Annotated in this window: 44 protein-coding genes; 23 read left to right on the top strand and 21 right to left on the bottom strand. The window is 67.2% G+C overall.

Going from position 1 to position 52,206, the window contains the following annotated elements; genetic code table 11:
* Positions 1-232: 232 nt before the first annotated feature.
* From BM115_RS26120 to BM115_RS26150, 7 genes are all read left to right on the top strand, one after another.
* On the top strand, positions 233-622 hold the full coding sequence (locus BM115_RS26120; RefSeq protein WP_092301581.1) for an OsmC family protein: 390 nt from the start codon (positions 233-235) through the stop codon (positions 620-622).
* 390 nt (positions 623-1,012) lie between these two features.
* The gene (locus BM115_RS26125; RefSeq protein ID WP_092301584.1) at positions 1,013-1,834 is read left to right on the top strand and encodes a hypothetical protein; all 822 of its coding nucleotides are present in this window, start codon (positions 1,013-1,015) and stop codon (positions 1,832-1,834) included.
* A 339-nt stretch (positions 1,835-2,173) separates the two neighbouring features.
* Positions 2,174-2,833, top strand: a complete 660-nt coding sequence (locus BM115_RS26130; protein WP_092301587.1) for a response regulator transcription factor — start codon at positions 2,174-2,176, stop codon at positions 2,831-2,833.
* Positions 2,834-2,853: 20 nt separating this feature from the next.
* The gene (locus BM115_RS26135; RefSeq protein WP_255371000.1) at positions 2,854-3,267 is read left to right on the top strand and encodes an Hpt domain-containing protein; all 414 of its coding nucleotides are present in this window, start codon (positions 2,854-2,856) and stop codon (positions 3,265-3,267) included.
* Positions 3,268-3,387: 120 nt separating this feature from the next.
* Entirely contained in the window at positions 3,388-4,374 is a 987-nt protein-coding gene (locus BM115_RS26140; RefSeq protein ID WP_092301593.1) for a DedA family protein/thiosulfate sulfurtransferase GlpE, read from the top strand.
* Between the two features lie 73 nt (positions 4,375-4,447).
* The gene (locus BM115_RS26145; protein ID WP_092301596.1) at positions 4,448-7,183 is read left to right on the top strand and encodes a patatin-like phospholipase domain-containing protein; all 2,736 of its coding nucleotides are present in this window, start codon (positions 4,448-4,450) and stop codon (positions 7,181-7,183) included.
* Between the two features lie 126 nt (positions 7,184-7,309).
* Positions 7,310-8,326, top strand: a complete 1,017-nt coding sequence (locus tag BM115_RS26150; RefSeq protein ID WP_092301599.1) for an LLM class flavin-dependent oxidoreductase — start codon at positions 7,310-7,312, stop codon at positions 8,324-8,326.
* Between the two features lie 69 nt (positions 8,327-8,395).
* On the opposite strand, the gene BM115_RS26155 is transcribed toward BM115_RS26150, so the two are convergent.
* The gene (locus tag BM115_RS26155; protein WP_092301602.1) at positions 8,396-9,958 is read right to left on the bottom strand and encodes a methyl-accepting chemotaxis protein; all 1,563 of its coding nucleotides are present in this window, start codon (positions 9,956-9,958) and stop codon (positions 8,396-8,398) included.
* Between the two features lie 137 nt (positions 9,959-10,095).
* Here BM115_RS26155 and BM115_RS26160 point away from each other — a divergent pair, with 137 nt between their 5' ends.
* On the top strand, positions 10,096-10,854 hold the full coding sequence (locus BM115_RS26160) for a lipoate--protein ligase family protein (protein WP_092301605.1): 759 nt from the start codon (positions 10,096-10,098) through the stop codon (positions 10,852-10,854).
* Here the strand turns inward: BM115_RS26160 and BM115_RS26165 are convergent.
* Positions 10,851-11,561 carry a DUF3047 domain-containing protein gene (locus BM115_RS26165; RefSeq protein ID WP_177220022.1) on the bottom strand — a complete coding sequence of 237 codons (711 nt, stop codon included), beginning with the start codon at positions 11,559-11,561 and terminating at the stop codon, positions 10,851-10,853. The genes BM115_RS26160 and BM115_RS26165 overlap by 4 nt on opposite strands.
* A gap of 372 nt (positions 11,562-11,933) precedes the next feature.
* Here BM115_RS26165 and BM115_RS26170 point away from each other — a divergent pair, with 372 nt between their 5' ends.
* The 3 genes from BM115_RS26170 to BM115_RS26180 all read left to right on the top strand — a co-directional run bounded on the left by BM115_RS26170 (position 11,934) and on the right by BM115_RS26180 (position 15,381).
* Positions 11,934-12,797, top strand: a complete 864-nt coding sequence (locus BM115_RS26170) for a polysaccharide deacetylase family protein (RefSeq protein ID WP_255371001.1) — start codon at positions 11,934-11,936, stop codon at positions 12,795-12,797.
* Positions 12,798-12,901: 104 nt separating this feature from the next.
* Entirely contained in the window at positions 12,902-15,007 is a 2,106-nt protein-coding gene (fusA, locus tag BM115_RS26175) for an elongation factor G (RefSeq protein WP_092301611.1), read from the top strand.
* 122 nt (positions 15,008-15,129) lie between these two features.
* Positions 15,130-15,381 carry a GlsB/YeaQ/YmgE family stress response membrane protein gene (locus BM115_RS26180; protein ID WP_092301614.1) on the top strand — a complete coding sequence of 84 codons (252 nt, stop codon included), beginning with the start codon at positions 15,130-15,132 and terminating at the stop codon, positions 15,379-15,381.
* Here BM115_RS26180 and BM115_RS26185 read toward each other — a convergent pair.
* The 3 genes from BM115_RS26185 to BM115_RS26195 all read right to left on the bottom strand — a co-directional run bounded on the left by BM115_RS26185 (position 15,343) and on the right by BM115_RS26195 (position 20,845).
* Positions 15,343-18,381, bottom strand: coding sequence for a transglycosylase domain-containing protein (locus BM115_RS26185; protein WP_255371002.1), 3,039 nt, complete (start codon positions 18,379-18,381; stop codon positions 15,343-15,345). The two genes, BM115_RS26180 and BM115_RS26185, sit on opposite strands and share 39 nt — an antisense overlap.
* A gap of 349 nt (positions 18,382-18,730) precedes the next feature.
* The gene (locus tag BM115_RS26190; protein ID WP_092301620.1) at positions 18,731-19,768 is read right to left on the bottom strand and encodes an aldo/keto reductase; all 1,038 of its coding nucleotides are present in this window, start codon (positions 19,766-19,768) and stop codon (positions 18,731-18,733) included.
* Positions 19,769-19,930: 162 nt separating this feature from the next.
* A complete protein-coding gene (locus tag BM115_RS26195) occupies positions 19,931-20,845 on the bottom strand; it encodes a LysR family transcriptional regulator (RefSeq protein ID WP_092301623.1) in 915 nt (304 codons plus the stop codon).
* Between the two features lie 102 nt (positions 20,846-20,947).
* Here BM115_RS26195 and BM115_RS26200 point away from each other — a divergent pair, with 102 nt between their 5' ends.
* Positions 20,948-22,204 (top strand): SGNH/GDSL hydrolase family protein, encoded by a 1,257-nt coding sequence (locus tag BM115_RS26200; RefSeq protein WP_092301626.1) that lies wholly within the window; start codon positions 20,948-20,950, stop codon positions 22,202-22,204.
* Positions 22,205-22,257: 53 nt separating this feature from the next.
* On the opposite strand, the gene argG is transcribed toward BM115_RS26200, so the two are convergent.
* Both argG and BM115_RS26210 read right to left on the bottom strand, forming a co-directional pair.
* Entirely contained in the window at positions 22,258-23,583 is a 1,326-nt protein-coding gene (gene argG / locus BM115_RS26205) for an argininosuccinate synthase (RefSeq protein ID WP_092301629.1), read from the bottom strand.
* A 156-nt stretch (positions 23,584-23,739) separates the two neighbouring features.
* On the bottom strand, positions 23,740-24,261 hold the full coding sequence (locus tag BM115_RS26210) for a helix-turn-helix domain-containing protein (protein ID WP_255371003.1): 522 nt from the start codon (positions 24,259-24,261) through the stop codon (positions 23,740-23,742).
* 286 nt (positions 24,262-24,547) lie between these two features.
* Between BM115_RS26210 and BM115_RS26215 the strand changes: the two genes are divergently transcribed.
* The 3 genes from BM115_RS26215 to BM115_RS26225 all read left to right on the top strand — a co-directional run bounded on the left by BM115_RS26215 (position 24,548) and on the right by BM115_RS26225 (position 25,925).
* Entirely contained in the window at positions 24,548-24,979 is a 432-nt protein-coding gene (locus tag BM115_RS26215) for a VOC family protein (RefSeq protein WP_092301632.1), read from the top strand.
* A 63-nt stretch (positions 24,980-25,042) separates the two neighbouring features.
* The gene (locus BM115_RS26220) at positions 25,043-25,246 is read left to right on the top strand and encodes a SlyX family protein (RefSeq protein ID WP_092301635.1); all 204 of its coding nucleotides are present in this window, start codon (positions 25,043-25,045) and stop codon (positions 25,244-25,246) included.
* Between the two features lie 91 nt (positions 25,247-25,337).
* Positions 25,338-25,925: a DUF1439 domain-containing protein gene (locus BM115_RS26225; protein ID WP_092301687.1), complete on the top strand. Its 588-nt coding sequence runs from the start codon at positions 25,338-25,340 to the stop codon at positions 25,923-25,925.
* Between the two features lie 16 nt (positions 25,926-25,941).
* Here BM115_RS26225 and BM115_RS26230 read toward each other — a convergent pair whose 3' ends face one another.
* Positions 25,942-26,772 carry an NAD-dependent protein deacetylase gene (locus BM115_RS26230; protein ID WP_092301638.1) on the bottom strand — a complete coding sequence of 277 codons (831 nt, stop codon included), beginning with the start codon at positions 26,770-26,772 and terminating at the stop codon, positions 25,942-25,944.
* 10 nt (positions 26,773-26,782) lie between these two features.
* Complete coding sequence (locus BM115_RS26235) at positions 26,783-26,983, bottom strand: oxidoreductase-like domain-containing protein (RefSeq protein ID WP_092301641.1); 201 nt, start codon at positions 26,981-26,983, stop codon at positions 26,783-26,785.
* Positions 26,984-27,207: 224 nt separating this feature from the next.
* Here BM115_RS26235 and BM115_RS26240 point away from each other — a divergent pair, with 224 nt between their 5' ends.
* On the top strand, positions 27,208-29,580 hold the full coding sequence (locus BM115_RS26240) for a patatin-like phospholipase family protein (RefSeq protein ID WP_255371004.1): 2,373 nt from the start codon (positions 27,208-27,210) through the stop codon (positions 29,578-29,580).
* Between the two features lie 272 nt (positions 29,581-29,852).
* Complete coding sequence (locus tag BM115_RS26245) at positions 29,853-30,701, top strand: IclR family transcriptional regulator domain-containing protein (protein WP_092301644.1); 849 nt, start codon at positions 29,853-29,855, stop codon at positions 30,699-30,701.
* A gap of 31 nt (positions 30,702-30,732) precedes the next feature.
* On the opposite strand, the gene BM115_RS26250 is transcribed toward BM115_RS26245, so the two are convergent.
* Both BM115_RS26250 and BM115_RS26255 read right to left on the bottom strand, forming a co-directional pair.
* On the bottom strand, positions 30,733-31,527 hold the full coding sequence (locus BM115_RS26250; protein ID WP_092301647.1) for a flagellar brake protein: 795 nt from the start codon (positions 31,525-31,527) through the stop codon (positions 30,733-30,735).
* Positions 31,528-31,718: 191 nt separating this feature from the next.
* The gene (locus BM115_RS26255; RefSeq protein ID WP_092301693.1) at positions 31,719-32,588 is read right to left on the bottom strand and encodes a LysR substrate-binding domain-containing protein; all 870 of its coding nucleotides are present in this window, start codon (positions 32,586-32,588) and stop codon (positions 31,719-31,721) included.
* A 130-nt stretch (positions 32,589-32,718) separates the two neighbouring features.
* Between BM115_RS26255 and BM115_RS26260 the strand changes: the two genes are divergently transcribed.
* The gene (locus BM115_RS26260) at positions 32,719-33,357 is read left to right on the top strand and encodes a LysE family translocator (RefSeq protein WP_092301650.1); all 639 of its coding nucleotides are present in this window, start codon (positions 32,719-32,721) and stop codon (positions 33,355-33,357) included.
* On the opposite strand, the gene thpR is transcribed toward BM115_RS26260, so the two are convergent.
* Genes thpR through BM115_RS26275 form a run of 3 tightly spaced genes read right to left on the bottom strand, consistent with a single transcriptional unit; the run spans position 33,338 to position 35,976 of the window.
* On the bottom strand, positions 33,338-33,892 hold the full coding sequence (gene thpR / locus BM115_RS26265) for an RNA 2',3'-cyclic phosphodiesterase (protein ID WP_092301653.1): 555 nt from the start codon (positions 33,890-33,892) through the stop codon (positions 33,338-33,340). The two genes, BM115_RS26260 and thpR, sit on opposite strands and share 20 nt — an antisense overlap.
* Before the next feature lie 9 nt (positions 33,893-33,901).
* Positions 33,902-34,453, bottom strand: coding sequence for a methylated-DNA--[protein]-cysteine S-methyltransferase (locus tag BM115_RS26270; protein WP_092301655.1), 552 nt, complete (start codon positions 34,451-34,453; stop codon positions 33,902-33,904).
* Complete coding sequence (locus BM115_RS26275) at positions 34,450-35,976, bottom strand: DNA-3-methyladenine glycosylase 2 family protein (protein WP_092301657.1); 1,527 nt, start codon at positions 35,974-35,976, stop codon at positions 34,450-34,452. Before BM115_RS26275 ends, BM115_RS26270 begins: the two co-directional genes overlap by 4 nt.
* Before the next feature lie 154 nt (positions 35,977-36,130).
* Here BM115_RS26275 and BM115_RS26280 point away from each other — a divergent pair, with 154 nt between their 5' ends.
* Together BM115_RS26280 and BM115_RS26285 are read left to right on the top strand one after the other, a co-directional pair.
* The gene (locus BM115_RS26280; protein ID WP_092301659.1) at positions 36,131-39,013 is read left to right on the top strand and encodes a M16 family metallopeptidase; all 2,883 of its coding nucleotides are present in this window, start codon (positions 36,131-36,133) and stop codon (positions 39,011-39,013) included.
* A 153-nt stretch (positions 39,014-39,166) separates the two neighbouring features.
* Positions 39,167-39,538, top strand: coding sequence for a PHA-granule associated protein 4 (locus tag BM115_RS26285; RefSeq protein WP_092301661.1), 372 nt, complete (start codon positions 39,167-39,169; stop codon positions 39,536-39,538).
* An 83-nt stretch (positions 39,539-39,621) separates the two neighbouring features.
* On the opposite strand, the gene BM115_RS26290 is transcribed toward BM115_RS26285, so the two are convergent.
* Both BM115_RS26290 and BM115_RS26295 read right to left on the bottom strand, forming a co-directional pair.
* A complete protein-coding gene (locus tag BM115_RS26290; protein WP_255371005.1) occupies positions 39,622-40,200 on the bottom strand; it encodes a hypothetical protein in 579 nt (192 codons plus the stop codon).
* A 78-nt stretch (positions 40,201-40,278) separates the two neighbouring features.
* Positions 40,279-41,436, bottom strand: a complete 1,158-nt coding sequence (locus BM115_RS26295; protein ID WP_092301663.1) for an acyl-CoA dehydrogenase family protein — start codon at positions 41,434-41,436, stop codon at positions 40,279-40,281.
* Between the two features lie 404 nt (positions 41,437-41,840).
* Between BM115_RS26295 and BM115_RS26300 the strand changes: the two genes are divergently transcribed.
* The 3 genes from BM115_RS26300 to BM115_RS26310 all read left to right on the top strand — a co-directional run bounded on the left by BM115_RS26300 (position 41,841) and on the right by BM115_RS26310 (position 44,705).
* The gene (locus BM115_RS26300) at positions 41,841-43,154 is read left to right on the top strand and encodes an MFS family transporter (RefSeq protein ID WP_092301665.1); all 1,314 of its coding nucleotides are present in this window, start codon (positions 41,841-41,843) and stop codon (positions 43,152-43,154) included.
* A gap of 101 nt (positions 43,155-43,255) precedes the next feature.
* On the top strand, positions 43,256-44,194 hold the full coding sequence (locus BM115_RS26305) for a LysR family transcriptional regulator (RefSeq protein ID WP_092301667.1): 939 nt from the start codon (positions 43,256-43,258) through the stop codon (positions 44,192-44,194).
* 37 nt (positions 44,195-44,231) lie between these two features.
* Positions 44,232-44,705, top strand: a complete 474-nt coding sequence (locus BM115_RS26310) for an aminoacyl-tRNA deacylase (protein ID WP_092301669.1) — start codon at positions 44,232-44,234, stop codon at positions 44,703-44,705.
* 13 nt (positions 44,706-44,718) lie between these two features.
* Here the strand turns inward: BM115_RS26310 and BM115_RS26315 are convergent, their stop codons facing one another.
* The 5 genes from BM115_RS26315 to BM115_RS26335 all read right to left on the bottom strand — a co-directional run bounded on the left by BM115_RS26315 (position 44,719) and on the right by BM115_RS26335 (position 52,076).
* Positions 44,719-45,360 carry a hypothetical protein gene (locus BM115_RS26315; RefSeq protein ID WP_143093946.1) on the bottom strand — a complete coding sequence of 214 codons (642 nt, stop codon included), beginning with the start codon at positions 45,358-45,360 and terminating at the stop codon, positions 44,719-44,721.
* Positions 45,361-45,470: 110 nt separating this feature from the next.
* The gene (locus tag BM115_RS26320) at positions 45,471-48,905 is read right to left on the bottom strand and encodes an ImcF-related family protein (RefSeq protein WP_177220023.1); all 3,435 of its coding nucleotides are present in this window, start codon (positions 48,903-48,905) and stop codon (positions 45,471-45,473) included.
* A complete protein-coding gene (locus tag BM115_RS26325) occupies positions 48,905-50,137 on the bottom strand; it encodes a hypothetical protein (protein ID WP_143093947.1) in 1,233 nt (410 codons plus the stop codon). Before BM115_RS26325 ends, BM115_RS26320 begins: the two co-directional genes overlap by 1 nt.
* A 10-nt stretch (positions 50,138-50,147) precedes the next feature.
* Positions 50,148-50,399, bottom strand: a complete 252-nt coding sequence (locus BM115_RS26330; protein ID WP_092301675.1) for a PAAR domain-containing protein — start codon at positions 50,397-50,399, stop codon at positions 50,148-50,150.
* A gap of 15 nt (positions 50,400-50,414) precedes the next feature.
* Positions 50,415-52,076: a T6SS phospholipase effector Tle1-like catalytic domain-containing protein gene (locus tag BM115_RS26335; RefSeq protein ID WP_092301678.1), complete on the bottom strand. Its 1,662-nt coding sequence runs from the start codon at positions 52,074-52,076 to the stop codon at positions 50,415-50,417.
* Between the last annotated feature and the right edge of the window lie 130 nt (positions 52,077-52,206).

Raw genomic sequence — 52,206 nt, forward strand, 5'->3', positions numbered from 1 at the left:
CCCATCAACCCCGCAACCCTTGTCGCTGCTGCGTTTGCAGCGCGGTTTGTGTTGCGAGGGGGCGAATATTAAGGGAGCCAACGCAGGCTGGCAAGGGGTTTGTCATCAAAATTTCAGATTTTTCTGGAAACGACGATTACGGCACCTCAGCAGCGCGATGTCAGGCCCCTATATATAGAATCATCAATCCGGGACCGGTTCCCGCCCTCCCATCTCCAGAGGACACTCACCCATGACCATTGAAGCAACCTGGTTGGCCGCCTCGGGCGCGAGCGCCTGCGACCTGCGCAACGAGACCGCCACCTGGCGCGCGGACCTGGACGCCCCTGCAGGCGACCCGTCGCTCCCTAACCCCCATGACCTGCTCGACTCCGCGCTGGCCGCGTGCACCACGCTCACGCTCCAGGTGTACGCCAAGCGCAAGGGCTATGACCTACGCGAGGTGCACGTCTCGGTGCGGCACGAAGAGGCGCCCGGCACCTACAAGATGATCCGCACCGTCAAGATCGATGGAGAGCTGCCGCCGAACGTGCGCGAGGATCTGCTGCGCGTGGCCAACAAGTGCCCGGTGCACAAATCCCTGTCCGCCCAGATTTCGATCGAAACCACGCTGACCGCCTAAAGGCACCGCCATTCATTGACTCGACAAATGATAATGGTTATCATTTGAGTTCTCGGGTTTCTGACACGACCTGAGTCAGCAAATGGGTTACCGGACACGACTCGTGTCCGGCCTTTTTTGCTGGCGGCCCCAAAGGCCGATCCCGCCGTCATCATCCTGACCCACCTGTCGCGCAACGTTGTCCTACAGCGAGATCCACATCCCAAGCGCGAAACGCATCCCTCATACGTAGGGCTCCCTCGTCTCATTGGTTCGCTCGCCAACCAAGCCTGTGTTGTAACGCGCTCCGAACGCCACTTGGGCGCTTTCGTGGCCATGTACTGCGGCTTAACATGAAGCCAAAACAAGACATGGCAGCCAGCAGCAGGGAAGCATTGGAGCGGGGACATCTTGGCGAACTACATCGAAGAGTATTGCGCGCGCATCCGACGCGGCGGCGCGCGAGCCATTGCGGACAAACCCGTGATGGTGGATCAGGACGGGACGTACACCATGGCTTACGTGCCGTTCGAACATCGGAACGCCGATGCGCGCCTGGTGCTGGTCAGCACCACGCCGGGCCACACCCACGTGCGGCTCGCCGCATCGGTCACGGAGGAACTGCTGCTCGCGCATACGCCCGGGCGGAGCATCCAGCGCGAGAACAAGCGGCGTGTGGAACTGGGCGGCCGACTCGTGCGGCCCAACCTGATCCGCATGCTCGACCACTTCCGCGTGCCCGAGCTGATTGGGCAACCCCATGCGGCAGCCTTGTGGAACGATGGGTTCGACGCCATCCAGCCGCTTGCCCTGCTGCCCCATGCCACCACGCGACGCGGGCTCGCATTCGACGGCCCGCTCGACGAACTGCTCGATGTGCCCATGCTCCGCGCCGTCTTCGAGTCGCTGTTCCTCGCGCGGCTCGGGCAGTGCCATCGGCAGGCGCTCTTTATAGGACTGGGGCGCACGGCGTGGGCGGGGCTGCGGCATGCCGCCGGGCTAGGTCTGATCGATCGGGGCCAGATGCTGGGGATGATGCCGGTGCCCGCGCGCGCCGGCAGCATGGTGCGGTATTTCCTGCGCGAGATAACCGCCAACGACCTGTCGCCCAATGATCCCGTGCGCCACCGCATCGCGTGGCTGGACGCCGCGCACGCGGAGATGGAAGCCGGCGTGCGCCGCGTGCGTGCCGCCACGGGGCCAGCCAACCAGCCGGATCGGCTGATCGCCTGATACCGGCTGCAGTGTGACGCTGGCCCCACCTAAGTAGGGATCAGCGGCGCCCCCATGTGCCGATAACACTCCTTGAGGATTCTGACCTCCTCGCATTCCCGATTTGCGGCCCCCCATGTTGGTGGAGGGCCGCTATTTTTTTGGGATGGTCCGTAGCCTATGAGTGACATAAAATGTCACGCGAACATGATCTGGATCTAATGCGGCGCAAATGGGGAAATTTCACGCAGCGATTGCGGAAATTTCCCACAAATTAAGCGACGCTATCTCCATATACTGCCCAGTCAGTGATGACCCCTGGCCAGCCGCCCACGCGGCACGGCCACAAGGCAGCAACGCATGACCACCATCCTGATCGTCGACGATCACCCCGCGCTGCGGCTTGCCATGCGCGCCCATCTCTCCCAGTTGCTGGGCGTGAATGTACTGCTGGAAGCCGACAACGGCCAGAGCGCCATCGAGGCGGTGCGTCGACATAAACCCGACCTCGTCGTACTCGACCTCGACATCCCCCGCATGAGCGGGCTCGATGCCACGCCACGCATGCGCGCGCTCCATCCGGCCGTGCGTATCCTGATCCTGACCGCCCAGAATCCCACGCCGTTCGCCGCGCGCGCCTACCAGGCCGGCGCGCAGGGCTTCATCAGCAAGACGCAGGACATGGATGCCATCGTCCGCTGCGTGGAAAGCGTGCTCGGCGGCTTTACCGTGTTCCCGAACGGCGCGAGCGCCAATCCCGCCACGGCCGTCACGTTCAGCGACCCCTCGCACGAGTCCCGCATGGTCAGCGACGATGAAGGCCTGCGCAAGCTGTCGGACAAGGAGGTCGTCATCCTGCGCATGCTGGCACGCGGCATGAGCAACAAGATCATCGGCAACGCGCTGTTCATCAGCAACAAGACCGTCAGCAGCTACAAGGCGCGCATCATGGCCAAGCTGCGTGCCGAATCCCTGGTCGATCTGGTCGATTTCGCCCGACGTTGCCAGCTCACCCCGTGACCCGCGCCGGGGCCCGCCGCGTGTTGCCCCGCGCCGAACGCGAAGCCATGGGCGCGGCAGTGGCCAACGCGGCGCGGGATGACCCCGTGCTCTACCGGATGCTGCTCGCCCGGCTGATCGAGACCAACGAGGCGGACATGGCCAACCTGCATCGGACGGTGGCGATGCGGGACTGGACCGGCGTGCAGCGCACCGTGCACCGCATCAAGGGGAGCGCTGCGCTGTCCCGCTGCCCGACGCTGGTGGCGGCGGGCAAGTCGCTGGAGTCCGCGGCGCGGCAGGGCAAGCCTGCCGTGATCGACGCGCTACTGCCGCGCTATGTCGCCATCGTGACCGAATTCAACGATGCGCTGATCGCCCTGCAGGCTGCCGCGCCCCCCGCCTGCCATCCCGATCCGGCCGAAGATACGTCGCCGTCCAGCCACATTCAGTGAATTTGATGACCCTGCCTGCATCATGGCAGTGCAAGGCGCCGGTGGCACTGGCACACTGTGGGTCCATCCGGCCGCCCCCTTCTTTTCGCGCCGGACCCTTTTTCTGGCGGGAGACATGTCGTGGGTGATTTGCAGGCCTTGCTGGACAGCCACGGGCTGTCCCTGGTGTTCCTGAGCGTGCTGGCCGAGCAGGCCGGCCTGCCGGTGCCGGCCTATCCGATGATGTTCGTGGCGGGTGCGCTGTCGATGCAGGAGTCTGGTCCGTCGATTGGCGCCGTGCTGTTCGCGGTGATCTCCGCCTGCCTGATCGCCGATACGGCGTGGTACTTCGCCGGCAAGCGGCTGGGCCAGCCGATGCTGCGCACGATCTGCCGCGTCTCCCTCTCCCCCGACACCTGCATCCGGCAGACCCAGTCGCTCTACCTGCGCGTAGGCCCCCGCTCGCTCGTCTTCGCCAAGCTGCTGCCCGGCGCCGGCGCGCTCTCGACGGCCATGGCCGGCATGACTTCCACGCCGTTCATGACCTTCCTGTTCTACGACGCCCTCGGCGCGCTGGTCTGGGCTGGCGGCGCGCTGCTGGCGGGCGTGGTGTTCAGCGATTTCGTCGATACGATCCTGGCCGCCTTCAGCACCTACGGCCATATCGCCGTGCTGATTGCCGGCGGCGCCTTCGCGCTGTTCATTGCCTGGCGCTTCTGGCTGCGCTGGCGCATGCTGCGCCGCACGGGCCGGATTCCCCGGATGACGGTGATGGAGTTGGAATCGCGCCGCTCGACGGGCGCGCCGCCGCTGGTGGTGGACGTGCGCGCGCATGGCGTCGCTCCCATCGAGCGCATTCCCGGCGCGCTGGTCATGGAGCTGCACGCGCCGCTGGAAACGCTGGGCGAGCATTCGCCCGAACATGACATCGTGATCTACTGCGCCTGCCCCCATGAGATGTCCGCCGCCGTGCTGGCGGAGCGGCTGCGTGTGGCGGGCTACCGCCACACCTGGGCGCTGGCGGGCGGGTTCGACGAATGGAAGCGCCTGCAGGGCGCCTTGTCGACCCCGGCCGATGAGGCCAGCAACGACGCGGCCGACCCCGCCAAGCAGGCCTCCGCGCACTAATCCACCCGCCGTACCCCCCGGAGCAACCGCCGCTTCCTATACTTGGCGCAGGCCATTGTGCAGGGAGGGCGGCATGCCAGGCGAAGACCCGGGTTGGGACGATGAAGCCGCGCGCGTGGCGCACCGCCGGCGCATGCTCGATATTCCCCGGCACAGCGCCGGCCAGACCTACGCGCTCGCCCTCTCCGGCGGCGGCATCCGCAGCGCCACGTTCTGCCTCGGCGTGATGCAGGCGATGGCCGAAGCGCCGAATCCCGCCCAGACGCCCGCCCGGACGCCCCTCGACACCCCGCCCTCCCCCACTGTCGCCGGCACCCAGTCGCTGCTGGCCCAGTTCGACTATCTCTCCACCGTCAGCGGCGGCGGCTACCTTGGCGCGTTCTTCGTCAGCCTGTTCGTGCCCGGACGGCTGCGGCGCGGCACCAGTGCCGTGCAGGCCGCGCAGGATGCCTACCGGACGATGCAATACGAACCGCCGGGGCGCATCCACACCTCGGTCTCCTATGCCGAGACCCCGGGCCGGGCCGCCGTGGCGTGGCTGCGCGAGAACGGCCGCTACCTCACCCCCACCGGCGCGGGCGACAACCTCTACGCCGCCGCCGTGGTGGTGCGAAACTGGCTGGCCATGCAATATGTGATTGGCAGTGCACTGCTGATGCTACTGGCCGCGCTGGCGCTGGGGCTGCACCTGGCCACGGGCGCATGGCACGGACTCGCCCGCAACGAGATGGACCTGCTCCACGCCGCGCGCCTGGCGTTCTACGACGAACGGCTGGCCATCTGGTGGAGCCCCTTGCTCTGGCTGCCGGTGGCCTCCGCGCTGCTGTTCGCCGTGCCCCCCGGCATCGCGTTCTGGCTGGTCTACCCGCGTTCGGACGACCCGCGCCAGCCCGTGCGGGTGCTGAACAACGCCGTGCTGCTCGCGGCGCTGATCGGCGCGGCCTTCCTGGCCACCGCGTGGTGGTTCCAGCAGTTGCAGCCGTCGCCACGGCTGGCCTACGCCTGCTTCGCCATCGGCATCCTGGCCTGGCTGGGCGTGGCGTCCTGCCTGGTCATGGTGATGCCGGCCCCGCGCTCGGTGACCATGTTCCGCGTGCGCGCCACGCGGGCGCTGCGCACGGCGATGGGGGTCACCGGCGCGCTGGCCGCGCTGGGGCTTGCCGATACCGCCGCGCGCACCTGCTATCTCTATAGCTATCTGACCGTGCATCCGTGGGGCGCGCTCGGCCCGGCCGGCACGCTGGGCGTGCTGGTCTGGCTGGTCCGCTATGGCGCCAATCTGCTCGATAACGGCCACAAGGGCGCCGGCGATTCGTCCTGGCGCGCGATGCTGAACCGCCTGCCCGTCTCGCTGCTGGCCGGGGCGCTGGCGGCCGTGCTGGCATTGCTCGTCTTCGTGCTCTGGTCGTGGATCGTGCTCTGGGTGCGGTGGGATGGCGGCGAGCCGGTCGACTGGCTCGTCTTCGGCAAGGCCTGGACCACGCCCGCGCTGGCCGTGCTGACGGGGCTCGCGCTGGTCATGGCGATGGTGGTGGGGCGCTTCGCGGGCTTCCTGAACCTGTCCACGCTCCAGTCGTTCTACGCCTCCCGGCTCACGCGCGCCTATCTGGGCGCCTCCAACGGCAACCGCTTCACCGCCACGGCGGGCAGCCCGGACGCGCGGCAGCGCTTCAGCGTGGCCGAGCCCGCCCCGGACGACGCCCTGAGCCTCAACGACTATTACGATCCCCGCGTGCTGGCGCCGCTGCACCTGATCAACGTCACGCTGAACCTGACCGTCGATCCGGCCGAGCAGCTCGTGCAGCGCGACCGCAAGGGCAAGCCGCTGTGCGTCTCGCCGGGCCCCGCGCTGGCCCAGCCGGGCGCCCCGCAGCAACTGCCCGCCGATACCTACGTGCGATTCAGCGTCGATGGGCGGCCTTGCTGCGCGATGTCGCAGGAACGCACCTTCCGCCGTCATCCCGGCGAGATGGCCCACGCACGCACCGTGGGCGACTGGGTGGCGATCTCGGGCGCCGCCATCTCCACCGGTCTCGGCCGCGCCTCCACGCTGGGCACCTCGCTGCTGATGGGGTTCGCCAACCTGCGGCTCGGCGTCTGGTGGCCATCGCGGCTGGATGCTGGCAGCGGGCACGCCCCCATGCGCCGGCGCGGCGCGGCGGGGCGCGCGCGGCCCACGCTCGGCGTGCTGACCGGCCTGTTCCGCACGCAGTACTACCTCGGGTGCGAACTCGCCGCGCGCTTTCACGGCACGCGGCGGGGCTGGCAGTACCTGTCCGATGGCGGCCATTTCGAGAACACCGCCGTCTATGAACTGCTGCGCCCGGAGCGCCGCGTAGCGCTGATCGTGCTGTGCGACTGCGGCTGCGACGCCGACTACCGCTTCAAGGATCTCGCCAACCTGATCCGGCTGGCCCGCATCGACTTCGGACTCGAAATCGTGGTGGACACCGCCGCCGCGAGCGACCCGGTGCTCAAGACCGTGTTCGGCACCATGGATGACTTTGCCGCCGATGCCAGCCCGGAGAGCCGAATGAAGGTCGGGCTGCTGCTCAATGCCTTCGTGGCCGGCCAGGGCGGCGCCCCGGACGCCCCGCCAGTCACCCGCATCATCCTGCTGAAGCCGCGCCTCACACCCACCGCGCCGGCCGATGTGCGCCAGTACGGCGCCGTCCATCGCGACTTCCCGCAGCAAGGCACCGCCGACCAGTTCTTCGATGAAGCACAGTGGGAGAGCTACCGCGCGCTGGGGTTCGACATCGGCCGGCGCATTGCCCAGGGGCCCGTAGCGCAGCGGCTGTTCGGGTAACGCGCGTAGCCCCACGGTTAGCAGGGCTACTCGGCGGGCGCCAGCACGATTCGGCGCACGTGACTACCATAGCCCCGTTCCCGTCTCCACATGGCGCGCCGGTCACCCCGGCCGCGCCCCGCATCCATGATTCCGTATTCCCTGCTCGACCTTTCACCGATCGTGGAAGGCAGCGATGCCGGCCAGGCCATGCGCAACACGCTGGACCTGGCGCAGCACGCCGAACGCCTTGGCTATCGCCGCTTCTGGCTGGCCGAGCATCACAACATGCCCGGCATTGCCAGCGCGGCCACGTCCGTGCTGATCGGCTACGTGGCGAATGGCACGTCCACCATCCGCGTCGGCTCGGGCGGCGTGATGCTGCCGAACCACTCGCCGCTGGTGATTGCCGAGCAGTTCGGCACGCTGGCTGCGCTGTATCCGGGCCGCATCGACCTCGGGCTGGGCCGCGCGCCCGGCTCCGACCAGGCCACGGCGCGCGCGCTGCGCCGCCAGCTCAGCCACGACAGCGCCGACACCTTCCCGCAGGATGTGGAAGAACTGCAGGCCTATTTCGATGAGGTGCGCCCGGGCCAGCGCCTGCGCGCGGTGCCCGGCGCGGGCCTGAAGGTGCCGCTGTGGCTGCTCGGATCGAGCCTGTTCAGCGCGCAGCTGTCCGCCGCGATGGGGCTGCCGTTTGCGTTCGCGTCGCACTTCGCGCCCGGCTTCATGCGCCAGGCCGTGGACCTGTACCGGCGCACCTTCCGCCCGTCCGAACAGCTCGATCGCCCGCACGTGATGCTCGGCGTCAACGTGTTCGCCGCCGACACCGGTGACGAGGCGCGCCGGCTGTTCTCGTCGCTCCAGCAGCAGTTCCTGGCACTGGTGCGCGGCACGCCGGGCCAGCTCAAGCCGCCCGTGGACAACATGGACCTGCTCTGGGACGCCAGCGAGGCCGACCACATCCGCCGCTCGCTGGCCGTCTCGGTCGTGGGCGACCCCGCCGCCGTGCGCGACGGCCTGCAACGTTTCGTGGATGACCTGCGCCCCGACGAACTGATGCTGACCGGCCAGATCTACGATCACGCGGCGCGGCTCAAGTCGTTCGAGATTGCCGCGAAGGCGGTGCGCGCCCTGTCGCTCTCGCCCACGCAACTGGCCTGAACCGTCAGCGCCAGAAAGCAAAAACCGCGGCCAAGGCCGCGGTTTTCGTTTGCGTACGAGCCGGATCGATCAGGCCGTCGCCAGCCGGAACGCCGACACCGCGCGCATCATCGACTGGGCCTGCTCGGCCAGCGAATGGGCGGCGGCAGCCGCTTCCTCGACCAGTGCCGCGTTCTGCTGCGTCACCGAGTCCATCTGCGTCACGGCCTGGCCCACCTGCTCGATGCCGGTGCTCTGCTCGGCGGAAGCCGCGCTGATCTCGCCCATGATGTCGGTCACGCGGCGCACCGCACCCACCACCTCGTGCATGGTCTCGCCGGCCTTGGCCACCAGCAACGAGCCGTTGTCTACCTGCGCCACCGAGTTGTCGATCAGCGTCTTGATCTCCTTCGCGGCGTTGGCGCTGCGCTGGGCCAGACTGCGCACCTCGCCCGCCACCACGGCGAAGCCCCGGCCCTGCTCGCCGGCCCGCGCCGCTTCCACGGCCGCGTTCAGGGCCAGGATGTTGGTCTGGAAGGCGATGCCTTCGATCACGCCGATGATGTCGACGATCTGGCGCGAGGCGTTGTTGATCTCGCCCATCGTCGCCACCACCTCGCTGACCACCTCGCCGCCACGATTGGCAATGTCCGAGGCATTCACGGCCAGCGCGCTGGCCTGCCGCGCGTTGTCCGCGTTCTGGCGCACGATGCCGGTCAGCTCTTCCATGCTCGACGCGGTCTGCTCAAGTGCCGAAGCCTGCTCTTCGGTGCGCTGGGAGAGATCGGTATTGCCCGCCGAGATCTGGTCCGTGGCCGTGGCGATGGAACCCGCCGCGCCGCGAATCTCGCCCAGCGTGCCCGCCAGGCGGGTCTGCATGCGCTGCATGGCGGCCAGCACGCTCTGCTCGTCGCCAGCGCGCACGGTCACCGGCACGGTCAGGTCGCCGCCGGCGATGCGCGTGACCGCTTCCACCGCGTAGGCCGGCTCGCCGCCGAGGCTGCGCTTGACGGTGCGCATCAGCCAGAGCATCACCGCCGCGATCAGCGCGCCAATCAGCAGCGTGCTGACGAGGGCGTTGATCAGGTTGGCGCGGAACGCGTCTTCCACATCGACCAGGAACACGCCGGTGGCCACGAACCAGTCCCAGTCCGCCACGTAGCGGCCGTAGGTCAGCTTGCGCTGCGGGTTTTCGGTGCCGGGCAGGCGGCCACGGTAGGTCGAGAAACCAGCCTCGGGGCCCGTGGTGCGGCGCGCGCCTTCCAGGATCGCGCGGTAGACGTAGACGCCATCCGGGTCCTTGAACTCGCCGACCTGGTTGCCTTCCGTCTGCGGCAGGCCCGGGTTCAGGATCACCTGCGGCTTGGAATCGATGATGAACAGGTAGCCGTTCTGGCCGAAACGCATCGCGCGCAGCGCGTCCTTGGCGGCGGTCTGGGCGTCTTCCTTCGACATCTGGCCCTTGGCGGCACGCGCCGCGTACAGCTTGACGATGCCCTCGCCGGTGGCGACCAGCGACTGCAGGCTCTCGCGCCGCTCGCCCATCATCACGGACCTGGTGTGGAAGGCGTTCCAGGTGCCGAGCGCGAGCAGCAGCAGCCACATGACGGCAAGCGCCGCCCAGAGTTTGGTGTTCAGAGTGAGACGGTTCATGATCGGGAGGCTGTTGGGAATTCCCTGGGATTAACGACGCCGCAGCCACATTCCCTTAGCTTCCGTTAGCACCAGGGGGCCAAGATGGGCGATGATCGGGAAAATTGCGCCGCACTGTCCACCTGGAGCCCCCTGCCATGACCGCTCAGCCGTCCGCCGCCTTCTCCTTCATCGATCCAGACCCCGCCGAGGCCGATCCGCTGCAGGGCGAGCTGGCGCTGCTGGACCACGCCGCCCTGCGCGGCCCGGTGGCGCAGTTGTGGGAGGCGCCGCTGTCACTGGTGATTCCGCGCAGCTACCTGCGCCAGCCCGGCATCGAGGCCGCCCGCGCGGACTTTGCCGCCCGGGGCTGCCCGGTCTGGCTGCGCATGTCGGGCGGCGGGCTGGTGCCGCAGGGGCCGGGCATCCTGAACGTGAGCCTGGCCTACGCGGTGCCGAAGGGCGCGGCTACGTGGATGGAGCCCGTCTATATCCACCTGTGCGATGTGCTGGCGGACGGGATGCGCCAGCTGGGCGTGGAAACGCACTGGCAGGCGGTGGAGGGGTCGTTCTGCGACGGGCGCTACAACCTGGCCTGGGGGCCGGGCGATGCAGCGCGCAAGATCGCCGGCACCGCGCAGTACTGGCGCCGCGCGCCGGCCGCCGCGCAATCGGACGATGGCCAGCGCCATCTGGTGCTGGCGCACGCCATCCTGCTGGTGAGCGCGGACCCGGTCGAGATCAATGCCCGCGCCAATGCGTTCGAGGCGGCCATCGGGAGCGGCCGGCACTACGACCCGGACAAGGTGGTCAGCGTGCGCGAGGCGGCCGGCATCGAGGACGATCCCCAACTGACGTCGCGCGTGGCCGAGGCGATCCGCGCCGCCATCGCCCGCACGCCGCCGCCGGGCGCCTAGCGCGCCGTGAAGCGGATGTCGCCGTACCAGGCGCGCGCGTTGGCGCCGGTGTTGTCGGTATCGGTCATCAGGCCATAGCCCAGCAGCTTGCCGGGCTTTTCGCGGAAGACCTTCTGGAAGTCCGCACTCACATTGCGGCGCAGCTTCTGCCATTTGCCGGCATCGGCCGCGCCGCCCACCACAATCATCTGCACCCGGTTGGTATGCGGATTGGCGATGACCGTGCCCACCGGCGCGCTGTTGGTCCAGATATACATCAGCGTGGCGTAGGGCAGCTTGTCGCCGACCGCGCCCGAGATGGCCATGCCGGCGCGCTCGCCAATCGACAGGTTGCTGCTTTCGCCGTCGAAGAAGAACACCAGCCGGGCGGGGGCGTCCTCGCGCTTGGCGTCGCGGTTGTCGGCGTCCGGGATCGGGCCGGCCACCTTCCAGCGCCATTGCACCACCGGCGTGGCCGCGAGGTCGAAGTCGCCGGCGTGGATCAGGCCGGAGGCGGCGCCGGTGGCATCGGCCTCGAGCACCGTGGTGCCCTGGTCGGCCACCAGCGCGTAGCGCGTGAGGGCCTTGCCGCTGACCACGGGCTTGTTCTGCCAGCCCTCCGGCAGCGCGCCGCCGGGCCGGCTGGCCGAGAAGGCAACGCCGGGGTCGTCGGCACGGGCCGCCGTGGCAAGGGTCATGGCCGAGGCCGCCACCATGGCGGCGAGCATCGGCAATATCGGACGAGTAAGACGAAGGACCGGGGCGCGCATCGTGACCGCCTTTTGTTATGGTGACGGGTGAAATTCAGATCATTCGCATGGACTGCTCAGTCCATTGTAGAAAGCGCCGCCGGCCCGCACCGTGCGGCGTAGGCCGAAATCGGCTTCGGACAGACGCTGACAGGATCTGGCGCGCCCTCGCCACAAGTACCGCATCCGCCACTTCACATACCTGCTTACAAACTGGGCCACGGCCGGGCCGCAGGCCGGTGGTATCGTGCTGCCTCGCGCGGTGCGGGTCTGGCCGCGCGCCGTCATCTCCGCTCCCCTGATTCCCGCATGCGTGCTGCTGTCGTTCGATCCCTGTTGTCCGCGGTCCTGATGTTGGCCGCGCCCGTGTCCGTGCTGGCCGACGGCACCTTCCCGGCGTCCGAGACCCCGGAGCCGCCTGCCGCCGTCACGCCGGTGGCGTTCGCCAAGCCCACCGCCAAGCTGCCGCCGCTGCGCTTCCTGCTGACATTCGACGATGGCCCGGACGCCGGCCCGGATGGCAGCACGCCGCTGATCCTGCGCCAGTTGGCCGACAACCCGATTGCGCCCGGCATCAAGGCCATCTTCTTCGTCCAGACCGCGCATCCGCGCCGGGGCGGCGGCGCGGCCGGGCGCGCCCAGATGCGCGACACCTGCGCCGCCGGCCACCTGCTCGCCGTGCACAGCGGCGTGGTGGAGGGCCATGTCTCCCATACCAAGCTGGCGCCGACCGAGCTGGCGGCGTCGCTGCGCGCGGGCGAGGCGGACATCGCCGCCCAGTGCCGCCACGTGGCACAACTGGTGCGGCCGCCCAACTGGGCCTATAACGATGAGACGCGGGGCGTCTACCAGGGACTGGGCCTGGGCATGCTCATGGCCGACGCCAACGCGCGCGACGGCAAGATCTACGGCTGGCACATCAGCCTGCGGCGGCGCTCCCATATGGTGAGCGAGCTGGAGCAGGTGCGCGCGGCCATCGGCGCGCGGCGGCTCCAGCCGGTGAACGGCGTGGTGCCGGTGGTGGTGAGCTTTCATGACACCAACGACTACACGGCGTCGCACATGACCGAGTACCTCCAGATCCTCGTCGATGCCGCGCGCGAGAACGGCCTGCCGCTGGCCGATCCGCCCTTCTATACCGACGCCCGCGCCGCCGAACGCGCCGCTTTGGTGCGTGCCAGGGACGGCGACTACGCGCGGCAAAGCTGGCCCTGACCGGCGCCTGCTCCGGCAGGGCCCAATCGGCCATGCGGCACCGCACGAGGAATTCGTAGAAGTGCTACGCTAACGGCCCGTGGTGCCCTAACCGGAGAATCACCGTGCCCCGCAAGACCCCCATCGAACGCTATCGCAACATCGGTATCAGCGCGCATATCGACGCCGGCAAGACGACGACGACCGAGCGCATCCTGTTCTACACCGGCGTGAACCACAAGCTGGGCGAGGTGCATGACGGGGCCGCCACCATGGATTGGATGGAGCAGGAGCAGGAGCGCGGCATCACCATCACGTCGGCCGCCACCACGGCCTTCTGGAAGGGGATGGCGGGGAACTACCCCGAGCATCGCATCAACATCATCGACACCCCCGGCCACGTGGACTTCACCATCGAGGTGGAACGCTCCATGCGCGTGCTCGACGGCGCCTGCATGGTGTACGACGCCGTGGGCGGCGTGCAGCCGCAGTCGGAAACTGTCTGGCGCCAGGCCAACAAGTACAAGGTGCCGCGCATCGCGTTCGTCAACAAGATGGACCGCGTGGGCGCCGACTTCTTCCGCGTGCAGACCCAGATCGCCGATCGCCTGAAGGGCAACGCCGTGCTGATCCAGATTCCGGTCGGCGCCGAGGATCATTTCCAGGGCGTGGTCGATCTCGTGAAAATGCGCGCCATCGTCTGGGACGATACGAGCCAGGGCGTGCACTTCGAGTACACCGACATCCCGGCCGCGCTGCAGGCCACCGCGCAGGAATGGCGCGAGAAGATGGTCGAGGCCGCCGCCGAAGCCAGCGAGGACCTGCTCGAGCGCTACCTGAGCGGCGAGCCGCTGACCGAGGAAGAGATCAAGGCCGGGCTGCGCAAACGCACCATCGCCGGTGAAATCGTGCCGATGCTATGCGGCAGCGCCTTCAAGAACAAGGGCGTGCAGGCGATGCTGGACGCGGTGATCGACTACCTGCCGTCGCCGGCGGACGTGCCCGCCATCCTCGGCCACACCGAGGACGACAAGGAAGCCGAGCGCCACCCGAACGACGACGAGCCGTTCTCGGCGCTCGCCTTCAAGATCATGACCGACCCGTTCGTCGGCCAGCTGATCTTCTTCCGCGTGTATTCGGGCGTGGTGAATTCGGGCGACACGGTCTACAACCCGGTCAAGTCCAAGCGCGAACGGCTGGGGCGCATCCTCCAGATGCACGCCAACGTCCGCAACGAGATCAAGGAAGTGCGCGCCGGCGACATCGCCGCGGCCGTGGGCCTCAAGGAGGCCACCACGGGCGACACCCTGTGCGATCCCGACAAGGTCATCATCCTCGAACGCATGACTTTCCCGGAGCCGGTGATCTCGCAGGCCGTGGAACCGAAGACCAAGGCCGACCAGGAGAAGATGGGCATCGCCCTGAACCGGCTGGCCCAGGAAGACCCGTCGTTCCGCGTGGCGACCGACGAGGAGTCCGGCCAGACCATCATCTCGGGCATGGGCGAGCTGCACCTGGAAATCCTGGTGGACCGGATGAAGCGCGAGTTTGGCGTGGAGGCCTCGGTCGGCAAGCCGCAGGTGGCCTACCGCGAGACCATCAAGAGCACCGCCAAGGACGTGGAAGGCAAGTTCATCAAGCAGTCGGGCGGGCGCGGCCAGTACGGCCACGTGGTGCTGAACCTCGAGCCGATGCCGCAGGGCGGCGGCTATGCCTTCGTCGATGCCATCAAGGGCGGCGTGGTGCCGCGCGAGTTCATCCCGGCGGTGGACAAGGGCATCAAGGAGACGCTGGAAGCCGGCGTGCTGGCCGGCTACCCGGTGGTGGACGTGAAGGCGACGCTGGTGTTCGGCTCGTACCACGATGTGGATTCGAACGAAAACGCGTTCCGCATGGCGGGTTCCATGGCGTTCAAGGAAGGCATGCGCCGCGCCAAGCCGGTGCTGCTGGAGCCGATGATGTCCGTGGAGGTGGAAACGCCCGAGGAATTCACCGGCAACGTGATGGGCGACCTCTCCTCGCGGCGCGGCATGGTGCACGGCATGGAAGACATCGCGGGCGGCGGCGGCAAGATCGTGCGCGCCGAGGTGCCGCTGGCGACGATGTTCGGCTACTCCACCTCGCTGCGCTCCCTCACCCAGGGCCGCGCCACCTTCACGATGGAGTTCAAGCACTACGCCGAAGCCCCGGCCAACGTGGCCGAGGCGGTGATCAGCTCGCGCAAGAACTGAGCACGGGTGTTCTCCCCTTCCCGGAGGGAGCGGGGAGAACACCATGCGCCACCCGCCATCGATTCATGGCATGATGCTCCGGCGGCCACACGCCGCCTCATCCACTGCTACGGGAGCGCACCATGATGGCATTCCTCGGTACTGTGCTGGTTGGACTTGTCGTGGGGCTCATCGCCCGCGCCATCAAACCTGGCGACGACAAGATGGGCTGGATCATGACGATCCTGCTGGGCGTGCTTGGCGCGCTGGCGGCCGGCTACATCGGCCGGTCGATGGGGTACTACCAGCCGGGCGAGGCCGCCGGATGGATTGCCTCGGTCATCGGTGCCATCGTGCTACTGGTGATATACGACCTGGTTCGCCGTAAGAACTGAAGCGCCTTCCTTGCCGCACCGCTGCAGCGCGGTGGTGCTGCCCGGGGCGGCCATCGCCGCGACCTGCGGCGCCACCGAGCGCAGCACGCGCACCGCCAGCGCGCTCGTGAACGCGTAGCGCGCCGCGTACGGCTCGCGCACGTGGATTGTCACCGTGCCGAAATAGCGGTCCCCCAGCAGGAACACGAAGGTGGCCGACCGGTTGACCGAGCGCGACGAAATTACGCGCCCGCCCGGACCATAGGTCTGGAAGCGCTGGTCGCCCGTACCGGTCTTGCCGCCAATCATCAGTGGCGCGCCGGGCTGCCCCGGCCGGCTGACCGGCGTGAAGGCCCCCCGGATCGACTTGGCCGTGCCACTCTCCACCACATCGAACATCGAACGCCGCACCAGCGCGGCAATCTCCGGCGCAATCAGCACCTTGCCTGGCCCCGGGCGCAGGGCGTATGTCGTGGCATAGGGGGTGTCGGCGGCAAAGGCAAGCGTGCGGATCGTGGACGGCTGGGCATCCACGCCATTGCCGAGGATGATGCCGGCCAGCTCCGACAGCGCCGCCGGGCGGTCACCCGAGGCACCGATGGCCGTGGCGTACGACGGCGTCAGCGAATCGAACGGATAACCGAGCCGCTGCCAGCGCTTGGCCACCTTGTCGAACGCCTCCTTCTCCAGCAGCGTGCGGATGCGGGCGTCCTGCCCCAGCTTGCTGCGGGTCTTGAACAGCCACTTGTAGACGTATTGCCGCTCGTCCGCGCTGGCCTTGAGCACCTCGCTCAGCGTGGCATCCGGGTTGTTGCCGAGGTATTCCACCATCCACAGTTCCAGCGGATGGATGCGCGACAGGTAGCCCCGGTCGTTCAGGTCGAATTTGTCCTTCCCGTACTTGTCGTAGAGCTTGTGCAGGTCTTCCTCGGACGGCTGCTTCTGCTTGGGCAGCCGTGCGCGCACCAGGCCGGCGTAGGTGTCGAAATCGGTGGCCGGCCGGGCGCTCAGCAGCGTCACCGAGAGGCGCACGGCCCCAAGGTAGGGCGTCGGCTGCTTCACGCGACCTAGCAGAACGTTCAAACGCTCATCCGAAGTCTTGCCCCGGTAGCGCTGCCAGAACGCCGTCATATAGGAGCTGCCTTCCTCATCGGCAAAGCGCTCCAGGTACGGGCGGCGGCCCGGGTCGCTGCGATCCTCCATCAGCGCGGTGGCTTCCGGGTGGGCCTGGTGGACTTCGTACTTCACGATGTCGCGCATCATCCGGATGAATACGAGATTGACCGAATGCTGGAAGGCCACGCGCACCGTCATCTGGCGCTCGCCCTCCCATTTCTCGAAGTTCGTGAAGCTCTGCATGCCGCCGCCGGTGTAGAACGCCTCGCCGGCATTGCCCGAATACTTGCGCTCCATCGCGGCTTCGAGGATGGCCCCGCGCGAGCGCTCGGCCGGCGCCTTGGCCTTGATCAGCGTGTCGATCACCCAGCGGGTCAGCGCGTCCTGGCGCGGCACCTGGATCGCGGCCAGCTCGGCCCGGCTCAGGCTGACGTGGCGATCGTAGATCTCGTTGATGACTTCCAGATAGGTGACCAGCGTGCGCAGCTTGGCGGTGGAGCCCAGGTTCAGCCGCGCCCCCGCGTTGATGTCGAACGGCTGGTCGACATTGTCGGCCTGCACCCGCACCAGGCTGGCGTTGCCCACGCGCTCGAACAGCGTGAAGCTGGCCACGAGCCGCGACGGGTCGTCGCCCTCGCGCAGCAGGTTCTTGCCGTACAGGCCCATCTCGTGGGCATCGGTCTTGTTGCGGATGCGCAGCAGCGTGTCCGTGACCATGCGTTGCACTTCACGGTTGATGCTGCTGTCGACGGTCAGGTCGAGGCGGTCCAGCGCGTAGCGGCTGTCCACGCCCAGCAGGTGCGACACATCGTTACGCACCTGGTTGACCGCCTTGCGCGTCACCCAGGGCGCCGGGTCGGGCCGCTGCGGCGGGGCCGCCTTGTCCAGCGACTGCGCCAGCGCGGCGTCGCGCAACTCCGGAGTGATGGTATTGGTGGCCGCCAGCAGCCGCAGGTAGCTGCCAGTCAGCGCGTCCAGGTTGGTATCGTCGCGCCGCAGGTGATACGACGGCCGGCGCTGCGAGACGATCAGCGACAGCGCGCGCTTGTACGCCTGGGCCTCGCGCGGGGTGGGGCGGCGCGGGTCCATGTTGCGGATCAGCGCGTTGACCTCGCCGAAGTCCTCGCCGTACCAGACGTACAGCCCGTCGCCAATGCCGTTGATCTCGCCATGCCCCACGCGCGCGGAGAGCGGCACCGTGTTCAGGTAGTCGAGCACGATGTTTTCGCGGGCGCGCTGGGTGTCGGGACCGTTGACATAGGCGCGCAGCGAGGCCGAGGTCATCTGGCGGAACTTGTCTGGAATCGACTGGGTCCGCCCCTCGGGCGAATGGCGGAATTTCTCGATCTGGGTGGCGAGCGTGCTGCCGCCGGCCGAGTCGTGGTGCCGGTCGGCCAGCTTCACGGCCTGGTCGAGCACCGCGCGCGAGAACCGGCGCCAGTCCACGGCCGGATTCATCATCGGATACTCGGGATTGAGCAGGTTCTGGTTCTCGACGTAGAGCAGCGACGCCACCACCACCTTCGGCACCGCGTCGAAACTATCGTACTGGCGTTGGGGATAGCGTTCGAAGGCAAGCGTCAGCGCGTTGCAGTCGCGCACGATCAGGCCGGCCTGGTTTTTCTCTCGGTAGGGCGGAAAGATGCCCTCGTCCATCAGCCGGACGAGATCCGGCGACATGCGCACCTGCGCGCTCGTGGCAAACCCGTGCCGCAGCAGGCGCTCGCCGAACTCGGGCAGGCGCTCGTAGCCCAGGCGCTCGTCGTACGGACCGGAATGGGGATAACGGATGCTGTCGCTCGCGCCGGGCTGGATTTCGTAGGTCAACGACTTGCCCAGCCGGCTCATGTACAGAGCCTGCCATTGCGACGTGCGAACCTCGTGCGTGACGAGGGTCACAACCATGTAGGCGCCGCCACATACGGCAACCGCCAAGCCAGCGAGAATCCAGCGACGACGTGACACGTTTCGGCATCCGGTTGCGCTTGCGCCCACCAGTTCCGGGGCGCCACCAGCTTTTTCATTGCAGGCTGCCGCGCCAGCATCGGCGTGCGACGGCCTGTATTGATATTACTAGCAACCAGCGTGGAGTGGCATGCCGAAGTGGGCTGGCGCACGCTTTCAAACACGGAATTTCTTGCGGCGCCGTGCCCGGCACGCAACACGTGGCGGGCCGGCACGCCACACGGGTGCCGCGAGCCGCCCGCGCGTCACACGCGGGCGGTGCGGCCATGTCAGTTTTGCACTGACCGGCTTATGCCGATGCCGCCGCCGATGCCACCGGGCGCCCGCCGAACGGATAGCTCGGATCGGTGTAGCCAGGCGTGGAAGCATGGCCGCGCGGCACGAGCTTATCGACCAGCGCCTCTTCCTGCGCCGAAATCGCGACGTTCACTGCGCCGAAGTAGTCCTCGAACTGCGCCAGCGTGCGCGGCCCGGCGATCACGCTGCTGATGATCGGGTTGGCCAGCACCCAGGCCGTGGCGAACTGGCCCGGCGTGATGCCGCGCCCTTCGGCATGCGCCTTGAGCTGCTGGGCGATGACCAGCGACTCCTCGCGAAACTCGGTTTCCATCATGCGACGGTCCGCCCGGCCGGCGCGGCTGTCCGCGTCCGGCTTCTGGCCCGGCAGGTACTTGCCGGTCAGCACGCCGCGCGCGATCGGGCTGTAGGGCACCACGCCCAGGCCGAAATGTTCGCAGGCCGGCAGGATTTCCACCTCCGGCATCCGGTTCAGCAGGTTGTAGTACGGCTGGCAGGCCACCGGGCGCGGCACGCCCAGGCGGTCGCACAGGTTGGCGATCTCGGCGATACGCCAGCCGCGGAAATTCGACACGGCCCAGTAGCGGATCTTGCCGGCGCGGATCAGGTCGCCCATGGCGCGCACCGGTTCCTCAAGATTGGCGCCGGCGAAGTCGCGGTGCAGGTAGAGGATGTCCACATAGTCGGTGGCCAGCCGGCGCAGGCTGTCTTCCACCTCGCGCAGGATCCACGTACGTGAATAGTTCGACTGGTTCGGACGGCTGCCCATCAGGTTGCCCAGCTTGGTGGCAAGCACCCAGTCGTGGCGGTCGGCGATCAGCAGGCGGCCCACCATCTGCTCGGAACCGCCCTTGCTGTAGACGTCGGCGGTGTCGATGAAATTGACGCCGTGGTCGCGTGCGCTGCCCACGATGCGGGCGGCCTCGGCCTCGTCGGTCTGGTCGGCGAACATCATCGTGCCCAGACACAGGGCGGAAACCTTCAGGTTGCTGGCGCCGAGGCGGCGGTACTGCATGGTGAAATCTGGCATGGCGAATTCCCAGGGTAGTCGAGGCCGAAGCAAAGGGTCTGGCGGCGCCTGCGCGACCGCCAGCGCGCATTGTGCGCCGATGTGGCGGGGCTTGCAGGCGACGCGCCGCTAGAGGCGCTTTCGGGCGCTTTCGGGTGACTTCGGGGCAGTACCCCTGTCGATTCAGGCTTCCACAGGGTGGAATCCGGGCAGTGCCGGCACCCGCTCGGCCAGGAAGGCCAGCAGCGCCCGCGTGCGCGCCGGCTGGTGGCGGCGCGACGGATAGACCAGATAGGCATCCTGCGCCGGACCCTGCCAGCCGGGCAGCACCGGGGTCAGCGCGCCGGTGTCGAGCAGGTCCTGCACGAGCCAGGCCGGCGTCAGGCCAAACCCGGCGCCCGCCAGGAAGCTCTCGCGCATGGCCAGCGAGTTGTTGGCGCGATAGCGGCACGGCGCGTCCACCTTGGCGGCGTTGCCGTGGGTATCGGTCAGCACGATCTCGTCCCCGGCGGCGAGCCAGGTGAAGCGCAGCAGGTCGTGACCGGCCAGATCGGCCGGCTGCCGCACCGGGGCATGGCGCGCGAGGTAGCCCGGGGCGGCCACGAGTCCGCGCGGCGACACCGCGATGCGCCGCGCCACCACATTGGGCGGCAGCGACGCGCCGAGCCGCACCGCTACGTCCACGCCCGCCTCCACCAGATCGACGAAACGGTCGTCGAAGACCAGTTCGACATCGACCTCCGGATACCGGGCGAGGAAATCGAGGATCAGTGCATTGAGCCGCAGCACGCCAAAGCTGACCGGCGCGCTGAGGCGCACCTTGCCCACGGGACGATCCGCCCGGCCGCGCGCATCGGCGGTGGCTTCGGCATAGGCGTCGAGCACGGTCAGGGCATGGGCATAGAAGCGACGGCCGGCCTCGGTCGGCTGCAAGTGGGTGGTGCTGCGCTCGAGCAGCCGCACACCAAGGTCCGCCTCCAGCGCGGCTACGGTTTTGCTGATGGTCGGCTGGGTGCTGTCCAGCTCACGCGCCACGGCGGAGAGGCTGCCCAGCTCCACGGCGCGGGTGAAGACGTGCATCGCCTTGAGGGTGTCCATGTCATTCTTAATTGGAATGATTGATATGCGATTCTGCCGCGTTCTCGTGCGAATCGGAATAGGTGACAGTGGGGCCATTCCCACTTTGATGAGAGTTTTCTGATGTCTGCCTATTCGCTGCTTCGCATGGTTGCCCTGACGGGCTGCATCGCCGCCGGCCCCGCCATGGCCGCCCCGCAATGGGTGCCGACCTGGGTGGCCAGCCAACAACCGGTCTGGCGACCTGATGAACTGCCCTTGCCGACTGGCTTGCCGGCCCGGCTTGATGACCGCACGGTGCGGCAGGTCGCCCGCGTCAGCATCGGCGCGAGTCGGGTGCGCGTGGTGCTATCCAATCAGTACGGCCGGGTGCCGCTGACTGTCGATGCCATCCAGCTCGCTCGTCATGCCGGCGGCGGCGTGATCGATCCGACCACCAATCATGCGGTGACCTTCGCCGGCAAACCCGCGATCTCCATCCCGCCCGGCGCCACGGCGACCAGCGACCCGGTGTCGCTGCCGGTGCCAGCACTGGCCGAGGTGGCGGTCAGCCTCCACCTGCCGGCGCCGGTGCGGATCGCCACCTTCCACTGGGATGGCCGGCAGACCGCCTATATCGCCGATGGCCACCACGTGACGGACGCCGCCCTGCCCCGGCCCGAGACCTTCCAGGCAAGGCTGCTGCTGTCCGCCATCGAGGTGGAAGCCCGCCAGCCGGCGCCCGTCATCGTCGCGCTCGGCGATTCGATCACCGAAGGCAACGGCGCCACGCCCGACGCCAACCGGCGCTGGCCTGACGTTCTCGCCGCCCGGCTGGCCGGGGACGGCATCGCGGTCCTCAACGCGGGCATCTCGGGCGGGCAACTGCTGCGCGCCGGCATGGGCGAAGCGGGCCGCGCGCGCTTCGAGCGCGACGTGCTCGATGTGCCCGGCGTGCAGGCGGTCATCGTCGCGCTGGGCATCAATGACATCGGCTGGCCCGGCTCGACCTTCCTGCCGACGACCCGCTTGCCCGCCGCCCCCGACCTGATCGCCGGCTACCAGTCCCTGATCGACCGCGCGCACCGGCGCGGGGTGCGCGTGATCGGCGCCACGATCACGCCGTTTGCGGACGCGCTGGCTGTGGAAGGGTCGCCGATCCACGGCTACGCCAGCCCGGAGAAGGACGCGCTGCGCCAGCAGGTGAACCACTGGATCCGCACCAGCGGCGCCTTCGATGCCGTAGCGGACTTCGACGCCGCCCTGCGCGCCCCGGCCCGCCCGGACGCCCTGCAGACAGCCTTCGACAGCGGCGACCACCTCCACCCTGGCGACCGGGGCTACGCAGCGATGGCCGGCGCCATCGACCCCGCCGCGCTGTTGCCTGCGCGCCAGCCATGAAAAAAGCCGGCAAGGTTGCCCTTGCCGGCTTTTCTGGCGATGCCTGCCCGCGCTCAGTCTTCGAGCTTCGGCAGCGCGGCGCTGGTCTTGGTCGACAGCAGGCCGCTCTTCGCGTACGTCTGGAGCTTCTCGCGGGTGTCCACGATGTCCAGCGTGCGCATCGTCAGTTGGCCGATGCGGTCCAGCGGCGTGAACATCGATTCGCCCTTTTCCATCGTCAGCCGTTCCGGCTTGTAGGTCAGGTTCGGCGACGTGGTGTTCAGGATCGAGTAGTCGTTGCCACGACGCAGTTCGATGGTCACCTCGCCGGTCACGGCGCCCGCCACCCAGCGCTGGGCGGTTTCGCGCAGCATGATGGCCTGCGGGTCGAACCAGCGGCCCTGGTACAGCAAGCGGCCCAGGCGGCGGCCATTGTCGCGGTACTGCTCGATGGTGTCTTCGTTGTGGATGCCGGTGATCAGGCGCTCGTAGGCGATGAACAGCAGCGCGAGGCCCGGGGCTTCGTAGATGCCGCGGCTCTTGGCCTCGATGATCCGGTTCTCGATCTGGTCGCTCATGCCCAGGCCGTGGCGGCCGCCGATGACATTGGCTTCCATGAACAAGTCCACGCTGTTCGCGAAGGTCTTGCCGTTCAGGGCCACGGGCTGGCCTTCCTCGAAGCGCACGGTCACTTCCTCGCGCTTCACTTCCACGTCATCGCGCCAGAACTGCACGCCCATGATCGGCTGGACGATGCGGATGCCCGAGTTCAGGTGCTCGAGATCCTTGGCCTCGTGCGTGGCGCCAAGCATGTTCGAGTCCGTCGAATACGCCTTTTCGGCCGACATCTTGTAGTCATGGCCGCTCTGGCGCATGAACTCGGACATTTCGGCGCGGCCGCCCAGTTCGTCGATGAACTGCTGGTCCAGCCACGGCTTGTAGATCTGCAGGCCCGGGTTGGTCAGCAGGCCGTAGCGGTAGAAACGCTCGATGTCGTTGCCCTTGAACGTGCTGCCATCGCCCCAGATGTTGACGCCATCGTCCTTCATCGCGGCCACCAGCATCGTGCCGGTCACGGCGCGGCCGATCGGCGTGGTGTTGAAGTACGTCACGCCAGCCGTGGAAATGTGGAATGCACCGCACTGCAGCGCGGCGATCCCTTCGGACACCAGTTGCACGCGGCAATCCACCAGACGCGCTTCTTCGGCGCCGTACGCCTTGGCGCGGCGGGGAATGTCGTCGTAGTCCGGCTCGTCGGGCTGACCCAGGTTGGCCGTGTAGGCGTAGGGAATGGCGCCCTTCTGGCGCATCCAGAGGAGCGCGGCGCTGGTGTCGAGTCCGCCCGAGAAGGCGATTCCGACGCGCTGGCCGGAAGGAATGTGCTGCAGGATGGTAGTCATCGCCAGAAATCTAGGTGAATTTGTCGGCTCTTGGGGCGCTCCCGCGTGAAACCCCCACACGGCAGCCGATGCGGCGCCCGAACTCGTAACCTTGAATTGTGACACGCCCGGGCGGTAGCGCCAAACTGCGGGGCCCGGGCGGGGTTCACTCGGCGCTCAGTCGGCGTCGTCCACGAGCAGGTCCATGGGAACGCCAAGTGCCAGCGCCAGCCGCTGCAGCACGTCCACGGTGCCGTCGCGCTTGCGGTTTTCGATCTGGCTCAGGTAGGGGGTGCTGAGCCCGGCCGCCTGGGCCAATGCCTCCTGGGTCATGCGACGGTAATCGCGCCAGGCCTTGACTGGATGGTCGCCCGCCAACTCCGCGTCGACCACGGCGGCCGGAATGCGTACACCGTCATCGGCCGCCTTGGCACGGTCATACAGGGCTACATCGTCGAGATCCTCGAACAGGTGCTTCACCTTGTCCCAAACGTCGATCGGCACGACTGCAAAGGCCCGCTGGCCATCTTGCTCGATAAATTGGATGTCGGTCATTGATAGGCGCCCCCGCGCGGATTGAGACGGATTCCCCGCCAGCATGTCGATCTTGCTGCGGATCTGGGTGGCAACGTTGCGCGGCATGGCCTTCAAAGCCCGGCGCGCCTGTCTGGAAAGGTCAACTTCATGGACGTGCGTCATATTAGCTTATCGCTAAGTAATCCGCAAATAAAATTAGCAACCGAAATGGACGCTGATTTCATTGCGGTGGGAGTGACGAACGCCAGGGAAGAGGGCGGCTTGTGGACGGGAAGAAATCGGGTCGCCCTGGCATGGAGCGCCTATCCTAGCCCGGTGCCCAGCGTGAAAACGTGTCCGGCGGTGACGGACACGAAAAGTAACAATGTGGACGTTGTCCATTTTATTTGCTAGTCTCTTGTGGACGGCGTACACAAATCGCCGGCCAACGCCAAACCAGGAGATGTCGATGTCCAAGAAAGTCCAGTCCTATCTGTTCTTCGACGGTCGCGCAGAGGAAGCGGCCGAGTTCTACAAGACCGCGCTCGGTGCCAAGGTGGAAATGCTGCTGCGCTTCCGTGACAACCCCGAGCCGCAGGACGCCAGCCCCGGTTGCGGGCCCGGTGCCGGCAACGATGACAAGGTCATGCATATGGCGCTGCAGATTGGGGACACCACGATCATGGCGTCCGATGGCGACTGCAAGGGCCAGACCGCCTTCCAGGGCTTCGCGCTCTCCATCACCGTGCCGGACGCCGCGACGGTCGACAAGACGATTGGCGCGCTGAGCGCGGGCGGCAACGTGGTCATGCCGGCGATGAAGACCTTCTTCTCGGAGCGCTTCGGCATGGTGGCGGACAAGTTCGGCGTGACCTGGATGGTCCTGGTGGCGGCCGAATAGGCGCCGATGGCAGGGTCCCGGCATGGCCGTGCCGTAAAATGCGCGGCCAACCGGAGACATGCCATGGAATCCCGCCTGACCGACCTCGAGATCAAGCTCGCCTTCCAGGAAGACCTGATCGAGACGCTGAACCTGGCCGTCGCGCGCCAGCAGCAGCAACTGGACCTGCTCCAGGCCCAGTTCCGGGCGCTGTACCAGCAGGTCCGGACGAGTGCCTCGGCCGCCGCCGAGTCCAATCCGCAGCATGAGATTCCGCCGCACTATTGAGGCGGCAGCAGCCATGCGGCGCACTCATCACACAGGAACGATGCCCCCCGGGCCCGGTCTGACCGGCAACGATGCCAACCGAACCGAGCCCATGGCCCGTCCCTTGATCAATCGCTTCTTCCACGCCCGCCGCGCGCTGCTGGCCACGGCCGCAGTCGCCGCGCTGGGCAGCTTCGCCCTCGCCCACGCCGCCTACAACGTATGGACGGGCGAGTACACCTTCACCAAGGCCGAGTTGCAGAGTGCCGTCGAGAAACGCTTTCCCACCACGCTGCGCTATGGCGAACTGGTGAGCGTGCAGCTGTCGCACCCGCGCCTGGTGCTGGATGAGGCCACCAACCGCATCACCACGCAGATGGATGCGGCCATCAGCAACACCATCCTGCCGTCCCCGCCGGTCAACGGCACGCTGGCGCTGAACAGCGGCGTGCGCTACGACGCCACGCAGCGTGCCGTGCTGCTCGACAATCCCACGGTCCAGCAGGTACAGGTGCAGGGCATGAGCCAGTACAACGAGCAGCTCAACGCCATCGGCGCGGTGGTGGCGCAGCAGTTGCTGAAGGACTATCCGCTCTATACGTTCAAGCCCGAGGAGCTGCGCTTCAACGGCAAGGACGTGCAGCCGGGCGCGATCACCGTCGCGGCGGACGGTATCCGGGTGAAGCTCGATCTGCGTTAGTCCGAGGTAGTCCGAGCTAACCCGCGCCGGCTTCCAGCCCCAGCGCGGTGGCAAGCGCCGCCAGCGTCGGCCCGATCGGCGCGAGCACCTTCAGCGTCAGCAGGGGATCGGCCCGCGTGGTGCCAAGGTTCAGGGCGGCAATCGGCAAGCCGCGCTCGTGCGCCCAGACGCAGAAGCGATACCCCGAGAACACCGTCAGCGACGAGCCGATCACCAGCATGGCGTCCGCTGCATCGAGCGCCAGCCGCCCGGCCGCCACGCGCTCGCGCGGCACCGATTCGCCGAAGAACACCACATCGGGCTTGAGCAGCCCTTCGCAGCGCTCGCACACCGGCACCGAAAAATTGTCGAATAGCGGCGATTCCAGATGGGCGTCGCCATCGGCCGCCGGCAGGGCCGACACATCGCGGAATTCGGGATTGTGCTGCCACAGCCAGCGCTGGATGTCCGCGCGCGGGTAGCGCGTGGCACAGGACAGGCAGATGACCTGGCCGATGCTGCCGTGCAGCTCGATCACCCCCTGGCTGCCAGCGCGCTGGTGCAGGCCATCCACGTTCTGCGTGACCAGCCCGGCCACGCGCCCGGCATCGCCCAGCCGCGCCACCACGCGATGGCTCACGTTCGGCTGCGCGCCGTCCGCCACGGGCCAGCCGACCATACTGCGCGCCCAGTAGCGCTGGCGCGCCGCGTGGCCGCTCAGGAAGGCGGTGATGGTCATCGGCGCGGAGCGCTGCCACCGGCCCTGCTCGTCGCGGTAGCCCGGAATGCCGGAGTCCGTGCTGATGCCGGCGCCGGTCAGCACAAACAGGCGCGGATGGCGCTGCACGAAGTCGAGAAGGTCTTCCACCGGCCGGGGGTTACGAGGTGGACGATGTAGAAGAGGCCTCGGCGCGCGCAGCCTGGCGCGCCTCCCACGCCCTCAGTTCCTGCCGGTAGCGGTCCATTTCGTCGTTGTAGTAGTCAAAGATGCACGGATCGCAGCCGCTCTGGCAGCACTCGTTGTCGCCAGGGCGCTCGGGCGGGAGCGGACGCGGATCATCGGAAACGGGGGAAGACACGGCTCAAGACCTGAAGGAAATGTTACGGCGCCAGTATATGCCGCCTGTCCGGTTCGGTCCGCGGACCGCCCCTCCGGCGCCGGCCTGATCTGCATCGTTCCAATCCGATGTTGAATTGTTTCGAAGGTGGCCCATCGCGCACACGATTGCGGCGGCAGGCTGCTAGCCTTGTGGCAAGGTTGCCGCCGGCCACCTCTGAGGCGTGGATGATCGGATACGCTGCCATGCGCGTTGCGACGCGACTCCCTTCCCTATGCAGCCTGCTTGCCGCGATGCTGGCCACGCTGGCGGTCGCGCCGGGCCCGGCCACGGCCGAGGAGCCGCCGCCGCAGGGCGGGACCCTCCGCCTGCCCGCCTACACCCCCAGCAACATCGTCCCCGCACCCAATCCGCCGTTCCCCGCGCCCGCCCTCCTCGCCCCGGCCACGCCCGGCGGCACGGTCGAAGGGGCTGCGGCCAAGACCCACCCGGTGGGCCGCCCCAAGATCTGCCTGGTGCTGTCCGGCGGTGGCGCGCGCGGTGCCGCCCATATCGGCGTGCTGAAGGTGCTCGAGGAACTGCGTGTGCCCGTGGACTGCATCGCCGGCACCAGCATGGGCTCGCTGGTCGGCGGCGCGTATGCCAGCGGCATGAGCATCAAGGAAATGGAGGAACTGGTCGGCGGCTTGTCCACCAGCGCGCTCTTCAAGGAACGGCCACCGCGTCAGGATCTGGCCGTCCGCCGCAAGCTGGACGACCACACCAACCTGTTCACGCCCGAGATTGGCGTGCGCGGGGACGGGCTGCTGCTGCCCAAGGGTGCGGTCTCCGGCGTGCAGCTGGAAACGGTGCTGCGCAAGCTCTCCAACACCCCCGGCTATCGGAATTTCGATACCTTGCCGATTCCTTACCGCGCCGTCGCCACCGACCTTGTCGCCGGCACCGCCGTGGTGTTCACCGAGGGCGAGCTGGCGAACGTGATGCGCGCCAGCATGTCCGTGCCCGGCGCCGTGGCGCCCACCGAGTACCAGGGCAAGCTGCTCGTCGATGGCGGCCTGACCGACAACCTGCCCGTGGACGTGGCGCGCGCCATGGGGGCCGACATCGTCATCGCGGTCAACCTCGGCACGCCGCTGATGAAGCGCGAGGACCTGACCTCGCTGATCGGCGTAACCAGCCAGATGCTGAACATCCTGACCGAGCAGAACGTGCGCAGCTCGCTGGCCTCGCTGCGGCCCATGGACATCCTGATCCTGCCCGAACTCGGCGAATTCTCCGCCGGCGACTTCGACCACCTGCCCAAGACCATTCCGATTGGCGAGGAAGCCGCCCGGCGCCAGCACACCCGGCTCGCCGCGCTGGCGATTCCACCCGACGAGTACGCCACCCTGCGCGCCGCGCAGCGCAACCTGGCGCCACCGGACCTGCGCCCCGTGGACGAAATCCGCTTCGCGCCGATGGAGCGCGTGAGCCCCGGGTTTGCCGCCGCGACGATGGAAACCCACCCCGGCGAGCCGATCTCGCAGGCCACGCTGGACCGCGACATGCGCCGGCTGTTCGGCACCGGCGACTTCGAGCACGTGAACTACCGCTTCCTCGAGGAACCGGGCAAGCGCGTGCTCGGCGTGGAAGCCATCGAGAAATCGTACGGGCCCAACTACCTGCGCTTCGGGCTCGGCCTCAGTTCCGACTTCCGCGGCGACGCCTACTTCAACCTGCTGGCGAGCTACCGCCGCACGTGGATCAACTCGCTCGGCGCCGAATGGCGCACGGACGCCCAGGTGGGCCAGACCTCCAGCCTGACCAGCGAGTTCTACCAGCCGCTCGACACCCGCCAGCTGTTCTTCATCGCCCCGCGCTTCGAACTGGAACGCCGCCCCATCAATGTCTTCAGCGGCAGCCAGCGGATCGCCCAGTACGACCTGCGCCGCACGGACCTGGCGCTGGATGTAGGCACGCAGATCACCAAATATGGCGAGGGACGCCTGGGCTTCGTGCTCGGCCACCAGAACGCGTCGCTCTCCACCGGGCCGGCGTTCCTGGACCCGGGCCATGAAAGCATCGAGCGCCGTGCCTTCACGGCCCGGATACTGGTGGATCAGGTCGACAGCATCAACTTCCCGCGCTTCGGCTACGGGGCGACGATGAACGTCTACTCGTCGCAAGGCGCAATGGGCGCCACCGACACCTATACCAAGGGCGACCTGACGGCCACCTATGCGCACTCCTTCGGCAACAACACCATCAACTTTGGCGTGCGGGCGGGCTCCAACCTGGGCGGGCCGGCGCTGCCGCCGTACGCGATGTTCCAGTGGGGCGGCTTCCTGCAGCAGTCCGGCTACTCCACCGGGCAGCTGATTGGCGGCAATATCCAGTTCGCGCGGATGGTCTACTACAACAAGCTCGTGCGGCAGACCTTCCTCGAAGGGGTCTACGCCGGGTTCTCGCTGGAGGTCGGCCGCGTAGGCGATCCGCTGGTACCGGGCAACCCCACCGGGGTGCTCAAGTCGGGGGCCGCCTTCCTCGGCCTGGACAGCCCGATCGGGCCGTTCTACCTCGCCTATGGCCGCGCGGCAGGCGGTCAGTACGCGTTCTACCTGTTCCTGGGCAAGCCTTAGGGACACTCAGGGGACAAATCCTGCGGAGATGTGACGGCCCTAGCGCAAAGTGCGCTACGGCCAACCCCCACCGAGGTGGCATGTCGGCAGGAAGTGCCGCTGCCTATACTGGCCTCGTCGTTGGGACCCCCGTCCCGGACGACACCCCTTACCCAGTCGCCGCCCCAATCGGCGACATTTTTTTGGGCGAATCCCGGCAGGCCCCGCCGTGGGACGTTAAGATGCGCGATTATCGAACGCCCCCCGCATCGTATTTCCTGCCGAATTCCCATATGGACGCCCCCGCCCCCATCAGCCTCAAGCCTGCACAGGCCGACTCCGTCCGCGCCGCCCGGCCGCCGGCCGACATCCTGTCCAGCTTCGCCGGCGACCCGAATTTCATGCTGTCGCTGGCGCGCGGGCTGACGGTGCTGGAGGCTTTCTCCGAGCGCAAGCGCCCACTCACTATCTCGCAGGTGGCGCAGCGCACGCAGTTGTCGCGCGCCTCGGTGCGGCGCTGTCTCTATACGCTGGAGCAGTTGGGCTACGTGAGCCAGCAGGATGGGCACTTCGCGCTGCGGCCGCGCGTGCTCCATCTGGGGCACGCGTATTTCTCCTCGACGTCGCTGGTCTCGGCGGCGCAGCCCATCCTCGACAACCTGAGCACGCGCATCCACGAGACCTCGGCCCTGGCCATTCTCGACGGCACGGACATCCTCTACCTGGTGCGCTCGGAAGTGCAACGTGTGCTGACTCACGCACTTGGAATGGGGAGCCGGCTGCCGGCCTATTGCACGTCCACGGGCCGGCTGCTGCTGGCCCACCAGCCCGAGGCAGTGCTCGAGGCGTTCTTCGAACATGCCGAACTGCGTCCGCGCACCTTGCAGACCAAGATCTCGCGCACGGAACTGGAAGCAGCCTTCCGGCGCGCACGGGAACTGGAATACGTGCTGATCGACGAGGAACTGGAACCGGGTTTGCGGGCGATTGCCGTACCGGTGCGGTCGCTCTCGGGCACCGTGGTGGCGGCCATCAGCGTCAGCGTGAAGGCCACCCGGGTGTCCGAGGCGGAGATGGTGGCGCGGCTGCTGACCCCCATGCGGGAGGCCGCCGTTGCCATCGGGAAGTTGATCGGGACTTAAGCGTCCGGATCAGGGGGGCGATGCCGAAAAATCAGCCCCGGTGCGCCAGTTCGAGCTGGAACACCAGCCGCTGGAGGAAGTTCTCCATGCGGCCATCCGGGTTCAGGAAGGCGCAGCCGTAGTGGTGCACGGTGTTGTCGTCGAAGCCGACCAGCCAGTGGCCCACCACCTGCATGTCCAGTTCCAGCCGGCCCAGTTCGGCAAAATCCAGCACACACTTCTTGACGACCGTGCCCACCGGCAATTGGTCAGCGCCCACCGAGCGCGAGCGCAGGCCCGCGCCGGACAGCGACAGATCGGCAATATCGAGGTGCAGCGTGCGCTTGTCGGCCGTCTCCGGCAGATGGATCTGGCAGCGGTAGCCCTTGGTCAGCAGCGTGCGCGCGCGGAAATGGCGGCGGCGCTGGAAGTGGTAGAGCTTGTCCGGGAAATCGGCGATGAAGGCCGGCCCGCCCTCGAAGCGCGTGGCGCCGGGCACGCCGACCACGAAGTTCACAGGCACGCCGCGCAGCAGTCCCGAGAACGCATTCTTGTCCGAGGCCATCAGCGCCTGGCGCTCCGCATCCGCGCGGCACCAGTCGAAGATAAAGGTGCGGTTGGCCGGATCCACGTGCAGGATCGACGTCACGATCTCAGAGCCGCGCGCCGAACGTACGTTCAGCAGGCACTTCTGCCAGGCCAGGTCGCGCAGGACCGTGCCGATCTGCGAGCTATGCGTGAGCCGGTAGCGTTCGTCCGAATGCGAGCCTTCCTGCTCGTCAGGTTCGCCCTCGATCTGGGACCGGTTTTGGGCCTGCTCGGGCCCTCGGGAATCTTGGACACTCATGGGGAATACGCTACGTCGAAAGTGGTTACTCGCCGTCTTGCCTGGGGCGGGCAACGCTTGTGGATCTGGCGGCGGCCAGCGCCGCATGGTAAGCGCCGCCCGGGGATGGCGCAAGTCATGCCTAGGCCTTCGGCAAAATACGACGTAACTTTAGCAACCGACTTCCGGGGGGTAGCGGTTGCAAGGCCTTTTCAGCCGGTTTCCATCTCCGCGCGGAGCCAGCCGTGCAGGGCCTCCAGCCGGGCATCCTGGGCGAACGGCGCCGGCGAAATCAGGTGGTAGGACGACCCGTCCGGTACAAACCCCAACGGTGCGGCCAGCCGGCCATCGGCGAGTTCGTCGGCCGCCATCAGCCGCGACGCCATGGCCCAGCCCAGGCCGGCCGCAGCCGCCTGCAGGCTCAGGTAGAAGTGTTCATACCACGGGTCTGATCGGCCGATCTGGACGGTGGGACCGGTTTTTTCATCCCCTTTGAGTTGCTGCCAGCGTTGCCAGGCATCGGGCCGGGTGCGGGTGTGGAGGCGCGTGACCGCCGCCGGGTCAGCCGTGGCCAGGTCCGGCCGGCAGACCGGCCCGACGCGCTCCAGCGCCAGTTCGCGCGTGTGCCAGCGCGCATCGAACGGGAAATCGTTGCGGCGCAGCGCTACATCCACCCCGCTTCTCCGGAAATCGATCGGCCCGCCCGCCGCCATCAGGTGCAACGCGATGTCCGGATGAGCGTCGGCAAAGCGCGACAGCCTTGGAATCAGCCAGCGCATGGCGATGGTCGGCTCGCACGACAGCACCAGCGCGGCCCGGGGCGCCGGCGCGCGGATCCGGGCGACCGCCTCCGCCAGCCCGGCCAGAGATTGCGTGGCGGCAACGTGGAGCGTGCGGCCGGCCTCGGTGAGGAAGACCGCGCGGTTCCGGCGCTCGAACAGCGGCACACCCAGCGCCTCTTCCAATTGGCGGATCTGGCGGCTGATGGCGCCGTGCGTCAGGTGGAGTTCGTCAGCGGCGCGCACAAAGCTGCCAAGCCGCGCGGCGGCCTCGAAGAACCGGATCGCGCCCAGCCAGTGCATCGGCGGCAAATCGCTCATCTGTCAGATTTCCTCACCATTTTCGGCGAGTATATATCGGTTGTCTGGCTTGTTCCCTCTGGCGAGAATGGCGGCGCGATCCCCCTCCCATCGAACCGGAAAACTGACCGATATGTCACCTCTTGCCGAAGCGCTGGCCGTCGCCAGCATCACCCTCCTCGCCGTGATCAGTCCCGGCCCCGACTTCGCCATGGTCACGCGCAACAGCTACCTGTTCGGCCGGCGCACCGGGCTGCTATGCGCGCTGGGCATCGCGCTCGGGGTGCAGGTGCACGTCTGCTACACCATGTTCGGCGTGGCGATGCTGATCGAGCACGCGCACGGCTGGCTGACGGCGGTGAAGCTGCTCGGCGCGGCCTATCTGATCTGGATCGGCATCAAGACCTTGCGCAACCGCACGCCGCTGACGGTGGATACCGGGGACAACGCGCGCGAGGCGCCCAGGCTCTCCGCCTGGGCTTCGCTGCGGATGGGATTCCTGACCAATGCGCTCAATCCCAAGACCACGCTGTTCGTGGTCAGCACCTACACACAGGTGGTGGATGCCCATACCCCGTGGGCGGTGCAGCTCGGCTACGGGCTGTTCATGTCCGTGGCGCACTGGGCGTGGTTCAGCCTCGTGGCGTGGGGCTTCGGCGCGGCGCCGCTGCGCGCCGCGATGCTGCGCCGGCAGGGTTTGATCGACAAGACGCTCGGCTCGGCGCTGTGCGGGCTGGGGGTGGCGCTGGGGCTCAGCAACCTGGGGCGATAGCGGCCAGCGGGTAGGCGGCGCGCGGCACATGGCGCGCGCCCTCCGGGCTCAGAAAACTCTCAAACAGGACGAAGCGGTCGGCGGTCCACGCTGGCAGGGTCAGGTCGTGCTGCGCGGCGAGCCAGTCGCGCAGCACCGCCTCCGGCAGGCCCGGACGGCAGCGCGCCACGGTCAGGTGCGGATGGAAGCGACGGCGCTCGCGCGCGATGCCGACGTCGGCCAGCGCGGCCTCAATGTCGTCGAATAGCGCGGTCAGGTGATCATCGTGCGCCAGTCCGGCCCACAGCACGGCACCCTGCCCGCCTCGGAAGCGCCCGACGCCCTGGACCTGCATCGTCAACGGCGGCGCCTGCATGGCCTCCAACGCCTTGCCGATACGCGCGGCACAGTCTTCGTCCTGATCGCCAAGGAATCGCAGCGTCAGGTGCAACTGCCCGGGCGGCACGGGCCGCACGCCGCGATGCACGGGCAGCGTATGCAGCAGGCCCGCCGCCACAGCGGGCGGCGTGTCGATGGCGATGAACAGCCGGGCCAAAGCCAGAAATCAGCCGAACGCCAGCGCCGACTGCAAGCCCTGCGCGCGCGGCGCCACGACGTCGCGATCCACGCCCCGGACGCCCTCCAGCCGCAGCAGCGCCCGCTTGCGGTCCACGCCGCCGGCATAGCCGGTCAGCGCGCCCGACGCACCGAGCACCCGATGGCAAGGCACGATGACCGAGAGCGGATTGCGCCCGACGGCGCCCCCCACCGCGCGCGAGTGCGCCGGTGGCAGCCCGAGGCCGGCGCCAAGCTGCCCGTACGTCGATGTATCGCCAAATTCGATGTCGCACAGCGCCTGCCAGATGCGCTGCTGAAAGGCGCTGCCGATAAAGCGGATGGGCACCGCGAAGGTCTGTAGCGCACCGTCGAAATAGGCGGCCAGCTCTTGCGCCGCCTGGTCCAGCACGCGCTGGTCGGCCGCCGATGCGATATAGGTCGCGGGCGCGCCGGCGGGGTAATACTTCTGCCCGGAGAAGAACATGCCGGTCAGCGCGCCGTCGTCGGCCCGCAATAGTATTTCCCTGAGAGGACTGTCGATGATTTGATAGCTGGTCATGCTGCCTGCTCCTTGCTGTGATCTTCGGATACTTCTTCCATGGGCTCGCCGGACGCGGGCGGCGTGCCATAGCGATGCCAGAGATGAATCGCCGCGTAGGCGCGCCATGGCGCCCAATGCGCGGTTCGATCGTGCATCGCGCGCACCGTGCTCACGGCGAGCACCTTGCGCAGCGCGTAGTCGGTGGCCGGAAAGGCGTCCGGCCAGCCCAGCGCGCGCATGGCGATGTACTGCGCGGTCCAGTCGCCGATGCCGTCGATCTCGCGCAGCCGGGCCACGGTCTCCTCGGGCGGCGCAAGCGGATCGAGCGCGATGTCGCCTGAGACGATGCTGAGCGCCAGCGCGCGGATCGTGCGCAGCTTGCCCGGCGTCACGCCGGCCTCGCGGTAGATCTCGTCGGGCAGGTCGGCCAGCGCCTGCGCGGTCGGGAAGACGTGCGTCAGCGGCGGCTGGCCGGCCAAGGCGGGCAGCCCGGCCAGTGCCTCGGGCGGCAAGGGCTCGCCGGCCAGCGCCACCAGCCGCGTGAGAATCCGCCGCGCCTGGATCACGGAAATCACCTGGCCGACGATCGCCCGCACGGCAATCTCGAAGCCATCGAACGTGCCCGGCAGGCGCATGCCCGGCACATCGGCGGCAAGGTCGCCCAGATGGCGATCCACCACGTCCGGCCGACAACCGAGGTCGCACAGCCGCCGCACCTTGCCGAGGGATTGCGGAATCGCGTGGGCCAGCGTGCCGGAGAGCGTCACGCGCAGCACCGTGCGCTTCGGCACATGCTCCAGCCGCACCCAGCCGAGGTGGCGCTGCGCGCCCACGTCAACGGCCAGCGTGCGGAGGTAGACATCCCCTCGTACTTGTTCGACACCGTCCACGACACGCACGCCGAGGAAGGCCAGCAGCGCGGACCACGCCAGCGGCGGGCGGTAGCCCAGCTCGAACACGAGCTGGTCGGCCATGCCCTCGGCGGCGCGGCGGCGCATGGCGAGCGGCGTCAGGCCGTAGCGCTGGCGCAGCACGTCGTTGAAGCGCCGCACGCTGCCAAAACCCGCCGCCAGCGCCACTTGCGTAACGGGCAGCGTGGTGTCGGTCAGCAGCCGCTTGGCCAGCAGCAGCTTCTGCGTCTGGGCGTATTCGAGTACCGAGACGCCGAACTGCGCATCGAACAGGCGCCGCAAGTGACGTTCCGTCACCCCGATGCGCTTGGCGAGTTGCGCCACGCCGGCCTCGGCCATGAAGCCTTCGTCGATCAGCGTGGCCGCGGCCTGCGCAAGCCGGCCGGAAATATCGGCCAGCCCGTGCCCGGGTGCCAGTTCCGGCCGGCAGCGCAGGCAGGGCCGGAAGCCGTGCTTCTCGGCCGAGGCGGCGGTGTCGTAGAACGTGCAGTTCTCGCGCCGGGGCGTGCGCACCGCGCAGATCGGCCGGCAATAGATGCCCGTGGACGACACGCCGACGAAAAACCGTCCGTCGAAGCGCCGGTCGTGCGAGGCGACTGCCTTGTAGCAGGTGTCTGGATCGAGGTTCATGGGAAGCATCCTACCGCTTCCGGCGCCGGGAAATACGCTGGAATCGGACATTCGCCTGAGACAACTGTCCCCGATTCTGAAAGTGCGGCCCCACGCGTTCCGGGATGGTGCCACGGGGCTAGAATCGCATCACTGTTCATCGTCCGAGGACGTCATGCTTCGCCGTCGTGCTGCCTTTGCCGCCTTTGTCGCGGTTGCTGTCTCGCTGGCCGCCGCCCTGCCGGCCCCGCCAGCCCTTGCCGCGCCTACGCGTAGCGCCGCCCGTGCGCAGTCGCCGGCCCCCGCCACCGCGCCGGGCGCTACCCCCGTGCTCCAGGCCACGCGCGTGGCCGCCGTGGAAGGCATCACCGAATATCGGCTGCCGAACGGCCTGCGCATCCTGCTGGCGCCGGACGCCGCGCAGCCCACCACCACGGTCAACATGACCTATCTGGTGGGCAGCCGGCACGAGAACTACGGCGAAACCGGCATGGCGCACCTGCTGGAGCACCTGCTGTTCAAGGGCACGCCATCGCTGCCGGGCCGGACGATTCCCACGGAATTCGCGCGGCGCGGCATGCAATACAACGGCACCACCTCGCAGGACCGTACCAATTACTTCCAGACCTTTGCCGCCAGCGACGACAACCTCGACTGGGCGCTGAAGATGGAGGCGGACCGCATGGTCAACAGCTTTGTCTCGCGCACGGACCTGGACAGCGAGATGTCCGTGGTGCGCAACGAGATGGAGATCGGCGAGAACAATCCGATGCGGATGCTGCTGCAGCAGATGAACGCGGCGTCCTACCGATGGCACAACTACGGCAAGGCGCCGATCGGCGCGCGCAGCGACGTGGAGCATGTGGGCATCGAGAACCTCCAGGCGTTCTACCGCCGCTACTACCAGCCGGATAACGCCGTGCTGGTGGTGACGGGGCAATTCGACCCCGCCACCACGCTGACGCGCATCGAGCAGGCCTTCGGGCCGATTCCGCGCCCCACACGCGTGCTGCCGACCGAGTACACCGTGGAGCCGCCGCAGGAAGGCGCGCGCGAACTGACGCTGACGCGCCCCGGGGACAGCAGCATCGTCGCCGTGCAATACCACGTGGCGCCCGGCGCCCATCCCGACACCGCCGCGCTGACCCTGCTGTCCCTGGTCCTCTCCGACACGCCGGGCGGGCGGCTGCACCACGCGCTGGTGGAGACCCACAAGGCCGCATGGCAAACCAGCCGGTTCGAAGGGATGAAGGACCCCGGGCTGATCGTGTTCGCGGCCGGCACGAGCAAGGATCGCCCGCTCGACGCCGTGCGGGCCGCCCTGCTGGCCGAGGTGGAGGGGCTGGCCACGCGGCCGGTCACCCAGGAGGAACTCGACCGGGCGCGCACGCGGGTGCGCAACGGCTACGAGCAGGTGCTGAACAATCCGGCGCAGTACGGCGTGCTGCTGTCCGAAGCCATCGCCAAGGGCGACTGGCGGCTGTTCCTGCTCGATCGCGACCGCGTGGAGGCCGCCACGCTGGCGGACGTGCAGCGCGTGGCCGATTTGTACCTGCGGCCGACCAATCGCACCGTCGGACAATTCCTGCCCGGCGACAAGCCGCAGCTTGCCAACGTGCCGAAGGCGCCCGACGTGGCCGCGCTGGTGCGCGACTACGCGGGCCGCCCGGCCGCCGCGCCGGTGCCGACGTTCGACCCAAGCCCGGCCAATATCGACGCCCACACGGTGCGCCAGACGCTGCCCAACGGCATGCAGCTGGCGCTGCTGTCCAAGCCCACGCGCGGGGAGGCCGTCAACGGCACGCTGGTCCTGCGCTTTGGCAACACGCAGGCGCTGCAGGGCCAGTCCTCGGTGGGGTCGCTCGCGGCGGGCATGCTCGACCGTGGCGCCGGCGCGTTCGACCGCCAGCGCATTGCCGACCGCTTGGAGGCGCTCAAGGCCAGTGTGTCGATCTCGGGCAACGCCGAGCGGCTGACGGTGCGTTTCGAGACGCGGCGCCAGTACCTGCCGGACCTGATGGCGCTGCTCCGCACGGTGCTGCGCATGCCGACGTTCCCGGCCAGCGAGTTCGAGACGCTGCGCGCGAGCAGTGTCGCCGGCATCGAGAGCCAGCAACGCCAGCCCAACGCGCTCGCGCCGAACGCACTAGGCCGCCATGGCAACCCGTACCCGCCCGAGGACCCGCGCTACACCCCCACCTTCGACGAAAGCATCGCCGCGCTGCGCGCCGTCACCCCGGCGCAGATCCGCACGTTCCATGCGCGCTTCTACGGCGCTGAGCACGCGCAACTGGCGCTGGTCGGCGATTTCGATGCCGATGAGGCCGTGCGGCAGGCCACCTACCTGTTCGGCGACTGGCGGGCCCAGGTGCCGTACGAACGCGTGGACCGCCCCTTCTACGCGATTCCGGCCGCCAGCTTCACGCTGGAGACGCCGGGGAAGGCCAACGCAGTCTATCTGGCGTCGCTGCCGATCGATCTCGTCGATGGCTCGCCCGACTACCCGCTGCTGCTGATCGCCAGCCGGGTGCTGGGCGGCACCGGCATGCGCAGCCGGCTGGCGGACCGGCTGCGCCAGCAGGACGGCATCAGCTACGGGGCGTCGAGTTCGATCTCGGTGGGCGCGCTGGATCGGGCCGGGCGCTTCGGCCTGTGGGCGGCCTACGCCCCCCAGAACCAGGGCCGGCTGCGCAAGGCCATCGACGAGGAAATGGCACGCTTTGCGCGTGACGGTATTTCCGACGCCGAGCTGGCGGAGGCCGTGAGCGGCCTGCTCCAGCAAGGCATGATGAGCCGCACACGCGACGGCGCGCTGGCCGGCGCGCTCGCCAATCAGTTGTTCCTGGACCGCACCATGGCCCATACGGCCGAAGTGGAGGCTCGCATTCGCGCTGCCACGCCTGCCGCCGTGAACGACGCCATCCGCCGCTACCTCACGCCGGCCGGGCTGACGCAGGCCTTCGCGGGAGACTTTGGCGCCACCACGGGGGCGGCGGCGCCGGTCGGCATGCCGGCTCCGGCGGCGGCAATCGAGCCGCCAGACGCATCAAAGCCCTAGGAAGCTGGTATAAGGAAGAACGCCAATTCTGGCGAGACCGGCCCGGGGCCGGGGTTGCGGGCCGAAACGCCCGTGACTACCCCTTCCGCGTCCTTGTGACGGCCGGTCAATCACTGTATATTCGTACAGTATTCGTTGAGACAAGAGGTGTGGATGTCAATCGTGCGAGCTGGCAGCAAGTCGGAAGCGCTTCGGCTTCTGGCCTCCGAGCAGGTGCTGGCGCTTGAGCTGGATTACGAAACCGGATGGCAGGATGCCGTCGAGTTGGGCCGGCTCGGAGAAAAGCGCGGCATCAAAGTGCAATACCGCGGACAGGAAAGCATCGCTGTCCGCTCCCGCGAGGCCCTGGTCGAAGGGCTCGCCAAACCCAAAGGCACGTTCCGGCAACGGAATCTCTATTGCCAGTTCGACCTCGGCACGCTTGCCGACAATGAATTGCTGGATCTGGAAGCCAAGGCGACCCGCCTGGGCGACTACATTCTCGCCGGCCATCTGCTGCGCGACGTGGACGGCGTCTGGCCGTGACGGGTAACTGACGGCCGCACATGGCAAATGACGGCCTCGCGGGCCGTCATTGCATTGAATCGACGTGGAAACCTGGCGGGAAGCTACTGCCAGACGCGCGTCGCGCCAGCCCAGCGGGCGGCTGCAGAGGCGTGCATCACAGCGTGATCGGCGTCGGCGCCTGGGGCCAGCCCCGGCTGCGCCGTGTCGATCGATGTCCGGCAAAGCACCGCCGTAACCAGCGTCTTGATATGACCACGCGCGCCACCCGCCAGGGCGGCGAGGTGTTCATGCCCGTCGAGCACGATCAGGCCGTCTCCGGCCTGTGGGCGCAGCTCCAGCGCGTAGAGATGATCACATTCGCATTGCATGCGGCCACCCGATACCGCCACCACGATGGCATTCGGCAGCGCCAGCCCGCTCTCGCGCACGGTGTCGCGCAGCCGGTCCAGATGCGCCTGCGCGCGGTAATCACGCGCCGAGTGCGCCGGCGCGGGGCCGTTGCTCAAGGCCATGAGGTCGTCGGGCGACACCATCAGCGTGTACGCCTGCAACGCCGTGCGGTAGGTAGCCACCACCGCGCGCAGCCGGTGCACATCGGCCGATTTGGTGGCCGCCACTGACGGCGCGGACGTTACGGACACGCTCGATGCCCTCGGCACCGTTGCCTGGAACTTGCTCATCCTGCCTCCCCCTGCTTATCGTCGCGGGTTTTCGTCGCGGGTTGCATGGCACCCGGCCCGGAGGCCGGGCGCTGGCCATCAGTCGCGCAGCAGTTGCTTGGCGATGATCAGTTGCTGGATCTGCGTGGTGCCTTCGTACAGGCGCAGCAGGCGCACGTCGCGGTAGAACCGTTCGGCCTTGTATTCGGCGATGTAGCCGGCGCCGCCGTGGATCTGCACGGCGCGGTCCGCCACGCGGCCCACCATTTCGGTACAGAACATCTTCGTGCACGAGGCCAGCATGCTGACTTCGGGGTCGCTCTTGCCGGCAGGCTTGGCGTCGTAGCGCTGCGCGCAGTCGCGCACCATCGACAGGCCCGCGTATAGCTCGGCCTGGCTGTCGGCCAGCATGCCCTGAATCAGCTGGAAGTCGCCGATGGGCTTGCCGAACTGCTTGCGCTCCTTCGCATAGGCCACGGCGTCGGTAATCAGCCGGTGCGCCATGCCGCAGGCCAGCGCCGAGATATGCAGGCGCCCACGGTCGAGGACCTTCATCGCGGTCTTGAAACCCACGCCCGGCACGCCGCCGATGATGTTGGCCGCCGGCACGCGCACGTTTTCCAGCACTACGTCGCAGGTCTTGGTGCCGCGCTGGCCCATCTTCTTGTCCGGCTTGCCGAGCGAGATCCCCGGCGTATCGGCGGGCACGATGAACGACGAGATGCCGGACGCGCCCGGACCGCCGGTGCGCGCCATCAGCGTGAAGGCGCCGGCGCGCGGCGCGTTGGTGATGAAGCGCTTGGTGCCGTTGATGACGTAGTGGTCGCCATCCAGCTCGGCGCGCGTTTGCAGCGAGGCGGCGTCGGAGCCGGCGTTCGGCTCGGTCAGCGCGAACGAGATGATCAGCTCGCCGCTGGCGATCTTCGGCAGGTATTCCTGCTTCTGCGCCTCGGTGCCGTCCATCAGGATGCCCTGCGAGCCGATGCCCACGTTGGTGCCGAACACCGAGCGGAACGCAAACGCCGTATGGCCGAGGTCATAGACCACATCGCATTCCTGCGACATGGCCAGGCCGATACCGCCGTAGTTCTCGGGAATGGAGATGCCGAACAGGCCCATCTCCTTCATGTCGGCGACGATCGCGGCTGGCACTTCGTCCAGTTCTTCCAGCGTGTCTTCCGCCGGCTTCAGCCGTTCGTCGATGAAACGCTGCACCGAGGCGCGCAGCAGGGAAAACGATTCGGCGTCGAGGGCCATGGCAAATCTCCGGGTCAATGCGGGTCAGACACAATGGGCGTCAATGGTACGCCGCCTGACCGATTTGACAATCCACGCAGGCTTGGACAGAAGGGATAAAACAATTTGACAATCACCGGCGTGCCTGCCGCTGGTTCGCTGTCACGCCTAGTGCGGCATGCAGAACAAACAATCCACCCTGCAGAACAATCGCCCGGAAACCCAATACCGGCAAGTGGTGATGCATTCGCCACGTGCCTTATTCGCCGCTATCGGCTGGGCAACCTTGTTGCGTTCGGAGTACGCTACCCGGGCACAACCCACGGGTGTGTTCCGCGCGTCTGGCCCCCGCTTGCCAGCCTGCCGCGGCTCCGCCCGCGCCCCGATCCCAGCGGCGCCCCTCGCCGCCAAGAAAGAGAAGGTCCATGACTCAAATCGCCTCAACCGCCGATACCTCCACGGCACCCTCCCCAGAGGAGACCAGGAAACGCGTCTTCGCGATTGTTGCCGCTTCGTCCGGCAACCTCGTTGAATGGTTCGATTTCTACATCTACGCGTTCTGCGCCATCTATTTTGCGCCGTCGTTCTTCCCGAAAGCCGACCCGACTGCCCAGCTGCTGAACACGGCTGGCGTGTTTGCCGCCGGCTTCCTGATGCGACCGATCGGCGGCTGGCTGTTCGGCCGCATCGCGGACCGCAACGGGCGCAAGAACTCGATGCTGATCTCGGTGGTGATGATGTGCTTCGGCTCGCTGCTGATTGCCTGCCTGCCGACCTACGCCACCATCGGCACCCTCGCCCCGGCACTGCTGCTGCTGGCGCGACTGCTGCAAGGCCTGTCCGTGGGTGGCGAATACGGCACAACGGCAACCTATATGAGTGAAGTGGCGCTCAAGGGCCGACGCGGGTTCTTCTCATCGTTCCAGTACGTGACGCTGATCGGCGGCCAGTTGCTGGCGGTGCTGGTGGTGGTGGTGCTCCAGCAATTGCTCGATGAAGCCGAACTCCGGGCCTGGGGCTGGCGCATTCCGTTCGTGATCGGCGCGATTACTGCCGTGGTAGCACTGCTGCTGCGCCGCACGCTGCACGAGACCTCGTCGGCACAGAGCCGCAACAGCAAGGAAGCCGGCAGCGTGGCGGAACTGTTCCGCCACCACAAGGCGGCGTTCTTCACCGTGCTGGGCTATACCGCCGGCGGTTCGCTGATTTTCTATACGTTCACCACGTACATGCAGAAGTACCTGGTCAACTCGGCCGGCATGTCGATCAAGACCGCCAGCTACGTCATGACGGGCTGCCTGTTCCTGTACATGTGCATGCAGCCGATCTTCGGCGCCTTGTCTGACCGCATCGGCCGCCGCAACAACATGCTGATGTTCGGCGCGCTGGGCGCACTGGTCACGGTGCCGGTCCTGACCGCGCTGCGCACCGTATCGAGCCCGGAACTCGCTTTTGTGCTGATCTCGGTGGCGCTGGCGATCGTGAGCTTCTACACCTCGATCAGCGGCATCGTGAAGGCCGAGATGTTCCCGCCCGAAGTGCGCGCGCTGGGGGTGGGCCTGGCCTACGCCGTGGCCAACGCCATCTTCGGCGGCTCGGCCGAGTACGTGGCGTTGGGCCTGAAGTCGATGGGCCATGAGACCACGTTCTACTGGTACGTCACGGGCATGATGGTGCTGGCGTTCTTCGTCAGCTTGCGGCTGCCGCGCCAGGCGAAGTACCTGCATCACGAGCACTGACCATCCGCCTCCGGGCGAGCATGGCAAACTAAGGGGCCTCCGGGCCCCTTTTTTCTTTGGTGGGCCTTCGGACCCTTTCTCATCTCCGCCACCCCGCCGCCATGGATCTCAACGCCTTGCGCCTGTTCGTCGACATCGTCGATGCCGGCAACCTCAGCGCCGCCGCCCGCAAGCTCAAGATGACGCGCGCCAACGTCAGCTACCACCTGAAGGCGCTCGAAGAGGAACTCGGCGTGCAACTGCTGCGGCGGACCACGCGACACGTGGAGCCGACGCCCGTGGGCGCCGGCCTGTACGAGCACGGACGCAACATCCTGGGCGAGGTGGCCGCCGCCAACGCGCTGATCAGCAGCATGGGCAAGAGCCTGCAGGGCCATGTGCGACTGTCGGTGCCCACCGGCCTCGGCCACAGCCTGCTGTCGCCGCTGCTGGTGCAGTTCAAGCAGCGTTACCCGGACATCACGCTCGACGTGGTGTTCGACAACCGCATCCACAACCTTGTGTCCGAGGACGTGGAAGTGGCGCTGCGGATCATTTCCACGCCGCCAGACTCCGTGGTGGCCACCGAGATCGGCGAGGTGGACTGGGTCGTATGCGCCGCGCCGTCCTACCTGGCGGGCCGCGCGGCGCCGGCGGCACTGGGCGACCTGACGGCCCACGCCATCGTCTGCGCCTCTCCGATAGGCCAGAAGCTCAAGGCCTCCGGCACGCGCGGCGAGGACAGCGCCCGGGAACAGGTGGTGCTCGCTCCGACGCTAAGTTCCGAGAACTTCGCGTTTCTCAAGGACGCCGTGGTCGGCGGGCTCGGCATTGGCATTTTTCCGATGTACGCAATCGGTGAGGAACTGTCGCAGGGCACCCTCGTGCCCTTGCTGGATGGCTACCGCATCAGCGTCTTCGGCAGCAAGCTGTACCTCCTGACCATGCCGAACCGCTACCAGACCATGGCCACGCGCTACCTGCTGACCTTCCTGAAGACCGAACTCCAGGCGATCTGGCCCCGCATGCGCGACGCCAGAGCCTATATTGAAAAGACCTAGAACAACCGGCGCGTGCTGGCGCAGGAGGCAGGCAATCATGGCAATCGCAAACACCCTGGCTGGCCGGCTCAGCCGCATGAACAGCCAGTTCGACATCATCCGTCACCCCTACAGCCTGAGCAGCATGGCCACCGCCCAGGCCGCCCATGTACCCGGCAACCGGCTGGCCAAAACCGTCCTGCTCGAGGACCAGGCCGGCTACGTGGCCGCAGTGATTCCTTCGAGCCACCACCTCCGGCTTTCGGACATCTGCGAGCAAACCGGCCGTGACCTGGTACTGGCCCACGAGGACGAGATCCGCGAGGTTTTCAAGGATTGCGACCTCGGCGCCATCCCGCCCGTGGCCATGTCCTACGGCATGCCGACCTATGTGGATGAATGCCTGATGGAAGAACCCGAAATCTGGTTCGAAGCCGGCGACCACGAGGAACTGGTGCACATGCAACGCGACCAGTTCATGGCGCTGATGTCGGACGCGGAACGGGGGAGGTTTTCGCATCGGATGATGTGAGGACACACTCGCATCACCTCACGTTCTCCTTGCCCACGTAATAAACCGCGAAGGCTGCGACCAGGGGTATCGCGACAAGCACGAGCACACCATCCGCCGCGACGGCAACCGGCGTCAGCAGAACCAGCGCGTTCCTGGCGCCGGCGCCGAGTTCTTCGCGGACTGGAATGGTGTAGGACTGGTTCAACGGCGTCGCCGGATCCGGGTATTTGGTATCACCGGCGGCGTACCGCTTGCCTTTGATCGTATATTGCGCGGCGCCACAGCGCTCCGTCCCGCAATTCTTCGGAAAACCAAGGGCGACGGCGAGCGCCACTTCCTCCGCCGTGAACGCGTCGGCAGCCTTCAGCGTCAAGCGTCCCATGACGTTGCCGTCAAGGTCCACGGTAAAGGTACTGAACACTGCGCGCACACGCGGATGGAGCGCGGACTGGATGACCTCGACCAGGCCCTTCGGCGCCGCCATGACATAGTGATAGCGCTTCCCGAGGACGACGAGGGACTTCTTGTCTTGTGAGATCAGGATCTGACTCGCCGTCTCCTGGTAGTCACGGAACCTCGGCTTGTCGATTTCCTTGAACAGCTTTCTCGTGACGCAGCCGCTGGTGGCTACGGTCGATACCGCCAATGCGGCCAGAAAATGTCGTCTTTGCATGCGCGTCCGGTGAGGTTGGAAAGCAACGCCACGCATACTGCAGTGCCATGCCGGGCACTACCATCGCCATTCTCCGAAAATGTGTGCCAAATGTTCTCAGCGCCGCTGGCTTATGGCACGGGGCGCAGACCTGAAGTCTGGTTCGAAGCGGGCGACGCCGATGCGGTCGGCGCGCGATCGGCGAAGATGCGCGACGGCAACACGAATCCGCGCAATGCCAGCAGCTCCAACGGCCCTTGGCCGAGTTCGGTGCGCATCAGGTAGCGGATCGGATAGGCGATGTCCTTCGACACAGGCTGCATCGCTGCGCGGGGCATCAGGCTATCGGGTTCTGGCGGAAGATTCGAAACCAGGCTGTCCGGTGAGCCGTGCCAAGTGATCTGGAACGTCGCGCTGTCGATCGCCTCGACGCTGGCGCGCTCGAGCATCCGCACCAGCCCCCATCGCCCCGTGAACTCATAGTGCTTGTTGGTGCCGGCCGCTTCCGTACGCCATTGCAGCCGGGTGCCTGGGCTGTCCGGCGTGCTTGCGGGCCAGATCATGGCCTGCCATGTCTCGCGCTGGTTGTAGTAGTGAAGTTGCTGGCCATCGAGCGTCAGTAGCGTATCGGTCAGGCGAGGCGCGGGAATCGGCTTGAGTTCGAACTGGTAACGCGGCTCCCCCTGTGCGAGCAGGCGCACGCCTATCCGCTGCAGACGGTTGATCGCGTCCAGGAACGCCGGATCAAATGCCACCGCCTGTCCGCCCGTAGCAGCTGGCTTCCATTGATCGCCCTGCAGTTCCAGCACGCCGGCCAACTGCGCGGCGAGGAAACTCTGGATCAGCCCTCCTTGTGGCCTGAGGAAGCGCGCCAACTCGGGCAGCGAGGCGTCGTTGGCGGTGTCGGCAAACGGATAGCGACCGGTGAACGAGCGGCCCCACGCCATGGCAATGCTCTCGCGCCAGGCCGCGTTGAGGCTCGCCTGGGCGGGCTGGAGCGCGGTTTGCGTCGCCTGGGCAATGGGGCGGACAAACAACGCCTCGCCCATGCCCGCCCACTCTGCACCCAGACTGGCGGCGATCAGCCGCGCATACGCCTGGGTATCGGCCAACTCGGACGCCTTGCCCTGGAACAGCGCCTGCGCCATCTGACGAGCCTGGGCGTCGGCGTCCGGGCTGTTGCTCACTTGCTGCAGCCGCAGCCGCAATGCCGTGGCGCGCTCGAGAAAGCGTTGCAGACTCAGGTCGCCGGCGCTGGCCTGATCCTGCGCCACGAGCCGGGTGATCGGCCCGAATGATGGTCCCAAGGGACCGGCGGTGGCGGGCTTCACCCGCTTCGGCCCAGCCGGCTTCTTGCCAAGCATGTCCTGCGCCTTGGCTACAAGCGTGTCGGACAGCGAGTCAGCCCGGACTCCAGCCCGGCCCTGATATTCGAGCGAGGTCATCAGCGCAATGACCGGCGACTGGCGGGCGTCCGCCATCAGCTTCAACTGATCGATGGCGGCCGGCAGCGTAGGCGCCGGCTCCCATTGCAGGCTGTTCATGAAGCGCTGCCAGTGGTCGGCATAGTCGGCAAAGTACTGGGCTGTCAATGCGGCATGGAGGTCGGCGGGTGACGTAGGCTGCTGTGGCGCGCTAGCGCCCGAGAGCACCCAATCGCTTGTGACCTGCGTGCGCTTGGCGACGCTTTCGATTGCCTCGGCCACATGGTCCTCATAGGCTTGCCGGGTGTAGGCGCCCGGCACCAGCGCATTCGCGCGGATCAGCCCGCGTGCATCGGTGCCGAGTGTCAGCGACGCCAATGTCTGGTCGGGAAACCGGCCGCCAATCCCGTCGATCACCTGCCTGTAGAGCGTGTCCTGCGCGTTGCGCTGGTCGATCACCGCGAGCACTGTCCGGCGCGCGCCTGCTACCAACTCCGGGCGTGCGGAGATGCGCCAGTCAGGATGGGACTTGAAGTGGTCGGCGTGGAACTTGAGCAGGCGCTCGGCCAGGTCGTCGCGCTCGCCCGGCGTGATGCGGGCATCGGTCTGCCAGTACTGGACGAGTTGGGTCTTGAGGAAGTCCGGCTCGACGCGTTCCGGGTTGGCGAGCATGAGATACGTCTTGAGGCTCTCTCGTCCACGGAGCGCCCAATCGCTGGCTTGCGTGTCAAGGCCAGCGGCCTGGACCTGCGCCAGCTCGGCGAGTTCATCTTCGAGATTCTGCTGGATCGGCGCGACAAGCAGTTCCCGGCTATGTTTGGCGTAGAGTTCCCACAGCGCGGAAGCGATGGCGGCGTCGCGATTGAGGCCGAGGCGGGTGGAGATCGATGCCAGGTGGCCGGCATCAGGCGCGTAGTGCGCGATTTCGTGTTGCAGGCCAAGCAGCGAACGAAGGCGCTCGGCGGTGTTGGGGGCGGCGGCGATGGCATCGACGGCTTCCTGCGCAGCATGGATGCTGCGGGCACTCTGGAAGCCGGAGAGCAACATCCCGGCGCTCCACAGACCAATGGCTACAAGCGCGATGGTCGAGAAGACGGTGACCGGATGGAAGCCGATGCGGCGACCGCCAAGACGGTTGGCACGCTCGCCGACATAGCGCCAAAGCGGCAGGACTGCAGCGGGATGGTAGCCCGATCCGCCCGACATCGCGCCTGGTCCCGGCGCAAAGACGACACCCCGGATCGGCATGAAAGTGCCGGGCCGGGCATTCATGCCGAAGATCCAGTCTGCCAGCGCCTTGCCACGGATGTCGAGGCGCTGGGATAGCTGTGCAAGGAAGCGGTCGCGGCCGTTCTCGATCAACGCTTCAATCCCGAGCGTCGCCAGGCGGCTCCGCAGTTCACCCAAGGCAACGGAAATGGCCGCCGCATTGGCTCGCGGCGGCAGTTCGCACCCGATCACAGACGTGGGCCCGTCGCCGGCCACGTCATGGATACGGGCGACGTCGAGCACGTAGACCGGCGCCGCCCAGCGTAGCGACTTCGCAATGTGGTCCAGCCGCATGCCCAGCGTGACGATTCCCCGGCGCTGGGGTCGTAAATCGGCCTCCCCATGTGTCACCAACACAATGGCGCTCACCGGCGCGGCCCGCAGCTTGCGGAGTCGATCCAGCCAGGCGCGGTCTGGTTGGCCATCCGGCCCGGTCTGATTCCACAGCAGAAGCGCTTCTTCGGTAATCTGCCAGCGGTCGTTGACGATGCCCGGCAGCAACTCGGCAATGACGGCGTCATCGCCCGTCAGCAGCAGACGAGGCAGATGACGGGCGCCCGGGTCCTGCAACGCTTGCTTGAGCCTGTCATATTCCGTCGATTTCAGTGCCACATCGCCGGGCTCCCGCCTGCCCCGGCGCGCTGCCGGATCGCGCTGGTGCGGCGTGTCTCGGGCCGATCGGGCGGCCAGCACCTTCCACGCCGCGGCGACCGGACCACGCATCAGGAGCACTGCGGCGCCCACGATCATCGCAATGACCGCTTGCCGCCGGGCGGAGTCGCTGCCATCGCCCATCAGGTATGCCGTGGCTGCGACCGCCGCCGTCATGGCGGAGACCACGATGGTGTACCCCCGGCTCTTTGGATGTGTCATCACGTTGTTTCCTGTTCCTTGGGGCCAGCCGGGGGGCGTACGACTGCCAGGCAAAGCGTGCTTTCCCTGCACGCAATCAATTGCGGCTCGCCACGCTGCCGGGCATTCTCTACAGCCAGTGCAGCGGCAAGCCATGGGGTGGCCACGCCAGGGTTGCCCAGCGCCGCATCAATGTCATGCACGCCGGCGAATGCATCGGTCTGCACCGCGCCCAGGGCGATATCCGAGCCCTCGGTCAGCATGGCCGCCTTCTCGGCCTTCTGCAGGCCGGATTGCCACAGGTGTGGCAAGGCATCCGGCGTTATCTGGCCGAACAGCGCGGCTGTCCGGATGGTGTCGGCGAGGCCATGGGCGGCGGCCACAGGCCGATGTAGCGTGGCAATGGCGGACAGCTCAAGCCGCTCCGCCAATGGCGCCCAGCCCAATAGCAGCGCGACGGCCGCCTCGGCGCTGTTCTGTGGCGGCGTCTCGTGCAATTGGACGGCAACGAAGAGGCGGAATCGTTCCAGCGCCGGGCCACCCGTCTCGTCTAGCCAGGCATCGAGCGCCATCAGCCCATCAGTGGCTGGGAGGACCGAGGCTTCAACGTGATGGAGGCCCGTGGCTGTCCAGCATGTCTGCCAGGCGTGGCGAAGCGGCGCCGGATCGACGCCATCGGACACCTGCAACGTGACATCCAGCGGCACGCTCGGGGGCAACGCGCGTAGCGGCATTTCCAGTTGTCCGAGAATGGCTTCGAACACTTCCGCATAGCGGCCACCCGGCTCCACTTCCTCGGCCAGCGGCAGCCTGGAATGGCGAACCGGCGGCAGATGCGGGCGCGGCGAGTGGGCAACGAGAACCGAATCCCGCTCCAGCATCAGACCGGATGCGCAACCGGTCCGCATCGCGCAAAGATACGCGGCGTGGAGCACCGCTAGCGGCTCGGCGCCGAATGCCACGGCAGCTTCGAATTCGCGCTGTCGGGCGTCCGCCGTGGCGGTCAGACGGTTCATCTCATCTTCGTAGAAGTGGAGCCGAAAGCCGAATAGCACGCACCACCCGAGCAACGGAAAACCGACCAGGCACATCCAGAACCACGGTGTTCCTGTCGGTGCGTCCTTGGGCCACGCCAGCAAGGTCAAGAGGGCGCCAGCCGCCAGAAACGCGGCCAGCAAGCACAGCCACACGGCTGTTGCTGGCCGCACCGGTGGCTCGGCGTCGAGCGTTGAACGCGGCAATTCCACTGTCATCGACTGGGCCTCACAGAAGACTTGAAATCAGCTTGCACCCGCACGTGGCGCGATGGCCGTGCCGCGCGATGGGCACGCCATGGTCCTGCATGGAAGCATCGCCCTCGATGATCAGGTTGGGACGCACTTCCGGATGCCGGGGGCACGACACGCTGTCGCCCATGCGTGCCACCGCGCGGCCGTCGTAGCGCATGGTGGCGGAGGCGCTGACCACCTTGCCGCCGTGATCGGTGGCGTCGCCCAATCGGATGAGATCACTCATGTCCGTCCTCCCGATTCAGAAAACACGGCGATAGCGGAAGTAGCCATCGGTCAGCTCCCTCGGCTCCATCATTCCGCCAATCCGGAAGCCGGCCCGCGAGTCGTGGATGTAGTCGTCCATCAGGTGCTGCACGGCGGGGGGCAATGTGGCGCCAAGGCTGACCGCTTCGAGCATGCGAAGCGTCTCGGCATCCACGGGTCCGGCGCGCCGGCCTCGCGTAGTGCGAAGCACGGCGCCGGCAATGGGATTCAATCTCGCCACGCCATCGAGCGCCACTGCTGCAACCCCGGTGTCCTGGGCCCAGACGCGGAGGTCGACAAGCTGCGCGGTGAAATCCTTGAGGGCTTCCCGTAGTTGCGCCCGGTCGGTCCTCAGGTGTGCCTCTCTGAAGAAACGTCGGTTCTCCATTAGACGACCCGGCCGGAGAAGGCCGTCTCGCCATTGCAGGTATTGCAGCGTGTGGGATCGAAGGACGGCCACCACGCCATCCTTGCCCTTCGCCGACGTCTTGATCCCGCAATGGTCGAAGAAATTGTTCACTGCGGCCGCCAGTGCCGGCGGGCAATCGAAGTCTGGGGCAATGAGGGGAGCGGCTTTGATTTCCTCCATGCTCCTGAGCGGTACACCGCCGACGAGCGCGGCATGATGCATGTCGATAAGCGGAACCTGGGACAAATGTGGCGACGACAGACCGCCGCCGGGCATCGCCTTGCCCTGTTCCCCGGGACGATAGCCGCCACCCACGTCGGAGTGCATGCCTGGATACGCTACCTGCGTGGCCCGTGCGGCAAGCTCGAGCGGAAAGCTCGCGCGCTGCTCATGCAGCGCTACGAAGTGGACGCACTGCTCCACGGCGGGATGGATATCCAGATTCGCGGGCGTCGCCCAGTCCATACGGCCATCGAAACCGGGCAGCATGTCGGCCACGCCGACCGACGCCACGGTATCGAACAAGCCCATGAAATAGATGCGCAACGGGATGCCGGCGAGGCGGTAGCCGCCATCCTCCTGCTCCAGCCACTGGAGAAGCCAGTTGGCGAACACGCGCGCTGTGGCCGCGCCACGAGAGAAGCCAAACACGGCGATGTTGATGTGCGTGACCTTGCGCTCGCGGTCCTTTACGACCGCTTCCAGTCGCTTCTCCCAGGTGTCCATCACCCTACGGCGATATCGAGTTTCGAAGCCAGTCTTGCTCGCTAGGTTAGCGACGGTTCCAACTTGACCGGTGCCGAACAAGGTAGTTTCCGTCAGGTACTCGTGTACCGAATCCAGGATACTCAGTATCGCCCAGTTAATCCTGTCCGCGCCCATATACCCCGCCGCAAGGCCAAGCGAGCCACCAGTGTCGCGAATCTCAGGGAAAGGGGTGCCGACTCCTGGTATGTACTGGGAGAAAAATCCACTTCTTGGATTATCGATCCGGGCCTTGTACAAGCGAGCGATGTTGCTATGTTTTCCGGCGGCCATCTGAGTGGTGCCGAGGCCTGGCTCTTCCCAGTCCATATTGTTGCCCGTGCCGTCGAAGAAGAGGCTCACATATATCTGGCCACCGCACTGGGCAGGATCTTTTTTTCGGATGCAGGCCATTGCCCTGGCTCGCTGTATAGTCTCCCGTGGTGTAAGGTCGCGCACGCCACTTGCGGGCATGTTCGGCGGCGGCGTGATGCTGTAAGGCATGTCGTTCTCTCCAATAGGTTTGGCTACAATCGAGCTTCATCGCCCTTCAAGGGATAGTCGGGGTGGTGGAGACTCATCATCGTCACGAACACCTTGACATTGCCGTCGCGCAGAAAATGCACGGCAAACC

The organism is Cupriavidus sp. OV096, from assembly GCF_900115455.1.
Taxonomy (GTDB): domain Bacteria; phylum Pseudomonadota; class Gammaproteobacteria; order Burkholderiales; family Burkholderiaceae; genus Cupriavidus.

What these genes read in the sequence shown, in the direction of transcription:
- BM115_RS26270 (WP_092301655.1), bottom strand. Translation starts at nt 34,453, where the DNA reads ATGACCAGCTATCAAATCATCGACAGTCCTCTCAGGGAAATACTATTG.
- BM115_RS26330 (WP_092301675.1), bottom strand. Translation starts at nt 50,399, where the DNA reads ATGAGTGATCTCATCCGATTGGGCGACGCCACCGATCACGGCGGCAAG.
- BM115_RS26130 (WP_092301587.1), top strand. Translation starts at nt 2,174, where the DNA reads ATGACCACCATCCTGATCGTCGACGATCACCCCGCGCTGCGGCTTGCC.
- BM115_RS26200 (WP_092301626.1), top strand. Translation starts at nt 20,948, where the DNA reads ATGTCTGCCTATTCGCTGCTTCGCATGGTTGCCCTGACGGGCTGCATC.
- BM115_RS26320 (WP_177220023.1), bottom strand. Translation starts at nt 48,905, where the DNA reads ATGACACATCCAAAGAGCCGGGGGTACACCATCGTGGTCTCCGCCATG.
- BM115_RS26190 (WP_092301620.1), bottom strand. Translation starts at nt 19,768, where the DNA reads ATGCCAGATTTCACCATGCAGTACCGCCGCCTCGGCGCCAGCAACCTG.
- BM115_RS26160 (WP_092301605.1), top strand. Translation starts at nt 10,096, where the DNA reads ATGACCGCTCAGCCGTCCGCCGCCTTCTCCTTCATCGATCCAGACCCC.
- BM115_RS26250 (WP_092301647.1), bottom strand. Translation starts at nt 31,527, where the DNA reads ATGAGTGTCCAAGATTCCCGAGGGCCCGAGCAGGCCCAAAACCGGTCC.
- argG (WP_092301629.1), bottom strand. Translation starts at nt 23,583, where the DNA reads ATGACTACCATCCTGCAGCACATTCCTTCCGGCCAGCGCGTCGGAATC.
- BM115_RS26335 (WP_092301678.1), bottom strand. Translation starts at nt 52,076, where the DNA reads ATGCCTTACAGCATCACGCCGCCGCCGAACATGCCCGCAAGTGGCGTG.
- BM115_RS26295 (WP_092301663.1), bottom strand. Translation starts at nt 41,436, where the DNA reads ATGGCCCTCGACGCCGAATCGTTTTCCCTGCTGCGCGCCTCGGTGCAG.
- BM115_RS26150 (WP_092301599.1), top strand. Translation starts at nt 7,310, where the DNA reads ATGATTCCGTATTCCCTGCTCGACCTTTCACCGATCGTGGAAGGCAGC.
- BM115_RS26120 (WP_092301581.1), top strand. Translation starts at nt 233, where the DNA reads ATGACCATTGAAGCAACCTGGTTGGCCGCCTCGGGCGCGAGCGCCTGC.
- BM115_RS26275 (WP_092301657.1), bottom strand. Translation starts at nt 35,976, where the DNA reads ATGAACCTCGATCCAGACACCTGCTACAAGGCAGTCGCCTCGCACGAC.
- BM115_RS26290 (WP_255371005.1), bottom strand. Translation starts at nt 40,200, where the DNA reads ATGAGCAAGTTCCAGGCAACGGTGCCGAGGGCATCGAGCGTGTCCGTA.
- BM115_RS26325 (WP_143093947.1), bottom strand. Translation starts at nt 50,137, where the DNA reads ATGACAGTGGAATTGCCGCGTTCAACGCTCGACGCCGAGCCACCGGTG.
- BM115_RS26280 (WP_092301659.1), top strand. Translation starts at nt 36,131, where the DNA reads ATGCTTCGCCGTCGTGCTGCCTTTGCCGCCTTTGTCGCGGTTGCTGTC.
- BM115_RS26215 (WP_092301632.1), top strand. Translation starts at nt 24,548, where the DNA reads ATGTCCAAGAAAGTCCAGTCCTATCTGTTCTTCGACGGTCGCGCAGAG.
- BM115_RS26300 (WP_092301665.1), top strand. Translation starts at nt 41,841, where the DNA reads ATGACTCAAATCGCCTCAACCGCCGATACCTCCACGGCACCCTCCCCA.
- BM115_RS26225 (WP_092301687.1), top strand. Translation starts at nt 25,338, where the DNA reads ATGGCCCGTCCCTTGATCAATCGCTTCTTCCACGCCCGCCGCGCGCTG.
- BM115_RS26145 (WP_092301596.1), top strand. Translation starts at nt 4,448, where the DNA reads ATGCCAGGCGAAGACCCGGGTTGGGACGATGAAGCCGCGCGCGTGGCG.
- BM115_RS26210 (WP_255371003.1), bottom strand. Translation starts at nt 24,261, where the DNA reads ATGACGCACGTCCATGAAGTTGACCTTTCCAGACAGGCGCGCCGGGCT.
- BM115_RS26220 (WP_092301635.1), top strand. Translation starts at nt 25,043, where the DNA reads ATGGAATCCCGCCTGACCGACCTCGAGATCAAGCTCGCCTTCCAGGAA.
- BM115_RS26255 (WP_092301693.1), bottom strand. Translation starts at nt 32,588, where the DNA reads ATGCACTGGCTGGGCGCGATCCGGTTCTTCGAGGCCGCCGCGCGGCTT.
- BM115_RS26310 (WP_092301669.1), top strand. Translation starts at nt 44,232, where the DNA reads ATGGCAATCGCAAACACCCTGGCTGGCCGGCTCAGCCGCATGAACAGC.
- BM115_RS26185 (WP_255371002.1), bottom strand. Translation starts at nt 18,381, where the DNA reads ATGGTTGTGACCCTCGTCACGCACGAGGTTCGCACGTCGCAATGGCAG.
- BM115_RS26155 (WP_092301602.1), bottom strand. Translation starts at nt 9,958, where the DNA reads ATGAACCGTCTCACTCTGAACACCAAACTCTGGGCGGCGCTTGCCGTC.
- BM115_RS26245 (WP_092301644.1), top strand. Translation starts at nt 29,853, where the DNA reads ATGGACGCCCCCGCCCCCATCAGCCTCAAGCCTGCACAGGCCGACTCC.
- BM115_RS26260 (WP_092301650.1), top strand. Translation starts at nt 32,719, where the DNA reads ATGTCACCTCTTGCCGAAGCGCTGGCCGTCGCCAGCATCACCCTCCTC.
- BM115_RS26165 (WP_177220022.1), bottom strand. Translation starts at nt 11,561, where the DNA reads ATGCTCGCCGCCATGGTGGCGGCCTCGGCCATGACCCTTGCCACGGCG.
- BM115_RS26285 (WP_092301661.1), top strand. Translation starts at nt 39,167, where the DNA reads ATGTCAATCGTGCGAGCTGGCAGCAAGTCGGAAGCGCTTCGGCTTCTG.
- BM115_RS26180 (WP_092301614.1), top strand. Translation starts at nt 15,130, where the DNA reads ATGATGGCATTCCTCGGTACTGTGCTGGTTGGACTTGTCGTGGGGCTC.
- BM115_RS26170 (WP_255371001.1), top strand. Translation starts at nt 11,934, where the DNA reads ATGTTGGCCGCGCCCGTGTCCGTGCTGGCCGACGGCACCTTCCCGGCG.
- BM115_RS26315 (WP_143093946.1), bottom strand. Translation starts at nt 45,360, where the DNA reads ATGCAAAGACGACATTTTCTGGCCGCATTGGCGGTATCGACCGTAGCC.
- BM115_RS26240 (WP_255371004.1), top strand. Translation starts at nt 27,208, where the DNA reads ATGCGCGTTGCGACGCGACTCCCTTCCCTATGCAGCCTGCTTGCCGCG.
- BM115_RS26195 (WP_092301623.1), bottom strand. Translation starts at nt 20,845, where the DNA reads ATGGACACCCTCAAGGCGATGCACGTCTTCACCCGCGCCGTGGAGCTG.
- BM115_RS26305 (WP_092301667.1), top strand. Translation starts at nt 43,256, where the DNA reads ATGGATCTCAACGCCTTGCGCCTGTTCGTCGACATCGTCGATGCCGGC.